This is a genomic window from Mesorhizobium sp. M0601, from assembly GCF_040320845.1.
Classification (GTDB): Bacteria; Pseudomonadota; Alphaproteobacteria; order Rhizobiales; family Rhizobiaceae; genus Mesorhizobium.
This window is the reverse complement of sequence record NZ_JAMYQK010000016.1, coordinates 1-53,891: the sequence shown is the minus strand read 5'-3', so window position 1 is coordinate 53,891 and position 53,891 is coordinate 1. Positions and strand designations below refer to the sequence as shown.

61 protein-coding genes and 1 tRNA gene (1 of these 62 running past the window's edge) are annotated in these 53,891 nt (G+C 62.6%); 31 read left to right on the top strand and 31 right to left on the bottom strand.

The features are described 5' to 3' along the window. A protein-coding gene (locus tag NKI41_RS16660) for a CHAD domain-containing protein (protein WP_352684030.1) crosses the window boundary here: on the bottom strand, nt 1-106 show its 5' portion. 836 nt of this gene lie to the left of the window's left edge; only the first 106 of its 942 coding nucleotides appear in the window; its start codon is at nt 104-106; its stop codon lies beyond the left edge, outside the window. After that, a complete protein-coding gene (locus tag NKI41_RS16655; RefSeq protein WP_352539804.1) occupies nt 103-576 on the bottom strand; it encodes a CYTH domain-containing protein in 474 nt (157 codons plus the stop codon). Before NKI41_RS16655 ends, NKI41_RS16660 begins: the two co-directional genes overlap by 4 nt. Before the next feature lie 88 nt (nt 577-664). On the opposite strand from NKI41_RS16655, the gene NKI41_RS16650 reads away from it, so the two are divergent. Genes NKI41_RS16650 through NKI41_RS16635 form a run of 4 tightly spaced genes read left to right on the top strand, consistent with a single transcriptional unit; the run spans nt 665 to nt 4,393 of the window. After that, a complete protein-coding gene (locus NKI41_RS16650) occupies nt 665-1,381 on the top strand; it encodes a CerR family C-terminal domain-containing protein (RefSeq protein ID WP_352684028.1) in 717 nt (238 codons plus the stop codon). Continuing rightward, complete coding sequence (locus NKI41_RS16645) at nt 1,378-2,331, top strand: HlyD family secretion protein (RefSeq protein ID WP_352684026.1); 954 nt, start codon at nt 1,378-1,380, stop codon at nt 2,329-2,331. The genes NKI41_RS16650 and NKI41_RS16645 overlap by 4 nt, the downstream gene beginning before the upstream one ends. Next, nucleotides 2,328-3,248, top strand: a complete 921-nt coding sequence (locus NKI41_RS16640) for an ABC transporter ATP-binding protein (RefSeq protein ID WP_352684024.1) — start codon at nt 2,328-2,330, stop codon at nt 3,246-3,248. The genes NKI41_RS16645 and NKI41_RS16640 overlap by 4 nt, the downstream gene beginning before the upstream one ends. Before the next feature lie 8 nt (nt 3,249-3,256). Further along, complete coding sequence (locus NKI41_RS16635; protein WP_352473617.1) at nt 3,257-4,393, top strand: ABC transporter permease; 1,137 nt, start codon at nt 3,257-3,259, stop codon at nt 4,391-4,393. Nucleotides 4,394-4,429: 36 nt separating this feature from the next. Here NKI41_RS16635 and NKI41_RS16630 read toward each other — a convergent pair whose 3' ends face one another. The 3 genes from NKI41_RS16630 to NKI41_RS16620 all read right to left on the bottom strand — a co-directional run bounded on the left by NKI41_RS16630 (nt 4,430) and on the right by NKI41_RS16620 (nt 6,667). After that, nucleotides 4,430-5,083 carry a glutathione S-transferase family protein gene (locus tag NKI41_RS16630; protein WP_352684022.1) on the bottom strand — a complete coding sequence of 218 codons (654 nt, stop codon included), beginning with the start codon at nt 5,081-5,083 and terminating at the stop codon, nt 4,430-4,432. Nucleotides 5,084-5,175: 92 nt separating this feature from the next. Next, a complete protein-coding gene (locus NKI41_RS16625) occupies nt 5,176-6,153 on the bottom strand; it encodes a threonine/serine dehydratase family protein (RefSeq protein WP_352684020.1) in 978 nt (325 codons plus the stop codon). Nucleotides 6,154-6,349: 196 nt separating this feature from the next. Then, nucleotides 6,350-6,667: a hypothetical protein gene (locus tag NKI41_RS16620; RefSeq protein ID WP_352451855.1), complete on the bottom strand. Its 318-nt coding sequence runs from the start codon at nt 6,665-6,667 to the stop codon at nt 6,350-6,352. A 178-nt stretch (nt 6,668-6,845) separates the two neighbouring features. Between NKI41_RS16620 and mbfA the strand changes: the two genes are divergently transcribed. Beyond that, a complete protein-coding gene (mbfA, locus tag NKI41_RS16615) occupies nt 6,846-7,829 on the top strand; it encodes an iron exporter MbfA (protein WP_352473594.1) in 984 nt (327 codons plus the stop codon). A 6-nt stretch (nt 7,830-7,835) separates the two neighbouring features. Here mbfA and NKI41_RS16610 read toward each other — a convergent pair whose 3' ends face one another. The 3 genes from NKI41_RS16610 to NKI41_RS16600 form a co-directional block, all read right to left on the bottom strand. Beyond that, nucleotides 7,836-8,180 (bottom strand): antibiotic biosynthesis monooxygenase family protein, encoded by a 345-nt coding sequence (locus NKI41_RS16610; protein ID WP_352684018.1) that lies wholly within the window; start codon nt 8,178-8,180, stop codon nt 7,836-7,838. After that, nucleotides 8,177-8,509 carry an NIPSNAP family protein gene (locus tag NKI41_RS16605; protein WP_352684016.1) on the bottom strand — a complete coding sequence of 111 codons (333 nt, stop codon included), beginning with the start codon at nt 8,507-8,509 and terminating at the stop codon, nt 8,177-8,179. The genes NKI41_RS16610 and NKI41_RS16605 overlap by 4 nt, the downstream gene beginning before the upstream one ends. A gap of 96 nt (nt 8,510-8,605) precedes the next feature. Next, nucleotides 8,606-8,821, bottom strand: coding sequence for a DUF1127 domain-containing protein (locus NKI41_RS16600; RefSeq protein ID WP_352683672.1), 216 nt, complete (start codon nt 8,819-8,821; stop codon nt 8,606-8,608). Nucleotides 8,822-8,889: 68 nt separating this feature from the next. On the opposite strand from NKI41_RS16600, the gene NKI41_RS16595 reads away from it, so the two are divergent. Continuing rightward, on the top strand, nt 8,890-9,564 hold the full coding sequence (locus NKI41_RS16595) for an ArsR/SmtB family transcription factor (protein WP_352539797.1): 675 nt from the start codon (nt 8,890-8,892) through the stop codon (nt 9,562-9,564). 120 nt (nt 9,565-9,684) lie between these two features. On the opposite strand, the gene ligD is transcribed toward NKI41_RS16595, so the two are convergent. The 3 genes from ligD to NKI41_RS16580 form a co-directional block, all read right to left on the bottom strand. After that, entirely contained in the window at nt 9,685-12,186 is a 2,502-nt protein-coding gene (ligD, locus tag NKI41_RS16590; RefSeq protein WP_352684014.1) for a DNA ligase D, read from the bottom strand. A 9-nt stretch (nt 12,187-12,195) separates the two neighbouring features. Further along, nucleotides 12,196-13,047, bottom strand: coding sequence for a non-homologous end joining protein Ku (gene ku / locus NKI41_RS16585; protein WP_352539795.1), 852 nt, complete (start codon nt 13,045-13,047; stop codon nt 12,196-12,198). A 119-nt stretch (nt 13,048-13,166) separates the two neighbouring features. Next, complete coding sequence (locus tag NKI41_RS16580) at nt 13,167-13,673, bottom strand: YciE/YciF ferroxidase family protein (protein ID WP_352540023.1); 507 nt, start codon at nt 13,671-13,673, stop codon at nt 13,167-13,169. Nucleotides 13,674-14,080: 407 nt separating this feature from the next. Between NKI41_RS16580 and NKI41_RS16575 the strand changes: the two genes are divergently transcribed. From NKI41_RS16575 to NKI41_RS16565, 3 genes are all read left to right on the top strand, one after another. Further along, nucleotides 14,081-14,227 (top strand): hypothetical protein, encoded by a 147-nt coding sequence (locus NKI41_RS16575; RefSeq protein ID WP_023718851.1) that lies wholly within the window; start codon nt 14,081-14,083, stop codon nt 14,225-14,227. A 194-nt stretch (nt 14,228-14,421) separates the two neighbouring features. Beyond that, nucleotides 14,422-14,865 carry a thiol-disulfide oxidoreductase DCC family protein gene (locus tag NKI41_RS16570; protein ID WP_352684012.1) on the top strand — a complete coding sequence of 148 codons (444 nt, stop codon included), beginning with the start codon at nt 14,422-14,424 and terminating at the stop codon, nt 14,863-14,865. A 61-nt stretch (nt 14,866-14,926) separates the two neighbouring features. Further along, a complete protein-coding gene (locus tag NKI41_RS16565; RefSeq protein ID WP_352684010.1) occupies nt 14,927-16,678 on the top strand; it encodes a saccharopine dehydrogenase family protein in 1,752 nt (583 codons plus the stop codon). On the opposite strand, the gene NKI41_RS16560 is transcribed toward NKI41_RS16565, so the two are convergent. From NKI41_RS16560 to NKI41_RS16550, 3 genes are all read right to left on the bottom strand, one after another. Further along, on the bottom strand, nt 16,567-16,950 hold the full coding sequence (locus tag NKI41_RS16560; protein ID WP_352451865.1) for a DUF1850 domain-containing protein: 384 nt from the start codon (nt 16,948-16,950) through the stop codon (nt 16,567-16,569). The two genes, NKI41_RS16565 and NKI41_RS16560, sit on opposite strands and share 112 nt — an antisense overlap. Beyond that, nucleotides 16,947-19,043 (bottom strand): TRAP transporter permease, encoded by a 2,097-nt coding sequence (locus NKI41_RS16555; RefSeq protein WP_352684008.1) that lies wholly within the window; start codon nt 19,041-19,043, stop codon nt 16,947-16,949. The genes NKI41_RS16560 and NKI41_RS16555 overlap by 4 nt, the downstream gene beginning before the upstream one ends. A 158-nt stretch (nt 19,044-19,201) precedes the next feature. Further along, nucleotides 19,202-20,161 carry a TAXI family TRAP transporter solute-binding subunit gene (locus tag NKI41_RS16550; protein ID WP_352473580.1) on the bottom strand — a complete coding sequence of 320 codons (960 nt, stop codon included), beginning with the start codon at nt 20,159-20,161 and terminating at the stop codon, nt 19,202-19,204. A gap of 253 nt (nt 20,162-20,414) precedes the next feature. Between NKI41_RS16550 and NKI41_RS16545 the strand changes: the two genes are divergently transcribed. After that, nucleotides 20,415-20,768 carry a YciI family protein gene (locus NKI41_RS16545; protein ID WP_352684006.1) on the top strand — a complete coding sequence of 118 codons (354 nt, stop codon included), beginning with the start codon at nt 20,415-20,417 and terminating at the stop codon, nt 20,766-20,768. Continuing rightward, nucleotides 20,768-22,024 (top strand): RNA polymerase sigma factor, encoded by a 1,257-nt coding sequence (locus tag NKI41_RS16540; RefSeq protein ID WP_352473579.1) that lies wholly within the window; start codon nt 20,768-20,770, stop codon nt 22,022-22,024. The genes NKI41_RS16545 and NKI41_RS16540 overlap by 1 nt, the downstream gene beginning before the upstream one ends. A 15-nt stretch (nt 22,025-22,039) precedes the next feature. Here the strand turns inward: NKI41_RS16540 and NKI41_RS16535 are convergent, their stop codons facing one another. From NKI41_RS16535 to hrcA, 6 genes are all read right to left on the bottom strand, one after another. Beyond that, nucleotides 22,040-22,663: a glutathione S-transferase family protein gene (locus NKI41_RS16535; protein WP_352539792.1), complete on the bottom strand. Its 624-nt coding sequence runs from the start codon at nt 22,661-22,663 to the stop codon at nt 22,040-22,042. A gap of 174 nt (nt 22,664-22,837) precedes the next feature. Then, a complete protein-coding gene (cysK, locus tag NKI41_RS16530; RefSeq protein WP_023718844.1) occupies nt 22,838-23,818 on the bottom strand; it encodes a cysteine synthase A in 981 nt (326 codons plus the stop codon). A gap of 165 nt (nt 23,819-23,983) precedes the next feature. Then, nucleotides 23,984-24,601, bottom strand: a complete 618-nt coding sequence (locus NKI41_RS16525; protein WP_352473576.1) for a LysE family translocator — start codon at nt 24,599-24,601, stop codon at nt 23,984-23,986. Between the two features lie 87 nt (nt 24,602-24,688). Beyond that, nucleotides 24,689-26,044, bottom strand: a complete 1,356-nt coding sequence (locus NKI41_RS16520; RefSeq protein ID WP_352473575.1) for a PQQ-dependent sugar dehydrogenase — start codon at nt 26,042-26,044, stop codon at nt 24,689-24,691. Between the two features lie 100 nt (nt 26,045-26,144). After that, nucleotides 26,145-26,342: a hypothetical protein gene (locus NKI41_RS16515; protein WP_023678983.1), complete on the bottom strand. Its 198-nt coding sequence runs from the start codon at nt 26,340-26,342 to the stop codon at nt 26,145-26,147. 36 nt (nt 26,343-26,378) lie between these two features. Next, the gene (hrcA, locus tag NKI41_RS16510; RefSeq protein ID WP_502893799.1) at nt 26,379-27,491 is read right to left on the bottom strand and encodes a heat-inducible transcriptional repressor HrcA; all 1,113 of its coding nucleotides are present in this window, start codon (nt 27,489-27,491) and stop codon (nt 26,379-26,381) included. A 146-nt stretch (nt 27,492-27,637) separates the two neighbouring features. On the opposite strand from hrcA, the gene rph reads away from it, so the two are divergent. From rph to NKI41_RS16485, 5 genes are read left to right on the top strand one after another with little or no spacing between them, the layout of a single operon-like run. Then, nucleotides 27,638-28,354 carry a ribonuclease PH gene (gene rph / locus NKI41_RS16505; RefSeq protein WP_352684003.1) on the top strand — a complete coding sequence of 239 codons (717 nt, stop codon included), beginning with the start codon at nt 27,638-27,640 and terminating at the stop codon, nt 28,352-28,354. 33 nt (nt 28,355-28,387) lie between these two features. Further along, a complete protein-coding gene (locus NKI41_RS16500; RefSeq protein ID WP_352473571.1) occupies nt 28,388-28,798 on the top strand; it encodes a VOC family protein in 411 nt (136 codons plus the stop codon). A gap of 14 nt (nt 28,799-28,812) precedes the next feature. Next, complete coding sequence (rdgB, locus tag NKI41_RS16495) at nt 28,813-29,460, top strand: RdgB/HAM1 family non-canonical purine NTP pyrophosphatase (RefSeq protein WP_352614790.1); 648 nt, start codon at nt 28,813-28,815, stop codon at nt 29,458-29,460. Continuing rightward, nucleotides 29,457-30,620 carry a radical SAM family heme chaperone HemW gene (gene hemW / locus NKI41_RS16490; RefSeq protein WP_352684001.1) on the top strand — a complete coding sequence of 388 codons (1,164 nt, stop codon included), beginning with the start codon at nt 29,457-29,459 and terminating at the stop codon, nt 30,618-30,620. Before rdgB ends, hemW begins: the two co-directional genes overlap by 4 nt. A gap of 4 nt (nt 30,621-30,624) precedes the next feature. After that, nucleotides 30,625-30,948 (top strand): low molecular weight protein tyrosine phosphatase family protein, encoded by a 324-nt coding sequence (locus tag NKI41_RS16485; protein WP_352684000.1) that lies wholly within the window; start codon nt 30,625-30,627, stop codon nt 30,946-30,948. 72 nt (nt 30,949-31,020) lie between these two features. Here NKI41_RS16485 and NKI41_RS16480 read toward each other — a convergent pair whose 3' ends face one another. Then, on the bottom strand, nt 31,021-31,206 hold the full coding sequence (locus NKI41_RS16480; RefSeq protein ID WP_023678976.1) for a hypothetical protein: 186 nt from the start codon (nt 31,204-31,206) through the stop codon (nt 31,021-31,023). Nucleotides 31,207-31,213: 7 nt separating this feature from the next. Beyond that, the gene (locus tag NKI41_RS16475) at nt 31,214-31,399 is read right to left on the bottom strand and encodes a hypothetical protein (RefSeq protein ID WP_352473567.1); all 186 of its coding nucleotides are present in this window, start codon (nt 31,397-31,399) and stop codon (nt 31,214-31,216) included. Between the two features lie 176 nt (nt 31,400-31,575). Here NKI41_RS16475 and rsmI point away from each other — a divergent pair, with 176 nt between their 5' ends. From rsmI to NKI41_RS16455, 4 genes are all read left to right on the top strand, one after another. Further along, nucleotides 31,576-32,502, top strand: a complete 927-nt coding sequence (gene rsmI, locus NKI41_RS16470) for a 16S rRNA (cytidine(1402)-2'-O)-methyltransferase (RefSeq protein ID WP_352683998.1) — start codon at nt 31,576-31,578, stop codon at nt 32,500-32,502. Next, the gene (locus NKI41_RS16465; RefSeq protein ID WP_352683996.1) at nt 32,495-32,872 is read left to right on the top strand and encodes a YraN family protein; all 378 of its coding nucleotides are present in this window, start codon (nt 32,495-32,497) and stop codon (nt 32,870-32,872) included. Before rsmI ends, NKI41_RS16465 begins: the two co-directional genes overlap by 8 nt. A gap of 192 nt (nt 32,873-33,064) precedes the next feature. Further along, nucleotides 33,065-34,036: a complex I NDUFA9 subunit family protein gene (locus NKI41_RS16460; protein ID WP_352683994.1), complete on the top strand. Its 972-nt coding sequence runs from the start codon at nt 33,065-33,067 to the stop codon at nt 34,034-34,036. Between the two features lie 82 nt (nt 34,037-34,118). After that, nucleotides 34,119-34,355, top strand: a complete 237-nt coding sequence (locus NKI41_RS16455; protein WP_352926009.1) for a metallothionein — start codon at nt 34,119-34,121, stop codon at nt 34,353-34,355. Nucleotides 34,356-34,677: 322 nt separating this feature from the next. Here the strand turns inward: NKI41_RS16455 and NKI41_RS16450 are convergent, their stop codons facing one another. After that, nucleotides 34,678-35,928, bottom strand: coding sequence for a flavin-containing monooxygenase (locus NKI41_RS16450; protein ID WP_352684112.1), 1,251 nt, complete (start codon nt 35,926-35,928; stop codon nt 34,678-34,680). Nucleotides 35,929-36,153: 225 nt separating this feature from the next. Between NKI41_RS16450 and NKI41_RS16445 the strand changes: the two genes are divergently transcribed. Next, a complete protein-coding gene (locus tag NKI41_RS16445; RefSeq protein WP_352683992.1) occupies nt 36,154-36,867 on the top strand; it encodes a DNA helicase in 714 nt (237 codons plus the stop codon). Between the two features lie 96 nt (nt 36,868-36,963). Here the strand turns inward: NKI41_RS16445 and NKI41_RS16440 are convergent, their stop codons facing one another. Beyond that, nucleotides 36,964-37,770 carry an undecaprenyl-diphosphate phosphatase gene (locus tag NKI41_RS16440; RefSeq protein WP_352683990.1) on the bottom strand — a complete coding sequence of 269 codons (807 nt, stop codon included), beginning with the start codon at nt 37,768-37,770 and terminating at the stop codon, nt 36,964-36,966. Between the two features lie 161 nt (nt 37,771-37,931). Here NKI41_RS16440 and NKI41_RS16435 point away from each other — a divergent pair, with 161 nt between their 5' ends. The 9 genes from NKI41_RS16435 to NKI41_RS16395 all read left to right on the top strand — a co-directional run bounded on the left by NKI41_RS16435 (nt 37,932) and on the right by NKI41_RS16395 (nt 46,618). Beyond that, nucleotides 37,932-38,624, top strand: coding sequence for a glutathione S-transferase family protein (locus tag NKI41_RS16435; protein ID WP_352476844.1), 693 nt, complete (start codon nt 37,932-37,934; stop codon nt 38,622-38,624). Next, a complete protein-coding gene (queG, locus tag NKI41_RS16430; RefSeq protein WP_352683989.1) occupies nt 38,605-39,765 on the top strand; it encodes a tRNA epoxyqueuosine(34) reductase QueG in 1,161 nt (386 codons plus the stop codon). Before NKI41_RS16435 ends, queG begins: the two co-directional genes overlap by 20 nt. Further along, complete coding sequence (locus NKI41_RS16425) at nt 39,762-40,670, top strand: SDR family oxidoreductase (RefSeq protein WP_352683987.1); 909 nt, start codon at nt 39,762-39,764, stop codon at nt 40,668-40,670. The genes queG and NKI41_RS16425 overlap by 4 nt, the downstream gene beginning before the upstream one ends. Nucleotides 40,671-40,726: 56 nt before the next feature. Beyond that, nucleotides 40,727-41,824 (top strand): penicillin-insensitive murein endopeptidase, encoded by a 1,098-nt coding sequence (gene mepA, locus NKI41_RS16420; RefSeq protein ID WP_502895015.1) that lies wholly within the window; start codon nt 40,727-40,729, stop codon nt 41,822-41,824. Nucleotides 41,825-41,945: 121 nt separating this feature from the next. Beyond that, complete coding sequence (locus NKI41_RS16415; RefSeq protein WP_352473558.1) at nt 41,946-42,971, top strand: glucokinase; 1,026 nt, start codon at nt 41,946-41,948, stop codon at nt 42,969-42,971. A 119-nt stretch (nt 42,972-43,090) separates the two neighbouring features. Further along, nucleotides 43,091-44,950 carry an ABC transporter ATP-binding protein gene (locus NKI41_RS16410; protein WP_352683983.1) on the top strand — a complete coding sequence of 620 codons (1,860 nt, stop codon included), beginning with the start codon at nt 43,091-43,093 and terminating at the stop codon, nt 44,948-44,950. Further along, the gene (gene dapB, locus NKI41_RS16405; RefSeq protein WP_352683980.1) at nt 44,947-45,780 is read left to right on the top strand and encodes a 4-hydroxy-tetrahydrodipicolinate reductase; all 834 of its coding nucleotides are present in this window, start codon (nt 44,947-44,949) and stop codon (nt 45,778-45,780) included. The genes NKI41_RS16410 and dapB overlap by 4 nt, the downstream gene beginning before the upstream one ends. A 59-nt stretch (nt 45,781-45,839) precedes the next feature. Then, on the top strand, nt 45,840-46,460 hold the full coding sequence (locus tag NKI41_RS16400) for a 2,3-bisphosphoglycerate-dependent phosphoglycerate mutase (RefSeq protein ID WP_352473555.1): 621 nt from the start codon (nt 45,840-45,842) through the stop codon (nt 46,458-46,460). Between the two features lie 73 nt (nt 46,461-46,533). After that, nucleotides 46,534-46,618: transfer RNA gene (locus NKI41_RS16395), tRNA-Leu, on the top strand. A 129-nt stretch (nt 46,619-46,747) separates the two neighbouring features. Here the strand turns inward: NKI41_RS16395 and NKI41_RS16390 are convergent. From NKI41_RS16390 to NKI41_RS16360, 7 genes are all read right to left on the bottom strand, one after another. Next, on the bottom strand, nt 46,748-47,119 hold the full coding sequence (locus tag NKI41_RS16390) for a DUF4087 domain-containing protein (RefSeq protein WP_352473554.1): 372 nt from the start codon (nt 47,117-47,119) through the stop codon (nt 46,748-46,750). A gap of 78 nt (nt 47,120-47,197) precedes the next feature. Next, the gene (locus tag NKI41_RS16385) at nt 47,198-47,698 is read right to left on the bottom strand and encodes a hypothetical protein (RefSeq protein WP_352614725.1); all 501 of its coding nucleotides are present in this window, start codon (nt 47,696-47,698) and stop codon (nt 47,198-47,200) included. 115 nt (nt 47,699-47,813) lie between these two features. Then, nucleotides 47,814-48,221, bottom strand: a complete 408-nt coding sequence (locus NKI41_RS16380) for a lysozyme inhibitor LprI family protein (protein WP_352473552.1) — start codon at nt 48,219-48,221, stop codon at nt 47,814-47,816. Between the two features lie 100 nt (nt 48,222-48,321). Then, entirely contained in the window at nt 48,322-50,616 is a 2,295-nt protein-coding gene (locus tag NKI41_RS16375; RefSeq protein WP_352683978.1) for a lysozyme inhibitor LprI family protein, read from the bottom strand. A gap of 39 nt (nt 50,617-50,655) precedes the next feature. Beyond that, nucleotides 50,656-51,576 carry a Do family serine endopeptidase gene (locus tag NKI41_RS16370; RefSeq protein ID WP_352683976.1) on the bottom strand — a complete coding sequence of 307 codons (921 nt, stop codon included), beginning with the start codon at nt 51,574-51,576 and terminating at the stop codon, nt 50,656-50,658. A gap of 113 nt (nt 51,577-51,689) precedes the next feature. Further along, nucleotides 51,690-52,130 carry a hypothetical protein gene (locus NKI41_RS16365; RefSeq protein ID WP_031212356.1) on the bottom strand — a complete coding sequence of 147 codons (441 nt, stop codon included), beginning with the start codon at nt 52,128-52,130 and terminating at the stop codon, nt 51,690-51,692. Between the two features lie 37 nt (nt 52,131-52,167). Continuing rightward, nucleotides 52,168-52,557, bottom strand: coding sequence for a hypothetical protein (locus NKI41_RS16360; RefSeq protein WP_352683974.1), 390 nt, complete (start codon nt 52,555-52,557; stop codon nt 52,168-52,170). Nucleotides 52,558-53,334: 777 nt separating this feature from the next. Here NKI41_RS16360 and NKI41_RS16355 point away from each other — a divergent pair. Continuing rightward, complete coding sequence (locus tag NKI41_RS16355; protein ID WP_352683973.1) at nt 53,335-53,736, top strand: hypothetical protein; 402 nt, start codon at nt 53,335-53,337, stop codon at nt 53,734-53,736. Nucleotides 53,737-53,891 lie beyond the last annotated feature (155 nt).

Sequence of the window (53,891 nt, the reverse complement as noted above, 5' to 3'; positions counted from 1 at the left end):
TGTCACGCGCCGCGTTCAGATGGTCGATTACCTTGCCGATCTCCTCGGCGAGGATGCGCCTGACCTCTCCGGTCAGCGACATGCGCGGATCGATACGAAAGCTCATGCGACGATCTCCGGAATCCCCCCAAGGGCGAGCGACGCGTTGTAAAATCTCGGCTCGCCGGTGATTTCACGGCCGAGCCAATCTGGCAGCATTTCGTCCTGTATATCATCCGGCGTCTCGAGCTCGGCGATCACCAACCCCGCAAGCGTCCCGCCGAAGACATCGACTTCATAGCGATAGCCGCGATGTTTAACATGGTGGCGTGTCTTCTCGATGACATGTCCGATGGCAAAGGCCTGCATCTCCTGCGCCTCCGCCAAAGGTACCGGATATTCGAATTCATCGCGCTCGCGTGCCTGGCTGCCGAACTTGAGCGTCAGCTTGGCGGCCGCATCGTTGCTGATGCGGACACGAACCGTACGGCTGGGTTCGGCGACAAGATAGAATTGACGGATATGAATGTCCGCCTCGACCATTGCCCGCCATTCCTCACCTGAGACCAGGAATTTACGCTCGATTTCCTTGCCCATGGCCAGGCACTAAAGCGCGCACGGCCAGAGTTGGCAAGCCGCTTGACCGCACTTGACTTTAATCATTCGATTGATTAAATTGTTGGCCATGATCAAATCGCCCAGCGCCAGCGGCCTTCCTCATGAGGCGCCCAAGACCGCCGCCGATATGACGCGGGCGGCACTTGTCCGCGCGGCGTTGAAACTGTTCGGACGGCAAGGTTTCGACGGCACCTCGACGCGCCAGATCGCGGCGGAGGCCAAGGCCAATATCGGCTCGATCGCCTATCATTTCGGCGGCAAGGAAGGGCTCCGCAACGCGGCGGCCGACTACATCGTCGACACCATCCAGACCGTTGCCGGCCAGGCGATCGGCAATCTGCAGGCGCCGGTCGCGGCATTGGCCGACACCGAGGCCGCGCGGGCACATTTAGCCGTCGCACTGGAGCGGATGGTCGCCTTCATCGCGGCAAGGCCGGAAGCCGGCGAGATTGTACAGTTCGTCCTGCGCGAGCTGTCGCATCCTACCGCGGCGCTCGACCGTATCTATGACGGCGTGTTCGAACCGGCGCATAACCGGTTCTGCCTGATCTGGGAACAGGCGACGGGCGAGCCGGCCGAGAGCGAGCGCACAAAACTCACCGTGTTCACGCTGATTGGCCAGGTCGTCTATTTCCGCATCGGCCGCGAGGCGGTTATGCGCCGCATGGGCTGGCGCGAGATCGGCAATGACGAGGCCGGAAAGATCGCGGCGGTGGTGACGGATAATCTCAGCGCGATTTTGGCTCGGCGCGATTTGGCTGTCCGGAAGGATCGTGGATCATGAGCCTGCTCTGTTCTTTGCCGCTTGCCGCCCAGCTTTTCAGCGCCTGCGCGCCGGGAGCACCGCTCGCCGTCGGCTACGTCGAGGGCGACTACGTCCTGCTCGCGCCGATCGAGGTGGCGCAGGTCGAGACGATTGCGGTCAAGCGCGGCGACCGCGTCGCGCCCGGCACGCCGGTGGTGACGCTGGAAAACGCCGACGCCAAGATCGCCATCGCACAAGCCGAGGCGGCCCTTGCGCAGGCCCAGGCGCAACTTGCCGACCTGCAGGTCGGCAAGCGGCCTGAAGAGATTGCGGTGCTCAAGGCGCAGCTCGACATGGCCAAGGCGCAAGCCGCCGACGCCAAACGCCGTTACATCCGCGCCAGCGATCTGTTCAAACGCGGCACCGGCACACAGGCCGACTACGACACGGCTTCCGCGACGCTGGAGACGGCCAACGCGCAGGTCGGCCAGGCGGAGGCCAATCTCGCCGTCGGCGGCCTGCCGGCACGGCCGGAGACGATCAAGGCCGCCGACAATCAGGTCAGGCAGGCGCAGTCGGCGCTGGAGCAAGCGCAATGGCGGCTGTCGAAGCGCGTGCTGACGGCGCCCTCGCCCGGCCGGGTCAACGATGTCATCCGCTATCCTGGCGACACGGCCGGGCCGACCGCGCCGGTCATCTCCATGCTGCCGGATGGCGCGGTGAAGCTCAGCGTCTATGTGCCGGAAAGCGCGTTCTCCTCGGTCGACGTCGGCACGCTGCTCAACGTCCGTTGCGACGGCTGCGGATCGGGCGTGAAGGCTCGCGTCAGCTACGTGTCGCCGGATCCGGAATTCACGCCGCCGGTGATCTACTCGCTCGAGACCCGGCAAAAGCTGGTCTATCTGGTCGAAGCGCGGCCGGAGGGCGACGCCAGCGCATTGCAGCCCGGGCAGATCGTCGACGTCGATCTGGCGGACATCGGAAAATGAACGTCATCGACGTGCACGGCCTGGTCAAACGCTTCGGCGACAAGACCGTCGTCGATCATGTGACTATGGCTGTGGCCGAGGGCGAGATCGTCGGCTTCCTCGGGCCGAACGGCTCGGGCAAGACGACGACCATCCGCATCATGTGCGGCTTGCTGACGCCGGATGAGGGCGAAGGCACCGTTCTGGGCTTCGACATCCGCACCGACAGCCTGCGGATCAAACGCGAAGTCGGCTACATGACGCAGAGATTCTCGTTCTACGAAGATCTCACGATCGGCGAGAATCTCGAATTCGTGGCACGGCTCTACCGGCTGACGCCGCTCGACGAGCACGTTGCTAAGACGCTTGAGGAGCTCGGCCTGACATCGCGCAGGAACCAGTTGGCCGGCACCCTGTCCGGCGGCTGGAAGCAGCGGCTGGCGCTGGCCGCCTGCATCATGCACAAGCCGAAACTGCTGCTGCTCGATGAACCGACGGCGGGCGTCGACCCGAAAGCGCGACGCGAATTCTGGGACGAGATCCACCGGCTGGCGAGCGGCGGCCTGACCGTGCTGGTCTCCACCCACTACATGGACGAAGCCGAGCGCTGCCACCGCATCAGCTACATCTCCTACGGCAAGATGCTGGCCACCGGCACGGTCGAGGACGTGGTGAGGAATGCCGGGCTGACCACCTTCGTCCTGCAAGGGCCACGGCTCGATCAGGTCGCTGCCGCACTTCATGGCCGCCCCGGCGTCGACCAGGTGGCGCCGTTCGGCGCGACGCTGCATGTCGTCGGCTCCGACAGGACGGCACTTCAGGCAGCGCTCGCCGATGTCGAGAAAGAGCACGAGGGCGTTACGGTGACGCCCGGCGAGACCAGCCTGGAAGATGTGTTCATCCAGTTCATGTCCGGTTCGAAGGACAACATGGGATGAAAAATGGGATAGACAGCATCTTTTCGTTCGCCAGGCTAGGCGCGCTGCTGATCAAGGAGTTCATCCAGATGCGGCGCGACCGCATCACCTTCGCCATGATGCTCGGCGTACCGCTGATGCAGCTGGTGCTGTTCGGCTATGCCATCAACAACGATCCGAAGAGCCTGCCGGCAGCGCTGGTGACGATGAGCAGCGATCCTTACACGCGGGCCATGGTTTCGGCGCTGCAGACCACCGGCTATTACCGCTTCGACCATGTTGCGCAAAGTGCCGCCGAAGCCGAATTCCTGATGGCGCGCGGCGACGTCGCCTTCGTCGTCACCATTCCCGCCGATTTTGCCCGACGGGTCGAGCGCGGCGACAGCCCGCAGATCCTGATCGAGGCGGATGCGACCGACCCGGCCGTCGCCAGCGGCGCCATCTCGACGCTCGGCACGGTCGCCAATCAGGCGCTGCTCAGGGCACGCGGTATGCAGGAGACGGCGGCCGAAGCTGCCCGGGGCCAGCTCCAGGTGGTGGTGCACCGGCGCTACAATCCGGAAGCCGTCTCACAATACAACATCGTGCCCGGCCTGCTCGGCGTCATCCTGCAGATGACGATGGTGATGATGACCTCGATCGCGCTGACGCGCGAGACCGAGCGCGGCACGATGGAGAACCTTCTGGCGATGCCGTCCAGCCCGCTCGAGATAATGCTGGGCAAGGTGCTGCCCTATCTGGCGGTCGGCGCCGTGCAGGTGCTGGTGGTGCTGGCAGCCTCGAAGCTTCTGTTTGCCATCCCCTTCACCGGGTCGATGTCGCTGCTGTTGACGGCGGTCCTTATCTTCGTCTTGGCGCTGGTGCTGCTCGGCTACACGATCTCGACGATCGCCCGCACGCAAATGCAGGCCCTGCAGCTCACTTTCTTCTTCTTCTTGCCGTCGATCATGCTGTCCGGCTTCATGTTTCCCTATCGCGGCATGCCGGACTGGGCGCAGATTTTCGGCGAGGTGCTGCCGCTGACGCATTTCCTGCGCATCATCCGCGCGGTGATGCTGAAGGGCGCCGAGCTGCCGGCGGTGGCAACGGAAATCGGCTGGCTGGTGGTGTTCGTGGCGCTGTTCGCCGGTATTGCGCTGGTGCGGTTCCGCCGGACGCTGGATTAGGGTCGAACTCGATCCGCTTGTGCAAATGATCGAGATTTACACGGACTTGGCCTGGCCCGGGACCGGTGTCAATTCAGGCGCATTGAGCCCTTCGAAGGGATCGCGCCAGGCGTCGATTTCTTCGAGTTCAAGATACCAGCGACTGACAGAGGGATAGTCATCGAGCGGCAATCGGGCGACATCGTTGAAGGGCAGAAACGTCGCCATTCGAAAGTCGGCATAGGAAACCGAAGCGCCGACCAGCCATTCTCGCTCAGAAAGCTCGGCATCAAGTATGGCAGCGGCCGTGCGGAAGTCGCTCAGGCCCTCCTCAACCCGCGCCTGATCGATCGGGCCGAGCCCATAGCGCTGTTTGGTCCCGCGTTCGAAATGCACGACATCGCAGGCTCTTGCGAAGTTCTCTTTCCCCCAACTCAGCCATCGGATCATCTCGGGCTCGTCGTCGCCAGCGCGCCAGAAATCCGAATGCATATCGCGCGAAAGCCGACAGGCTATGGCGTCGGCCTCCCATAGGCTTTTTCCCGAACCTATAAGGATGGGCAATGAAAGATTTGGATTGAGCGGCCGAAATCGCTCGGCCTGGCCCGGAGCGAAGGGAGAGGCGAATTCAAACTCGACCTTGACGTTGAGATACCGTGCCACCGCGACCGCGAGGCGAGGATTGGGATTGCGGCTGAAGAACAGTTTCATTGATCTCAGTCTTTGAAGGGTACCGGTTCGGCTGGGCGCAACGGAGGCTCGAGCGCCTCGAACCGGCACATGACCTGGAATTGGTTGCTATCTTAGCTGGCAGCAATGATCTCGGCATAGGTGCTGAGATCGACATTGCCCCCGGAGAGCACCACGGCAATGCATTTCCCGGCAAGGTCGATCTCGCCTGACGACAGCGCGGCCAAGCCGACGCAACCGCCGGGTTCGACCACCAGCTTCAGACAAGCCATCGCATCGCGCATCGCCTGTGCCACCGCCTTGTCGGAAACGGCGATGGCGCCCGCGAGATTCTTGCGGTTAATCTCGAAAGTGATGGCGCCCGGCTCGGCGACGAGAAGGGCATCGCAGATCGAGGTGTGGCCGGGCGTGTTCGACACCCTGGCGCCTTTGATCAGCGAGCGGCGTGTGTCGTCGAAATGCTCGGGTTCCACGGCCCAGACGGCGGTGCCCGGCGAGGCGTCCTTGACCGCGATCGAAATGCCGCTGCTCAACCCGCCGCCGCCGCAGGGAACCACTACCGCATCGAGGCTGACGCCAAGCGCTCTTGCTTGGCGCATCAATTCGAGGCCGATCGTGCCCTGGCCGGCGATTATGGCCGGATCGTCATAGGGCGGCACCAGGACCATGCCCTTTTCCACGTAAGAACGGACGACGGCAGTGCGATCGTCGCGGACCCGGTCGAAGGTGATCACTTCCGCGCCCATCTTCCTGACATTGCCGACTTTCATCGCCGGCGCATCGGCGGGCATGGCGATGACGGCCTTGACGCCGAACATCGCCGCTGCGGCGGCAACGCCTTGCGCGTGATTACCCGACGAGAAGGCGACGACGCCGCGGGCGCGTTCTTCCGCCGAGAGCGAGGAGAGCTTGTTGTATGCACCGCGGAACTTGAACGAGCCGGTGCGCTGCAACGTCTCCGGCTTGAACAGGATCCTGGCGCCGAAGCGATTGTTCAACTCCGGCGATTCGATCAGCGGCGTTTCGACAATCAGTCCGGACAATCGCGCTGCTGCACTGTGAATATCGGCGATGCCGGGAGGGGTGATCATGGCTGGGTCCTGCAAGAGATGAGACTGCCTATGGTGCACGGAAAGGGAAGCCGCGCACCAATGAAAAATGTGACCGTTACAATTCGACTTGGAGGCAGGAGTGGGGCGTGACTGTCACCCACCTCTCCTCCGCCCTCCGCCATGCATTCGTCATTTCGACAAATCGCTGCCGATTTACCGGCATTGCCGGCCGCCCCTACCCCAACAGCGTCTTTTGCCGTTTGGGGCCGCCGATCTTGCGCCAGGTGTTGAAGCGATGGGTGGCAGCGGCGAAGGAGATCTTCATCTGTTGGGCGACCGAATAGCGCGACTTGCCCTCGTCGAACAGGCGATAGCAGCACTCGACGCCCTCCTCGGTCAACTTGCCGTCGGGAGCCTTGTTATGCGGATTGGCGGGATCAAATTTTTCGACCTGCTGCTCGACCAGCCCTTTCAGGCGCTGCAAGTCCGCCTCGATGTTAGCGATCAGGTCGAGAACCGGCTTGGGGTCAAACGGCTGCTGTTTTTCCAGCATCTGCGGGTTCCTTTCTCTTGGTTCAGATTCGATTATATAGGTGAACGTTTGCCGATAGCAACGATGCCTCGTTCGGTTTCGAAGTCGATACTTTTGAGCAGATGAGTGGAGCGCACACGATTGACCGGCGACGCGCGAAGCCATAATTAGAACTATTCTAAACTAGGGTGAATTTCTCATGCTTTCCCGCGTTTTCGGCTTCGGCCGCCGTCCCTTCGAATCGCTCTCGGAACAGGAGATCCTGGCGCTCGCCATCTCCTCCGAGGAGGATGACGGGCGCATCTATCGCGCCTATGCCGACGGGCTGGCGGAGAGCTTTCCGCAATCGGCCAAGGTGTTCGAGGAGATGGCGGAGGAGGAGGACGGCCATCGCGATTCGCTGATCGAGCTTTACCGCAAGCGCTTCGGCGAGCGCATACCGCTGATCCGGCGCGAACATGTGAAGGGCTATTACGAGCGCAAGCCGGACTGGCTGGTGAGGCCGCTCGGCATCGATCATGTGCGCAGCCAGGCCGAGGCCATGGAGCGCCAAGCCTACCTGTTCTATATCGAGGCGGCCAAACGCACAGGCGATGCGTCGACGCGAAAGCTGCTCGACGACCTGGCGATCGCAGAACAGGGCCACGAGACACTGGCGCAGCGGCTGGAGCAAAAGCATGTGCCGGGCGCGGTCAAGGACGAAGAGGCGGCGGCCGAGCAGCGCCAGTTCATCCTGACCTATGTGCAACCGGGGCTGGCCGGGCTGATGGATGGCTCGGTGTCGACGCTGGCGCCGATCTTTGCCGCCGCCTTTGCCACGCATGATACGTTCCAGACCTTTCTGGTCGGGCTTGCCGCCTCGATCGGCGCTGGCATCTCGATGGGTTTCACCGAGGTGGCTTCCGACGACGGCAAATTATCTGGCCGCGGCTCGCCGGCAAAACGCGGGCTGACTGTCGGCGTCATGACGACGCTGGGCGGGCTCGGCCATGCGCTGCCCTATCTCATCCCGCTTTTTTGGACGGCGACCATTGTCGCCGCCGTGGTGGTTTTCTTCGAGCTGTGGGCGATCGCCTTCGTGCAGAACCGCTACATGCAGACACCATTCTGGCGCGCCGCCTTCCAGGTGGTGCTAGGTGGCGCGCTGGTGTTTGCGGCAGGGGTGCTGATCGGGAATGCTTAACAGTCCTTAACCATTCATCGCCTGGCTGTCCTGAGGCGCCTCGGCGCGTTCGGTCAGGCCGTAATCGCGCACGACATGAGCGATGCGCAAACGATAGTCCGCAAAGATACCGCCGCGCCCGGCCTTCTGCGCCTGCCGATGTTCCTGCGTGTTGCGCCAGGCCTTCACCGCATCCTCGTCGCGCCAGAAGGACAGCGACAGGATGCGGTTCGGATCGGCAAGGCTCTGGAAGCGCTCGATCGACAGGAAACCGTCGATGCCGTCGAGCAGTGGGCGCAGATCGGCGGCGATGCCGAGATAGGCATCGCGCATGCCCGCCGCCGGCTCGACCTCGAAGATGACGGCGATCATGGCTTCACCAAAGGAGCATGTGGCCCGGAGGCCAGCTTGAGGAAGGTGCGGTCCTCCTTCAGGATGAATTTTTCCCGCCGGGCGAACTCGTAATTCGCCTTACCGGCGGGATCGGCGGCGAGCCGGGCGCGGTAGGCTTCGTAGGCCGCAAGACTGTCGATGTTGTAGGCGGCATAAGCCGTGGTGGCCGAGCCTTCGTGCGGCGCGAAATAGCCGATCAGATCGGCGCCGCAGCGCGGGATCGCCTGCCCCCAATTGCGTGCATATTCCTCGAACGCCGCCTTGCCGAACGGATCGATCTCGTAGCGGATGAAGCAGGTGATGGTCATTTTCGCCTCCTTGGCGGTGGATGTTTTCTTGCGGTCACAGTTCGAGCCGGATCGAAACGTTCCGAAGATCGATATGCTAGGCAAATCCTTCGCTGATCATGCCTGCCAGAACGATTTCGCGCATTCGCGGCGGACGTCTTCAGGTGTCAGGCCAAGGTCCCGCAGCAGATGATCGTCGATCTCGGCGAGGTCGAGACGCTGCAGATGACGGTCGTACCACCGCTTCAGGAGCCGCAGCCGCAAGCGCCGCAAGACAATGAACGGGAACGGCCGGCGAGCAGGCGCGGCGCCGAGAATGGTCCTTGCAGGCATCGTTGTCTCCTTGATTTGCATCGAGACTAATGCTTTTCTGACGAGGATGCTTCGATGAGGAACGAACCATGCGCGAAGGACCTGACATAGCCCGCATTGCCAGCCTGGTGGGCGATCCAGCGCGGGCAAACATGCTGTCCGCACTGATGGGCGGCACGGCACTGACGGCGAGTGAACTGGCACTCGAGGCCGGGGTGTCGCTTCCGACAGCGAGCTCCCATCTGTCGAAGCTGATGGAAGGCGGGCTGCTGACGCTGGCAAGCCAGGGACGGCATCGCTACTACGGCCTCGCCGGCCCGCAGGTAGCAGGCATGATCGAGGCGATCACAGGTGTTGCCGCTGCGGCCGGGCCGCAACGAGTGCGGCCTGGCCCACGCGACGCGGCCATGCGCGTGGCGCGGGTCTGCTACGACCACCTCGCCGGCGAGCAGGCGGTGGCGATGCTGGACCGTCTCGTCGCTCGACAAGTGCTCCTGCGAGATGATGAGGAGATTCAGCTTGGGCCGTCGGCCGCCTCGCATTTCGCCGCGATCGGCATCGATGTCGAGGGCAAGGCGCGGCGACCGGTGTGCCGGGCCTGCCTCGACTGGAGCGTGCGGCGTTCGCACCTCGCCGGCACGCTGGGCGCCGCCATTCTCGACAAGATCCTCGCCGAGAAATGGGCGCGGCGCGAGAAGGACAGCCGTGCGGTGATCTTCTCGCCGACAGGCAAGCAGGCGTTCGAGAAGACGTTTCTCGCCTGACGGCTCGCTTCGACGCACTAGAACGGCTCGTCGTTTCACGGAAACACCGAACCGCTCTATCTTTTTTGTTTTGACGCAATCCCAGACGGAAAACCGTTCCACACTTTTCCTGGAATTGCTCTAGCCGCGCTTGAGCGGCTTGGCCTGCTTGAAAAAATCCTCCCAGGGATCGGCTTGCCCAAGCCGCTTCAGCGTCGTCTTGTCGCCGATCGGAAAGGCGTTCGGCGGCAATCCGGCCTCGATTTCCGCCCAGGTCACCGGCATTGATACCGTGGCGCCTTTTTTGGCGCGCGACGAATAGGGCGCGACCGTGGTCGCGCCACGGCCATTGCGCAGATAATCGACGAATATCCTGCCGGTGCGCGCCTTCTTAGACAGCGTCGCCGTGTAGCGGTCGGGTGCGGCTTGCTCGAGCGCTCGGGCGAACTCATGGGCGAAGCCTTTGACCTCGTCCCAGTCCGCCGACGGCTTCAGCGGGACGAGGACATGATAGCCCTTGCCGCCCGAGGTCTTGACGAAATTAGGCAGGGACAGTTCGTCGAGCCGGCTGCGGATATCGAGCGCCGCGGCACGAACCGCCTTCACGTCGACACCCTCGTCGGGATCGAGATCGAAGATGATCTGGTCTGGTTTTTCCAGCTCGTCCGTGGTCGAGCCCCAGATGTGGATCTCGACGACGCCGAGTTGAACGAGGGCCACGACACCGTCGAAATCGCGGATGAACAATATCTCCTCGCCGTCGGTGGGGTCCTTCATCACGGCGATCTTGTCGTGCATGCCGGCCGAGGCATGCTTCTGGAAGAACCGTTGGCCGCCAACACCGTCCGGCGCCCGCACGAGGCTGAGCGGCCGGTTGATGACGAATTGCTTCATGCGCGGCCAGACCAGCGCGTAGTGATCGACCAGATCCTGCTTCGATACGTTCTCCTGCGGCCACAGAAGCTTGTCGGGGCGGGACAGCATAACCGAGGTTTTCGCCGCGCCGGCGGGTTTGGCGGGCTTTGGCTTCGACTCTGCCGGAGCTGAGCGTGCTTTCGGTTTCTCCTGCACGACTTCCTCCGCCGGCTTGTCCTCGCGCAATCCCTGGAACGACGCGTGGCGTATTATACGGTCCGACGTCCAACTGCGAAACTCCACTTCGCCGACAAGTTCGGGCTTGACCCAGACCAGCCCCTTGCCCCTTGGCACCGCCCTGTCGAAGGGCGAGGTTGTCGTCTTCAGCGCATCAAGCCTCCTCTTCAGCTCGTTGGTGCTTTTGGCCGTGAAGCCGGTGCCGACGCGGCCGGCATAGCGCAGCTTGCCGCCCTCGTGATAGCCGACCAGCAGCGAGCGCAGGCCCCGCCCGGTCTTGTCCGACGGCATGTAGCCGCCGATGACGAATTCCTGGCGTGCCGTACATTTCGACTTCACCCAGGACGGGACACGGCCGCTGCGGTAGGGCGCATCGGCGCGCTTGGAGACGACGCCTTCGAGCCCCAGCCGGCAAGCATGCTCCAGCATGATCTTGCCGGGCTCGGCAAAGTGGTCGCTGAAGCGCACGGCCTGATCCTCGGCCTGTCCGGCGAGCAAAGTGCGCAGCCTTTCCTTGCGCTCGACCAGCGGCTCTGAACGGATATCCTCACCGTTGAGACGCAACAGGTCGAAGACATAGTAGATGAAACGGTCCGTACGGCCCGCCGACAGATCTTGCTGCAGCAGCGAGAATGACGACACGCCATTATCCGCCAGCACGACGATTTCGCCGTCGATGATAGCATCGGTGCATTTCAGGCCGCCAAGTGCCGCGACAATTGCGCCACCGAATTTGTCGGTCCAGTCGAGGCCGGCGCGTGTCAAAAGCCGCACCTCGGTGCCGGCAAGCTGCGCCTGCATGCGATAGCCGTCGAACTTCACCTCATGCAGCCAGTCCTTGCCGGGCGGGGCGTCCCGCTCCAGCGTTGCGAGCGCCGGTTCGATGAATTCCAGCCGCCTTGCCGCGACGGCCTTCGCTTTGCTGGCGGCCGGCCTGTCGGACTGCCAGACGCTTGGCTTCTTGCCGTCGGCGGTCTTGCCTTCGCCGACCTCCTCGATGGTCAGGCCGGATTTCACCGATTGCGGCGCCTCCTGCAAAATGTCCTCGCCCGGACGCGCGGCGGCATCGTCGGATTTGATCAGCAACCAGTTGTCACGCTTTTCGCCCGGACGCGGCTTCAGCCGCAACAGATGCCAGGCGCCATGCAATTTGTGGCCATGCAGTTCGAAACTGATATGGCCTTTCTTCATCGCCCTTGCCGGGTCGCCATCGGGGGCCCAAGTTCCCTCGTCCCAGACAATGACCGAGCCGCCGCCATATTGGTCCTTCGGGATAGTGCCTTCAAACGGCGCATAGTCGATCGGGTGGTCCTCGACGTGCACGGCGAGCCGCTTTTCGTGCGGGTCGAGGCTCGGGCCTCGCGTCACGGCCCAGCTCCACAGCACGCCACCATGCTCGAGACGAAGGTCGTAGTGAAGCCTGGTGGCGGCATGCTTGTGGATGACGAAGATGCCACCCGCCACGGCTTTCTTGCCGCGCGAAATCTTGCCGGCTGGTTCGGCCGTCTTCTTGAAATTGCGCTTGGCGTGATACTGCTCGAGGCTGGCCATGGGCGGATCCTAAGCAGATTTGCGCCGGGCGGCTTTGGACTTGGCGCCTTTTCCCGGGCGTCCGGTCTTTGCCGGCGCACCGGCTTCCGACGAAAGGCTCTTCTTCAGCGCATCGAAGAGGTTGACGACGTTGGAGGGCCGTGGTTCCGCCTTGGCCTTCGGTGCCTTCTTGCCGGCCTTCTTGGCGCGGACCAGCTCGATCAGGGCATTTTCGTATTTGTCCTCGAATTCGGAAGGATCGAACGCCGCCTGTTTCTCATCGACGATGTGTTCGGCCAGCCTGATCATCTCGGCGTCGGTCTTCACCGTCTTGATGTCGCCGAACACTATCTCGGGCCTGCGAACCGTATCGCCATAGCGCAAGGTCGTCAGCAGCAGACCCTTGCCCAACGGCTCGATGACCACCGGACGTTCGCGGCGATAGAGCACAATGCGGGCTAGCCCCGCCGTCTTCTTGGCGGCCATGGCGTCGCGGATGACGGCGAAGGCCTCTTCCGAGACCTCGTCCGCAGGCGTCACATAATAGGGCGCGTCGAGATAGATCTGCTGGATCGAGGATTTTTCGATGAAACCATCGAGGCTCATCGTGTGCGAGGATTCGATCTGCACGGCTTCGATCTCCTCCTCCTCGATTTGGACGAAGTCGCCGTCGCCGATTTCGTAGCCCTTGATCTCGTCGCCTTCATCGAGCGGCTTGCCGCTTGCCGAATCGACATAGACGCGCTTGACGGTATTGCCGGTCTTGCGGTTGAGCACGCGGAATGAGACTTTCTCCGCCTGAGTGACGACATTGGTCAGTTCGACGGCGCAAGTGACCAGCGAAAGCTTGAGATACCCTCTCCAGGCCGGGCGCGGCGCCATGACAAACTCCCTGCACGACAATGTTGAACCGAGAACGGGCAAAGTCCGTTCCGGTTCCGGCGGCGCAAAAGGCAAGTCCGGGCTTTCAACCCAGCCTTGCCTTGTTCTCGCTCACTGGGCTACTCGGCGGCTTGCAGGTTGACCTTGCTTTCCGCTATCTCGGTAAGCTTGCGGTCGGTTGCCTGCTCCTCCTTGAGGTTGTTGGCCAACACATTGGCGCAGTCGCTGCGGCCCAGTTGCTTGGCCCAGGCAATCAGGGTGCCGTAACGGGTCATCTCATAATGCTCGACCGCCTGGGCGGAGGCGATCAGCGCAGCGTCGAGGACCTCCTTGTCGGCGATGTCGCCGCTGACGTCGTCGGCTTCTTCGAGAATGCCGTCGATGGCTGGGCAGTCGACCTGCTTGGCCTTCACGCCGTGCAGTTCGAACACCTGCTCGACACGCTGGATATGACCCTTGGTCTGAGCGAGATGTTTCTCAAAGCCGGCTTTCAGCTGCGGATCACTCGCCTTGTCGATCATCTTCGGCAGCGATTTCGCGATCTGTTTTTCAGCGTAATAGATGTCGCGCAGCGTGTGCACGAAGAGGTCGTCGAGGGTTTTGATATCCTTCGAAAAGAAACCCATGGCCTTTGCCTTTCCATTGCTCTTGCAGTTTCGGATTTTTTGGCTGCGGCCCACCCGAGCACCACAGCCTGCGGAGCCGGTTCGTCCCGGCACTGGGAAATCAACGTGCGGCTGACGGGCCGGTTCCTGGTTTTCCGGCCGCGTGCACGGAAATTTCGCGGTCCGGCAAAACCTGAAACAAAACCGCGCCTCTGCGACATTCAGGCGAAACATATGTGATGCAAAAGTCACACTGGACGAAATGCCGACGGATTGCATGGAAACACCGCGAATCAGCCGCATTCCAGCCATGAACAAAGGCATTTTCGACCAGAGATTAACATCGCGTTCACCGACTATTCACGCCTGGACGCTATGATCCCCGCAATTCGGAAGGGACATCCGAAGCGGGACAGGGACCGAGTAAAATGAGCTTCTGGAATCAAATCGCCGGCTATGCCGCCGCCATCCGCGAATTCGTCGCTCCGACCTATCGGCCTGAGCGCTATTATATGCGCGGCCCAGGCCCCGCCTGCGCGCGCCGTGGCAACACGCTTGGGATCAGCGTGCACTGATGATGACCACGGAAAGCCGTCACGACAGCCGGATCTGCCGGCCCGACGCCGACAACCGGTCAACGACCTATCGCGCCGAGCGCCCTGCGCTGACCGACAGACGGCGTGCGACAACGCCAAGGCCCTGACATTCCGGGCTTTGATCCAGCCGCCGGCAGGCCTAGTTTCATCTGACACCAGCTGTCAGGCGCCACGTGACCGTCAAGCCGAACCATTCTCCTGAACCGCCGGAATTCGATGCAAGTCGCCCGTTGATCGTGTTCGACGGCGTCTGCGTGTTGTGCTCGGGCTTTGTGCGCATGGTGGTGAAGCTCGACCGCAAGGGCCACTTCCATTTCGTAACGGCGCAGTCACCGTTCGGCGAGGTGCTGTTCAAGAAATACGGGCTGCGGACGGATCGCTACGAGACCAATCTCGTCATCGTCGATGGCGCGGCTGTCACCCGCCTGGACAGTTTCGTTGCCGTCATGGCCGAACTCGGCTGGCCGTGTCGGTCGGCGCGGATCCTGCTGCCGTTGCCGCGCCCGCTTCGCGACTGGCTCTACGGCCGCATCGCAAAGAACCGCTACGCCCTGTTCGGCAAGAAAGACAATTGCGAAATCCCTTCCGCCGAGGTGAGGGCAAGATTGATCGGCTAGATTCGTTGCCGTGGCCGGGAGCGGGCGGGGCATTTTGGGGGAACTGTTGGGGGAACTGCGGATGAAGGTTCTTGTCGTCGGCGGCTATGGCACCTTTGGCGGTCGCACTGTCGAGCTTTTGGAGGGCGAGCCGCATCTGATCCTCTTTGTCGCCGGGCGCTCGCTCGCCAAGGCTGACGCGTATTGCAAGAAGCGCGCCCCGACAGCAGCCCAGCTGGTGCCGGCACTGTTCGACCGTGACGGCGATCTCGCCGCGCAACTCGCTGCATTAGAGCCTGATATTGTAGTCGACGCGAGCGGTCCGTTCCAGGCCTATGGCGAGGGACGCTATCGCCTGATCGAGGGCTGCATCGCCCGGCGCATCAACTATCTCGATCTAGCCGACGGCTCGGATTTCGTCGCCGGTGTCTCTGCGTTCGACGAGGCGGCGCGAAACGCCGGCGTCTTCGTGCTGTCCGGCGTGTCGAGCTTTCCGGTGCTGACGGCGGCAGTGGTGCGTCGCCTGTCTTCGGACCTGACGCGGGTCGACGGCATTCGCGGCGGCATCGCGCCGTCGCCCTTTGCCGGAGTCGGCGAGAACGTCATTCGGGCTATCGCCGGTTACGCCGGTCAGCCGGTGCGGCTTGTTCGTAATGGCCGTCCCGAACAAGGCCATCCGTTCACAGAGCAATTGCGCTACTCCGTCGCGCCGCCGGGCCGGCTGCCGCTTCGAAACACGCTGTTCTCGCTGGTCGACGTTCCGGACCTGCGCGCTCTGGCCAAGCTTTGGCCGGAGGCGAAGACCATCTGGATGGGCGCCGGGCCGGTTCCCGAGACGCTGCACCGCGCCCTGATCGGCCTCGCCTGGCTTGTACGCGCCGGATTGATCGGTTCGCTTTCGCCACTGGCGCCGCTGATGCATCAGGCAACGAACCGGCTGCGCTGGGGCGAGCATCGCGGCGGCATGTTCGTCGAGGTGGAGGGATCGGACCGGGCGGGCGCCATCGTCAAGCGCTCGTGGCATCTCGTGGCCGAGGGCAATGATGGGCCGCTGATCCCGTCGATGGCGGTCGAAGCGCTGGTCCGCAAAGCGCTGGCCGGACATCAGCCCGCGCCGGGCGCACGGGCGGCGATGCGCGATTTGGAGCTCCGGGATTATGAAGCCCTGTTCGCCGGGCGGACAATCTACACCGGCTTCAGGAACGGGGCGGCGGACGAGGACAAGCCGCTTTATGCCGAGCTGCTCGGTGCCGCCTGGCAAGGCCTTCCCGAGGCAATTCGGTCAATGCATGACCGTACGATCACGGCCGCAGGCCGCGCGCGCGTCGAACGCGGGCGCAATGTTCTTGGCCGGCTAATGGCCTGGACGGTCGGCTTCCCCGGGGCAAGCGAGGACATCCCGGTTCATGTCCGCTTCGACACCGACAAGGACGGCGAGACCTGGACCCGGACATTCGGCAAGCACAGTTTTTCGAGCCTACAGTCCGCAGGCCGGGGTCGATCGCAGCGCTTGCTGTGCGAACGCTTCGGCCCGCTGACCTTCGCGATGGCGCTGGTTGCAGCAGACGGCCGGCTGGCGCTGGTCTTGCGCCGCTGGAGTTTTTTTGGCCTGCCGCTTCCGATGTGGCTCGGTCCACGCTCGACTTCCTACGAAACGGTGAAGGATGGCCGCTTCCGCTTCCATGTTGAGATCTCGCATCCGCTTGCCGGCATGATCGTCCGCTACCGCGGCTGGCTGGAGCCCTCCGGCCCGCACGGCTCCAGCGAGATCGTGCCGCCTGCCAGCTTGGCCAATTCGCGACAGTCCTGCGCCGTGCACAGCGTCCAGCCCTGACCCGTTGCGCCCGAGGCGGCGAGCGCGAGGCGCCGCTGTGGCCCGACCTTGGGCGCATAGACCCACCAGCCGTTTCTCAGCACCGAGCCTTGCGGCGGCTCCATCCCGGCGCCCGATCCCTTGATGCGGGCCTCGACCAATTGCAGGCCGGACGGCAGCACCTTCCAGTCTTCCTGCCACTGGGTCTTCTCCACCGAATGCACCCAGGAGAGCGTGAAGGCAGCGACCGCGAGCGTCACCGTCTTGCCGGCCGCGACGATGCAGAGGCTCATGCTGAATTAGCCAGCGAAGCCTGCCGCGCGCGCCAGCAGTGCCAGCCGATCCAGGCAAGGGATAGCGCCCAGCCCGCCTCGTCGGTGAGCGGCAGCGCCGCAACCAGCAGCACGCCGGCGGCGAAGGCGACGAGGCGTTCCCACCAGGCCATGCGCCGGGCGAGAAATCCGACGGCCGCGGCGCCCCACAGGACGATACCCATGCAGGCTTTGATGACGATATAGGCGACCTCGACGGGATAGCCGAACTGGGCGGCGATCGGGCCGGGGTCCTGCAGCATCAGCGCCGGGGTATAGACCGCCATGAACGGCACAACGAAGCCGGCAATGGCAAGCTTGGTGGCCTGGACGCCGATCTTGAGGCCGCTTTCCTTGGCCATGGGTGCGGCGGCGAAGGCGGCCAGCGCCACAGGCGGGGTGAGATCGGCCATGATGCCGAAATAGAAGACGAACATATGGCTGACCACCAACGGCACGCCGAGCGACAGCAGCGCTGGCCCGGCCAGCGACGAAGTGATGATGTAGTTGGGAATGGTCGGTATGCCCATGCCGAGCACCAGGCAGGTGAGCATGGTTAAAAGCAGCGACAGGAACAGATTGTTCTCGCCGATCGAGATGATCCAGCCGATGAAGGTCGAGGCGATGCCGGTAAGCGTCAACGTGCCGATGACGATGCCGACAATGGCGCAGGCAATGCCGACCGGCAGCGCGTTCTTTGCTCCTTCGGCAAGCGAATCCACGCATATGCGCAGCGTCTCGCGCCCGCCCTTGAAGGTGAGGCAGGCGGCGACCAGCACTGCGATGACCAGGCTGAGGATGTTGACGCCGAATTTCATGAAGGAAGCCGCGGCAAGCCCGAGCGCCAGCCAGAAGACGATGCGGAAGGCGAGAGGCCCGATCGATGCTGCCAGCGGCGTGCCGAGGATAAGCACAATAGTCAACGCCAGACCCATGGTGCCGGCGAACACCGGTGTGTAGCCGGCAAACAGCAGGTAGATCAGTGCTGCGAGAGGCAGTACCAGCGGCCAATGTTGTCTCACCGCATCCCACGGGTTGGGCAGGTCGGCCTTAGCCATGCCGTGCAGGCCGGCCTTGCCGGCTTCCAGGTGCACCTGCCAGAAACAGGCGCCGAAATAGAGCAGCGCCGGAATGATCGCCGCCTTGACCACAGCGGCATAGGGGATGTTCAGGGTCTCGGCCATGATAAAGGCAACCGCTCCCATCACCGGCGGCATGATCTGACCGCCCATCGACGAGGTCGCCTCGACGGCGCCGGCGAAAGCCGAGCGGAAACCGAAGCGCTTCATCAGCGGGATGGTGAACTGGCCGCTGGCCACCACATTGGCGACGCCGGAGCCGGAAATGGTGCCCATCAGCGCCGAGGACAGCACGCAGACTTGCGCCGGGCCGCCGCGCCATGAGCCGACCAGGCCAAGCGCAAAATCGTTGAACAGCGCGATCATGCCGGCGCGCTCAAGAAAGGCGGCGAAAACGACGAAGATGAAGATGTAGGCGGCCGAGACATAGATCGGCGTGCCGTAGATGCCTTCGGTACCGTAGGCGAAGGTGTCGACGAGCTGGGCGAAATCATAGCCGCGATGGATGAACGGCGGTGGCAGATGATTGCCGGCGAATGCGTAGGCGAGAAAGATGAAGGCAATGACGGCAAGCGGCAGCCCCATCAACCGCCGCGCCGCCTCGAAGACCAGCACGACCAGCACCGCGCCGACGATCAGGTCAGGCGTGGTGAGAAAGCCGGAGCGGCGGATGAGGTCGGCATAGAACACCCAATTGTACAGACCGGTGGCGAAACCAAGCAGGCCGAGCGTCCAGAACACTGCTTTCGCCGGGACGCTTTTGGCGCGCAGATTGGCGATTAGGGCAAAGCCGAGCAGCAGCAGGAAGCCGACATGCATGGCGCGTATGACCTGGCTCGGTAGGCTGCCGTAGGCGGCGATGTAGATTTGGAAGATGGAGAAGGCGATGGCGATAAAAAAAGCCGCCTTGCCAGCGATGCCTTCGCCGAAGCCAGGCGGCAATCCTTCGACAGGAGCTTCCGCTGTGGGGGAAAGAACGGTCGGGGTTGCGGTCATTAGCGGGGTTCCTGGCGGGGCGCTCCCCTCCCCGAGGGAGGTGCGAGCGAAGCTAGGCGGGTGGGGTCGGTGCGGCAGTGTACGGCCTCAACCGACCCTACCGGTCCATTCGCCTTCGGCAGCTGTTCACCTTTTTCTCAAGGGGGAGGGATGGCTCCTTACTTCACCAATCCCTTTTCCTTGTAGTACCTCTCGGCGCCTGGATGCAGCGGCACTGGCATGCCGTCGAGCGCCTTGGCCGGGTCGATCGCCTTGGCGGCGGCGTGGGCAGCGGTGAGCTGGTCGAGATGCTCGAACAGCAGTTTTGTCATCTGGTAGGCGGTCTCGTCGGAGACATCGGCGCTGGTGATCAGGAAATTGCCGACGGCGGCGGTCGCAACATCCTCGGTCTGGCCCTCGTAGGTGCCCTTGGGGATGACCACGGAAAGATAGGGCAAGCCGATCTTGGCGACGTCCTCCGCCGGCACGGCAACGATGTTTACCGGCAATGAGGTGGCGAGGTCACGGATCGACGCGACCCCAAGGCCAGCCGACTGAAGCGTGGCGTCGAGCTGTCGGTTCTTGATCAGCTCCACCGATTCGGCGAAGGGCAGATATTCGATCCGCCCGAGGTCTTCGTATTTCAGCCCGGCAGCGGCAAATATCGTGCGGGCGTTGAGCTCGGTGCCTGAGGCCGGCGCGCCGACCGAAAGGCTCTTGCCCTTGAGATCGGCGAGCGTCTTGATGCCGGATTCCTTGCTGGCGACGATCTGGATGTAGTTGGGATAGATGGCGGCAATGCCGCGCAGCTTGTCGAGCTTGCCTGGGAAGCCTGCTTCAGTATTGCCTTCGGCGGCCAGCTTGACGGAATCGCCGAGCGCAAAGGCGATCTCGCCCTTGCCCTGCTGAAGCAGGTTGAGGTTTTCGACCGACGCTTTCGTCGCCTGCACCTGAGTACGCGCGCCTTCGATGCCCTTGCCGTAGATTTCCGACAGCGCGACGCCGAGCGGATAGTAGACGCCGGACGTGCCGCCGGTCAGCACGTTGATGAATTCCTGTGCCTTGACCGATACCGCGCCAAGGCCAAGCGACAGCGCCAGCACGCCGGCTGCAACAAATTTCGTTCTGAAATTGAGCATGCGATTTCCTCCCTGAAAATTCGCCGCCGTGCCCTCCTCGGCGGCACGAAGCGAGTTTAGACAGCGGGCGGAAAATGCCAACCCGCAATAGCAGCGATTAGACGAACGGCTAAGCAGTGCCGCAACACGTTGGCGCTTGCGCGAGGTCGCATCGCGGCAGAAAGATTTTTCCAGCGCTTGTCGAAATCCGGCAGGGCCGCGCGACATAAGTCCGGCTCGCAACGATGCGGCCTTCGAGAAACGGGAGAAGACCATGCGATACATGCTTTTGATCTATGGAAACGAAGCGGGGATGGCAGCCGCGCCAGCAGATGCGGTGACACAGATGTCGAGCGCGTACGTCGCCTACACCGAAGCGCTGAAGAAATCCGGCGCCTGGCTCGCCGGCGACCGGCTGAAGCCGACGCAATCCGCTACCTCGGTGCGGATGGCCAATGGCAAGACCAACGTGCTCGACGGCCCCTATGCCGACACCAAGGAGCAGCTTGCCGGCTTCTATATGATCGAAGCGGAGGACGTCGACGCCGCCATCGCCTGGGCGGCGCGCTGCCCGGGCGCCGGCACCGGCACGGTAGAGGTGCGGCCGATCTGGGAACTCACCATGTGATGCCGGAATTGCCCGATACTGCGCGGGCGGCGGCGGAAGCGGCCGCCCGGCAAAGCTACGGCAAGCTGGTCGCTTATCTCGCCGCACGCACGCGCGACGTGGCCGCTGCCGAGGACGCATTGGCCGATGCCTTTGCAGCGGCGCTCGAGCGTTGGCCACAGGCGGGCGTGCCCGACAAGCCGGAAGCCTGGCTGCTGGCGGTGGCACGCAAGCGCCGCGTCGACGCGGTCAGACGGCGGCTGACACGCGAGGCGGGCCGCGACCACCTCAGACTGATCGCCGAGGAGATGGAGGCGCGCATGGCCGAGGAAGACCTGCCGGACGAGCGGCTCAGGCTCATGTTTGCCTGCGCCCATCCCGCGATTGAGGCCGGCGTGCGAGCACCGCTGATCCTGCAGACGGTCCTGGGCTTCGACGCAGCGACCATCGCCTCGGCTTTTCTTGTCTCGCCAGCCACGATGAGCCAGCGCCTGGTGCGCGCCAAGACGCGAATTCGCGAGACAGGCATTCCGTTCCGCGTGCCGGAGCGGGCCGAACTCGGCGAGCGGCTGGGCACCGTTCTGGAAGCGATCTACGCGGCGTTTGCCGAAGGTTGGTCCGACCCGGCCGGCACCGAAACGCGGCGCCGCAATCTCGCGACCGAAGGCATCTGGCTCGGCCGTTTGATCGCCTCGCTGATGCCGGATGAGCCGGAAGCACTCGGCCTGCTGGCGCTGATGCTGTTCGCCGAGGCGCGGCGTGCAGCCCGGCGCAATGCGGCGGGTGACTATGTGCCGCTGGCCGAGCAGGATCTTGCATTGTGGGACGATACCCTGATCGATGAAGCGGAGGCGCTGCTCGGGCGCGCGGCCGCCGAGGGTGTTGTCGGCCGCTACCAGCTCGAGGCCGCCGTGCAATCCGCCCATACGACACGGCGGCTGACCGGTTGTACCGACTGGGTCGCGATCAAGGAGCTCTACGACGCGCTGTCGGTGATTGCCGGCTCGCCGGTGGTGTCGATCAACCGTGCGGTGGCGATTGCCGAGGCCGAAGGTGCTTCAGAAGGATTGGGCGCGCTTGATCAACTCAGCGGCGACAAGCGGCTGTATGACTATCAACCTTACTGGGCCGCCCGCGCGGGCCTGCTGGCCAGACTCGGCAAAGTTCCACAAGCGAGCGAGGCCTATGACCGGGCTATCGGCCTCGAACGAGATCCGGCCGTGCGCCGGTTCCTGCAGGAACGACGGGCAGGGCTCGGCCGCGCGGAAAGACACTGAGACAAGGCGGAGTGCTTAGGCCGGCCACATGTCGTGGGAAGCATTCAGCCTCTTCATCACCCGATGTTCCCGCAAATTGGCCCACAGGCGTTCGATGTTCGGCCAAGCGGTTGGAACCTTCGCGACCTCCGGATGCCAGGCCACCAGCATGACGAGATAGATGTCGGCCAGCGAGAGTTGGTCGCCGGCCAGCCAGTCGCGGCCGTCGAGGGCGGCATCGAGAATGGCGAGGCTGCGATCCATTTCCGAGACCGCCGCCTGTTTGACAGCGTCCACGCCCCGGGGATCGGTCGTGTAGCGATGAGCGTAGAAGAACCGCAGGTCAGCCGAATAGATGACGGAGGACATGAAAAACATCCAGCGCAGGAAGTCGGCGCGGTCAGCCGAACTTGCTGCGGGCGCCAGTCCTGCTTCGGGGTGGCGCTCGGCCAGCAGGATGCAGATCGCCGCCGATTCGGTCATCGAGCGTCCGTCCGGCAAGATCAGGACCGGCACCTGGTTCAAGGGGCTGATATCAAGAAAGGCCTGGTCGGGTCGGCCCTTCGGAACGTCGATCTGGTCGAAAGGCACGCCCGCCAAAGCGAGCGCCGCCTCGACGACAAAGCCGCCGGTATTGGCACGCGTATAGAGCTTGTACATAAAGTCCTCCACCTGCCGGGCAGCGACGATTGATACGGAAGTGACCCGCCGCTCAAGCGAACGACGCCCGCCACAGGTGGTTTTTCAGCGGTCCACGCCGACGCGTGATACTGAGTATTTGATGTCGGAGGGCATCGCGAAGGATCGCTACTGACCGGTCAAAAACGCTCGTGTCTAAGCGCCCAATCCCTCGAACAGGATCGTCGAGAGATAGCGCTCGGCGAAGGAGGGGATGACGACGACGAGGTTCTTGCCCTTGTTCTCGGGCCGCGAGCCGACGACGATCGCCGCTTGCAGGGCGGCCCCCGACGAGATGCCGACCGGCACACCTTCGAGCCGAGCGACGAGCCGTGCATTGGCAACCGAATCCTCGTTCGAGACCTTGACGATCTCGTCATAGATCGTCGTGTCGAGGATTTTTGGCGCGAAGCCGGCGCCAATGCCCTGGATCTTGTGCGGGCCTGGCTGGCCGCCCGACAGCACCGGCGAGGCTTCCGGTTCGACGGCGACGACATGCACCGAGGGCTTGCGCTTCTTCAGCACCTGGCCGACGCCGGTGATGGTGCCGCCGGTCCCGATGCCGGCAACGAAGATATCGACTTCGCCATGGGTGTCGTTCCAGATTTCCTCGGCGGTGGTGCGGCGATGGATTTCCGGATTGGCCGGGTTTTCGAATTGCTGCGGAATGACAGCGTCGGGCAGCGTTGCCGCCAGCTCGTCGGCCTTGGCGATGGCGCCCTTCATGCCTTTCGGCCCTTCGGTCAGCACCAGTTCGGCACCGAGCAGAGCCAGCATCTTGCGGCGTTCGACGGACATGGTTTCCGGCATGGTCAGGATCAGCTTGTAGCCCTTGGCAGCGGCGGCAAAGGCGAGTGCGATGCCGGTATTGCCCGAGGTCGGCTCGATGAGGGTGGTCTTGCCGGGCGTAATCCTGCCCGAAGCCTCCAATGCCTCGATCATCGACACGCCGATGCGGTCCTTGACCGAGGCGATCGGGTTGAAGAATTCGAGCTTGGCCAGCAGATTGGCGACGACACCCTTCTCCCTGGCGAATTTATCAAGCCGCACCAGCGGCGTGTCGCCGATCGTCTCGGTGATCGAATTGTAGATGCGGCCGCGGCCGGGCACGTGTGTGGGGGTGGCGGGCTTGTTCATTGATTTCCTCCCAGAGGTCAAGCGGCAAGAGTCGCGCGGGCATAGGATAGAGCCATCCACCGCGCAAGATAGGCTGTCGATCGAAAAATATCCGAGTGAAGTTCGTGCTGAGTACCCCCGCCCTTGCAAGGCGTGGCAATCCTTGGGCGGATTGGCGAAAGAGATCTATTGGCGGGCGGCAATTGCCGCCGCCGCGCCGACCATGAAGCCGGCGGCGGTGCGGTTGAGTGCCCTCAGCGCCCGCGGCGACTTCAGGAACCAGCGCGCCTTGGCCGCCAGCGCCAGATAGGGCACCAGCACGACGAGCAGGACGACGATGGTGAGCGCGACGAGGATGCCGTAATCGGCCAGCGTGATCGTCTTCAGATCGACGATGGTCGGGGTGATGGCAAGATAGAAGATCATCGTCTTGGGATTGCCGAGCGTGACGGCAAAGCCGGCTACAAAGCTGGATGCCAAGCCGCCCTTGCCTTTCTTCGCCTCCACCGTTTCCGGCGTGATGCCGCTCGTCCAGAAACGCCAGCCAAGAAAGGCGAGGTAGGCGACGCCCAGCCATTTGATGGCCAGGAAGACCATGCCGAAAGTCTGTGCGACGAAAGCCAGGCCGAGCACCACGGCAGTGAGATAGGTCAGGTCGCCGAGCATCAGCCCGAACGACATGGCCAGCGACGAGCGGAAGCCGGAACCCAGCGCACGCGCAACAAGCGCGGTGACGCCTGGGCCCGGGATAGCCGCGGCGATGCCGAGGGCAGCACTATAGGCGAGGAACCCGGTGAGTGTCATGATCGGCGCTTGTCGCACAATGTTGAAGTTGGGTGAATTCCCTCGGGCCGGATTCGATTGCGCCAGCGCAGCAGGCGACACCGCCGTTCAGGAGCGGCCGTCTTCGTAGGTAACGCGCCAGATGGTGCCGTTACCGTCCTCTGTGACGATCAGGGAGCCGTCCTTGGCCATCGCGACACCGACCGGGCGGCCCCAGACGGCGTCGTTCGAGATGACGAAGCCGGTCATGAAGTCCTCATATTCGCCTGTCGGCTTGCCATCCCTGAATTTGAGCCTCACCACCTTGTAGCCGGTCCTGGCGCCACGGTTCCACGAACCATGCATGGCGACGAAGGCGTCACCCTGATAATCCGCCGGGAAGTTCTTGCCGTCGTAGAAGGCTATATTCATCGGCGCCGAATGCGCCTGCATCAATACATCGGGGACAGTGGCCTTGCCGGCGAGGTCTGGCCGCTCGCCCTGATGGCGCGGATCCTCGTTATTGCCGATGTAGTACCAAGGCCAACCATAGAATCCGCCGTCCTTGACCGCCGTTGCAAATTCGAACGGCACATTGTCGCCGAGTTCGTCGCGCTCATTGACGACGCACCACAATGCGCCGGTGGCGGGCTGCACGGTCATGCCCGTACAGTTGCGCAGGCCAGTGGCGACAGTTCGGGGATTTTTCCCATCCGGGTCAAAGGCGAGCACATCGGCACGGCCGTCCTCGGAGCCCCAGGCCGCCCCGAGCGGCTTTGATTTGGCCCAGGCGTCGAGGCCGCTATCCGGCTCCTTGCCTATATCCTCGGCTACGTTCGAGGCGGAGCCAACCGACAAATAAAGCGTTTTGCCGTCCTGCGAGAAGGCGATGTCGCGGGTCGTGTGACCACCCGACGGGATTTGGGCGACAATGGTTTCTGGTTTGCCGGATGTCTTCAGGTCGCCATCGCGATAGGGGAAGCGGACGATGCTGTCGCTGTTCGCGACATAAACCCATTGCGGTTTGTCTCCTGGCGGATAGAAGGCGATGCCGTAGGGATAATTGAGCCCCTTGGCGAAGATCGCTTTCTCGATGGGCCTGGCGCTGCCCTCGGCGAGACGATAGACGCGTATTTGGTCGGCATGGCTGTTGGCAACAAACAGGTCGCCATTCGGAGCGACGCGCACGACACGTGGATTGACGATGCCGGATGCGATCATTTCAGCCGAAAAGCCCGACGGCAATTCTGGCTTGGCGCTTTCGGGCCGTTCCGCCACGCCGGCGCCGTTCGAAGCGGATTGGGCGGGGTCGGCTGCCGGCATGTCTCGCGGCCCAATCAGGCGCCGGACGCCAGGCCTGTCGGCGTGCCAATCGCCAAACGCGGCTTCGCCTTTGAGCACATTCTGGTCCGCCTGCTGGGCGGCTGCCGGTGTCGCAACAAGGAGGGCAGCGGCCAAGGCCGCAAAGCCGCCAGGTCGGATCATCAACGTCCTCCGGGATTCGCCTCGAACAGGGGCAAACGGCATCAGGCATTGATCGTTCCAAGCGGCCGTCCAGCACACGAGGATTTGAAGCCGAACCCGTTCAGTTGCCAGAGGCGTAAAAGTCGTCGTCGAGGCGCTTTTCCAGCGCGACCAGATCGGCCGGCAGCGGTAAACCCATCGCCCGCATCTCTTGCAGCTTCTCGCGCAACTGCTCTTGTACCTCGTGCTGATCCTCTGGCTGGTTGATCATTTCTTCGAGCAGCAGACTGATCTGGGCCTTGAACGATTCCAGCGCCATTCTTTTCTCCTCCTTGCGGCAGGCCCGCGGCGGCTCCTAGCTCAGCATGCGCGAAATCAGCTGCGCCGTATAGTCGACCATCGGTACTATGCGCGCATAATTCAGCCGCGTCGGCCCGATGACGCCGAGCGCACCGACGACACGCGCGTCCTTGTCGCGATAGGGTGCCACCACCAGCGAGGAGCCAGACAGCGAAAACAGCTTGTTTTCCGAACCGATGAATATGCGCACGCCTGGGCCTGCCTCGGCGAGGTCGAGAAGCTGGATCAGCCCATCCTGCGTCTCCAGATCCTCAAACAGATGCCGCAGCAATTCTATGTCGGCCTGGGCAGTGACGTTTTCCAGGAGATTGGCGCGACCGCGCACGATAAGCCGCCCAGGCACGCCGCTTTCAGCGCCTGCCCAGACCGCCAGGCCCTTCTCGACCAGATCCTGCGACAGCGTGTCGAGGGCCGCCCTGGTCTCTTCCTTGATGCGGGCGATCTCGACCCGCGCCTCGGCCAGGGTGCGACCGCGGATATGGGCGTTGAGGAAGTTAGAGGCTTCGTGCAATTGCGAGATGGTGATCCCGGCGGGCAGATCGATGACGCGATTTTCGACGTCGCCGTTCTGCGAGACCAGCACGGCCAGCGCCTTGGTCGGCTCGAGCTGGATGAATTCGATGTGCTTAAGCGCCGCCTCATTCTTGGCGGCGAGCACGAGGCCGGCGCCGCGCGACATCCCGGACAGCATCTGGCTGGCCTCGGTCAGCATATGCTCCAGAGTTGCGCCCGAGCCGGAGGCGCGCACCTGGGCCTCGATGGTGCGGCGCTCCTCGTCGGAGAGGTCACCAAGTTCCATGAAAGCATCGACGAAGAAGCGCAGGCCTGCCTGGGTCGGCAGCCGGCCAGCCGAAATGTGCGGCGCATAGATCAGGCCGAGATGCTCAAGGTCGCTCATCACGTTGCGGATGGTGGCCGGCGACAGCGACGACGGCAGGATGCGCGACAAGCTGCGCGAACCGACCGGCTCGCCATCCCTCAAATAGGAATCGACGATACGCCGGAAGATGTCGCGCGAACGCATGTCGAGCGATTGAAGCGCGGGCGATTGCAGCGCGTGCGACGGGAGCACGTGCGACTGCAAACCGGGATCGACTGCCTTTGTCATTTCGAGCCAAAAACCTCCGCCCCGAAGATATAGACTTCCGCGGTGTCGGCGCAACCGGTCCATTTTCCTTTGCGCCTCACGCCCCGTGCGGCTACAAGCCGGCCAAGATTCCCCGGCCAAGATTCCGAAGAAAGAAAGAAGCCTGAATGCGCCCTTCCAAACGCCAATTCGACGAAATGCGCCCCATCTCCTTCGAGCGCGGCGTCTCCAAGCATGCGGAAGGCTCGTGCCTGGTGAAGTTCGGCGACACGCATGTGCTGTGTACGGCCAGCTTGGAGGAAAAGGTGCCGGGCTGGATGCGCAACTCCGGCAAGGGCTGGGTGACGGCGGAATACGGCATGCTGCCGCGTTCGACCGGCGAGCGCATGCGCCGCGAGGCTTCGTCCGGCAAACAAGGCGGCCGCACGCTGGAAATCCAGCGGCTGATCGGCCGCTCCCTGCGCGCCGTGGTCGATCTGCAGGCGCTCGGCGAGCAGCAGATCACCGTCGACTGCGACGTGATCCAGGCCGACGGCGGCACGCGCACCGCTTCGATCACCGGCGGCTGGGTGGCGCTCTACGACTGCCTGCGCTGGATGGAAGCCCGCCAGATGGCGAGCCTGAGCAAGGTGCTGAAGGATCACGTTGCGGCAATCTCCTGCGGAATCCATGATGGCCAGCCGGTCATCGACCTCGACTACATCGAGGATTCCTCGGCCGGCACCGACGCCAATTTCGTCATGACCGGCAAGGGCGGCATCGTCGAGATCCAAGGCACGGCCGAGGGCGAGCCGTTCTCGGAAGAGCAGTTCGCGGCGCTGATGGGGCTCGCCAAGAAAGGCATTCAGCGCCTGGTCAGCTTGCAGCAAATGGCGGTGGCTTAGCTGCGGTCCAATATTGATGAGATTGGCGATCCTGTGACTCCTTCCGCAATCCTGGAATCAGCACTCTACGTGACCGACCTTGCTGCCGCGGAACGGTTCTATTCGGGCGTGCTCGGGCTCGATCTGCTCGGTAAAGTCGATGGCAGGCATCTCTTCTTCCGCTGCGGCGACGGCGTGCTGCTTATCTTCAATGCCGAGGCCACCAAAGTGCCGCCGCGGGCCGACGCCAAGCTGCCCGTGCCGCCGCATGGCGCGGTCGGCCAGGGCCATCTTTGCTTCGCCGCAAGCGCGGATGAAATCCCACGCTGGAAAGCGCATCTTGAGGCGAAGAAAATCGCCATCGAAAGCGAGTTCGAGTGGCCGCAAGGCGGCCGCTCGATCTATATTCGCGATCCCTCCGGCAATTCGATCGAATTCGCCGAGCCACGAATTTGGGGCATCTGATGCATTCGCCAACTATTCATTCGCTTGATGGGCATAAGATCATCGTCGCAAGCCACAACGCCGGCAAATTGCGAGAATTCGCCGATCTGATGGCGCCATTCGGCATTGAAGCGAAGTCCGCAAAGGAATACGGCCTGCCGGAACCGGACGAGACCGGCACCACTTTCGAGGAGAACGCCCTCATAAAAGCCTTGGCCGCCGCCAAGGCCACTGGATTGCCGGCGCTGTCGGACGATTCCGGCCTGTGTGTCGATGCGCTCGACGGCGCACCGGGCGTCTACACCGCCAACTGGGCTGAGACGCCGGACGGCTCCCGCGACTTCGGCATGGCCATGCAGCGCACGGAAGTGGCCTTGCAAGAAGTTGGCGCGATCACGCCTGCCCAGCGCAAGGGCCGCTTTGTCGCGGTCATCTGCCTGGCCTTCCCCGATGGCCAGGCGGAATATTTTCGCGGTGAGGTCGAGGGCACGCTGGTATGGCCGCCGCGCGGCGAGCTCGGCTTCGGCTACGATCCGGTGTTCTTGCCCGATGGGTTCGAGAAGACCTTCGGCGAGATGAGCGCGAAGGACAAGCATGGCTGGAAGCCCGGCCAGCCAACCGCATTGTCGCACCGTGCCCGCGCCTTCCAGAAATTCGCGCAAGCCCGATTGGCCGCCGTATGACCATGCTGCTCGACCGCAGGCCTGGTTTCGGCGTCTACGTCCACTGGCCGTTCTGCGCGGCCAAATGCCCGTATTGCGACTTCAACAGCCATGTCCGCCACCAGCCGGTCGACCAGGAGCGTTTTGCCCGCGCCTTCGAGACCGAGCTGGCGACGATGCGCGGCCGCACCGGGCCGCGCGAGGTGACCAGTATCTTTCTTGGCGGCGGCACGCCATCGCTGATGAAACCGCAGACCGTGGCGGCGGTGCTGGATGCAGTGGCGAAGAACTGGACGGTGTCTGATGGCATCGAGGTGACACTGGAGGCCAATCCCTCCTCCGTCGAGGCCGAGCGCTTTCGCGGCTATCGCGCGGCCGGCGTCAACCGGGTGTCGCTTGGCGTGCAGGCGCTGCACGACAAGGATCTGCGCTTCCTCGGCCGTTTGCACAATGTCAATGAGGCCCTGCATGCGATCGGCCTGGCGCGCGAGATATTCCCACGGCTGTCGTTCGACCTGATCTACGCGCGGCCCGGTCAGACGCCGGAAGCGTGGCAGGCGGAGCTCGAGCAGGCGATCGGCCACGCCGCAGACCATCTGTCGCTCTATCAGCTGACCATCGAGGAAGGCACGCCGTTCCATGCGCTGCATGCGGCAAGGAAGTTCATCATTCCAGACAATGAGCTTGCCGCCGATCTCTATGCGTTGACACAGGAGATCACCGCCGCGCGCGGACTGCCGGCCTACGAGATTTCCAATCATGCCAGGCCCGGCGCCGAAAGCCGGCACAATCTCACCTACTGGCGTTATGGCGAATATGTCGGCGTCGGCCCCGGCGCGCATGGCCGGTTCGTCGAAAATGGCCGGCGCGTGGTGACGATCGCCGAGAAAATGCCGGAGACCTGGGCCAATCTGGTCGAGGCCAAGGGCCATGGCGTTACCGGCGGCGAGATCCTGACGCGGTCGGAAGAGGCCGACGAGTTCCTGCTGATGGGGCTGAGGCTGGCGGAAGGCATCGACCTTTCCCGCTACGAGGCATTTTCAGGGCGCGGCCTGTCGACGGCACGGCTGTCGGTGCTGCAGGACGAAGGCCTGGTGGCGCCGATCGGCAATGCCCGCCTGCGTGCCACGCCGGCCGGCATGATCGTGCTCGATGCGGTCGTGGCGGATTTGGCCAGATAGCGCGTTGAAGAACGTTCTCTTCATCTGCAGCCAGAATCGCTTGCGCAGCCCGACGGCGGAGCAGGTGTTTTCCAAGCGGCGGGACATCGAGGTCGCTTCGGCCGGCACTAATCACGATGCCGACATTCCGTTGACGCATGAACTCGTCGCCTGGGCCGACATCATCTTCGTGATGGAAAAAATGCACCGCGCCAAACTGCAGCAGAAATTCAAGACAAGCCTGAAAAAGGCTCGAGTAATCTTCCTCGATATTCCCGACGACTATGCATTCATGGACCCGGCTCTGGTGGGCCTGCTGGAGGCGCGTGTCTCGAAGTATCTGGGTTGAATGATACATCGCGGAGCATGCGCAACCGCGCTTTCGAGAGCTGTCTCGACCAATCGCGAAGGTCTGCGGTGGTCAAGCCTCGTGCTTGTGGCGGTGTTTGGCGCGATCTTTTTCGCTGGTCTCTCCGGAACGGGCCGGCTTGATCTCGCTTTTGTCGCGTGAGGCATGGTGCTGGTCGTCTGTGGAATGTGACGCTGCGCCATCGCGGGCGCTTTTTGTTTCGAGGCGGGTGATGAAAATGTCGAAGCGATTGGGCATCGTCCGGTCAGTGCTCCATCGTGCGGGCGGTTTCGTTTGCGGGCTTGCTCTCTGCCGATCGCTGGCGTGCAAGCGGCTTCTTGGCTCTGCCATCTGCGGCTTCGGCAGGCAGGTTCTTGTCGCATGGCGCGGCGAAGCGTTTGCGGCCGGCATAGTAGGGTTCGAAAACGTCCTGTATCGTCAGGCTGTTCATCCTGCTCCTCCCGAGATCAGGTGTAAAATTCGCCGGCAACGGTTTCGTTCCCTACTATGGCGAAGGCATGGCGGCTGGTTCACGTCGGCATCCCTTTTGGAACCAGGGCCTTTGCAACCCAGGCTTTTGCAACCAAGCGTGAGCCGTGCCAAACAGGGTCGAACGGAGTTGTGCAGGTGACCGGCGAATCGGCCAAACGCAGTTACGTGGTCGGGCAGACCGAAATCGCCGCCCGGCCGCTCGAGCCGGCGCTCTACCTGGTGGCGACGCCTATCGGCAATCTCGCCGACATCACGCTGCGCGCGCTGGAAACGCTCGCCGCCGCCGATATCGTCGCTTGCGAGGACACACGTGTCAGCCGCGTGCTGCTCGACCGCTACGGCATCCGCCGCCGCACCACCGCCTACCACGAGCACAATGCCGGCGAGGCCGGACCGAAGCTGATCGCGGCGCTCGAGGCCGGCCAAAGCGTAGCGCGCCGCCCGCCCCCCGGCCCGCCGCGCCTCCCCGACCCCCGCCCCCGGCCGGCCCGCGAGGCGCGGGACCGCGGCACTCGTGCCGTGCCGATCCCCCGCCCACCCCCCGCACTTGCCGCCTTGACGGCATCCGGCCTGCCCTCGGACGCGTTTCTGTTTGCCGGCTTCCTGCCGGTGAAGTCCGGGCAGCGGCTGACGCGGCTGGAAGCGCTGAAGGCGGCGCCAGCAACGTTGATCTTATTCGAATCGCCGCGCCGGCTAGCCGAGACGCTCAGTGCCATGGTCGAGGTGCTGGGCGGTGCCCGCAAGGCGGCGATCGGCCGCGAGCTGACCAAGACTTTCGAGGAGATGCGGACCGGCACCCTGCAATCGCTCGCCAGCCATTATGCGGGAGCCGATACGCCCAAGGGTGAAATCGTCATCTGCGTCGGCCCGGCCGATGCGGTCGCTGATGAGCCAGAAGACATCGACCGGCTGCTGCTTTCGCTCGCCGCCGAGATGCCGGCCTCCAAGGCAGCGGCGGAAGCCGCCAAGATGACGGGTGGCCAGAAGCAGGCGCTCTATCGTCGGCTGCTCGACCTCAAGAATGCCGGAAGAGACGGGACCGGCGGAGGCGGCGATGGCTGAACGGCCGAGCGCCAGCCGGCAAAAGGCCTACCGGCGCGGCCATTACGGCGAATGGCTGGCGGCGGCGGCGCTGATGCTGAAAGGCTACCGAATTCTTGCCCGCCGCCACCGCACCAGGTTCGGCGAGATCGACCTGATCGCACGGCGTGGCGATCTGGTGCTGATTGTCGAGGTCAAGGCGCGCCGCACGCTGATGGAGGCAATGGAAGCCGTCGGTGGCGAATCGGAGCACCGCATCGAAGGCGCCGCCGATTTCTGGCTGTCGCGCCAATCCGACTACGGAAAATTATCGGTGCGCTTCGACATGGTGGCGGTGCTGCCGTGGCGCTGGCCGGTGCATGTCAAGAATGTGTTTTACGGGCGAAACTAGGCCATTCTCGAAGTGGGGCCGTTTTGCTGCGCCTGCGGTTCAGATCATGGTTTGCCGATCTGTCAAGCATCCGCCCAGCGCTGACTGGAACAAAAGCGTTCCTGCGTTGTTCCCCAATCGTCCTGATGTTCGACGGGCTGGTTCAAATGCCGGCCTGGGCAGTCCTCGTGGCAGCTATGCGAGGACAAAGGGATGGCGAGGCAAATGGATCCTGACGATCTCAACCCGGTACGGATCGTCACCGTGTTCGGCGGAACTGGCTTTCTCGGGCGCAGGATCGTGAAGCGGCTCCTGGAAAGAGGTTTCACGGTGCGCGCTGCATCTCGCCATCCGGCTCGCGTGGCCCTGGTCTTTTCCTCGATTACAAGGATGCCCGAGGCAGTCGAGGCGGATATATTGGATGCGTCCTCGATCAGGTCGGCCATTACCGGATCACAGGCGGTCGTGAATGCTGTCAGTCTTTACGTCGAGCACGGCGTCCAGACCTTTGAACGCGTGCATGTGAAAGCCGCGGCCGATCTCGCTGCCGCGTCGCGCGACCGCGCGATCGACCAGTTCGTCCTGATTTCAGGGATCGGCTCCGATCCTCAATCGGATTCGAATTACATAAGGGCGCGTGGGCGCGGAGAGGGTGCCGTGGAAAGCGCATTTCCCGGCGCTTTCATTGTGCGTCCCGCCGTCATGACAGGACCTGACGACGCTTTCCTCACGACCATTGTGAGGATGATACGCCTCCTGCCGGTCTATCCGCTGTTCGGCGATGGTGGCACACGGCTTCAGCCGGTCTATGTGGCGGACGTCGCCGAAGCAGTGAGCCGGCTGATCGACGGGCGAACCCACACGGGTTCATCCATATTCGAATTCGGTGGCCCGCGCATCTATACCTATAAGGAACTGCTTCGGGAGATCGCCCGACAGCTCGATACGCACGTCAAGCTGATGCCGGTGCCGTTTGCGGTATGGAACGCCTTGGCTGGCGTCGCGGAACTCCTCCCGGCTGCCCCCATAACGCGCAACCAGATCGATCTTATGCGTCAGGACAATGTGGCAGCAATCGACACGCCTGGCCTGAAGGAACTCGACATCGAGCCGCGGGATATCGACGAGGTGATCCGTGCGATCGAACAGCGCCGTGGCGTAGGCTCGCGCTCGTCTCCGCCTTAGGACGGCCCCCTGATCCTGGCGGGAACCTATCGCCGCGCGACAGGTTGGTCGAGCTTGAAGCCGTGAAAGAAGGAAACGAACTATGGCCAGATGCGATCAATGCGGGAATGACTACGACAAGGCTTTCAAAGTGACGATGGCCGAGGAGACCTACACGTTCGACAGCTTCGAATGCGCGGTCCAGAAACTTGCTCCGATATGTCCGCATTGCGGATGCCGGATCATCGGACATGGCGTCGAACAGGATGACATCATCTACTGCTGCGCACATTGCGCCGCGGAGGAAGGTGCGAACGCGCTGACCGATCGCGCGCCTTGATGCACCTCCTTTGGCGTCTCCGGGTCGACCATTCCGAACGACTGCGCCGGCTCATCCCATATTGCCAGTGCTGTCAGCACGACGACGACCAGCCGAGGTCAAGACGCCGAGGTCAAGGCCGTCGCACGTTGATGGAGGCAATGGATGCAGTCGGCCACGAATCGGAGCGCCGTATCGAAGGTGCCGGCGATTTCTGGCTGTCGCACCAATCGGACTACGGAAAATTGTCGGTGCGCTTCGACAAAAGGCAGCGTGCGTCGTCTTGATCGGGCCAGAGCTGTCATGTTCTTGCACGTTCAAGAACCCGCGTTCGACGGCTCGTTTAGACGTCGTTCCGTGGCAAGTCGGCTCCCGCTTGGACGAGTCGCTCCACGACGGCGGCCGCCTCCTCTGGAATGGCCGGTATGGTGCCCGACTTCCGCGTCGATCCGAAATCGAGGCCGGCGAAAAAGAGACCTGGAACAACGCCGACGCCATCCTCGTGGACGGGCTGGCCGGCGGCATCGAGCGCGCCGGGAAGCCGAACCCATGAGAAATCGCCAGTGAAGCCCGTGCACCAGATCACTGATCTGATGCCGCTCGCCGTCCAGTCGAGGGAGCGGATCGGAGGATCGGGCAAGCGCGGTTCAATCGTCTCGGCTGGATCATCCTCGGCCAGTGGCGCATCGAGGCCGGCGCGCTCGATGTACTCGTCAACCAGGCGCTTGGCATTCGCGGAGACCTCGTCGGCAAATCGCATATGGTCGTCGAGCTCGTCGCCGAAGACGAGGTTGCCGTTCTCCACACCCCTAAAGCGGCCGAGCAGCACCACGCCCTGTGCACTCAGCGATTGCAGGCTGATCGTATGGGTCGCGCCGACCAGCGCGCGGGCCTGCAGCTTGCCGGAGGGGAGGACGAGTTCCTTGCGCGGAACGTCGAGAAAACCGGACAGCGTCAGCCATTTAAGTATGTTGCCCCCGCGGTAGCGCCGCACCCAACGGCCGTTGCGGCTGGTCGCCAAAAAGACCGCACGTCCGGACAGCGCCAGATCCTCGGCGATCTGGCCGCCCGACTGACCGCTGCCGACCACCAGCACCGCGCCACTCTCGAACTCGGCCGGGTTGCGATAAGCCGAGGAATCGACTTGGCGAATTGCGGTTGGCAAATCCGCCGACCCTGCTGGCCGGACCTGCCGATTCTGGTCGCCGGTGGCGATCACCACATTGCGCGCCAGAAATGCCCCGTCCGTCGTGGTGATGCGAAAGATCCCGTCGTCTCTCGTCAGCTCTTGCGCCGGAGTTTGAGTGCTTACCGGCAGACGGTGCCGCTCGGCATAGCCTTCGAGATACGCGACAAATTCGTGGTGGGTTATCGCGCCCCACGGCTCGGGCCCCTCGTAGGAATCACCGGGTAAGATGGAGCGAATGGTCGGCGAATTCAGTCGAAACGAGTTCCACCGCTGCGTTCGCCACGTTTCGCCAATCCGGCCTCGATCGAGCACACGGTGGTCGCGGCCCCGCCGTTTCAAGAAGTAGCTGACGCCGAGTCCCGCCGGACCGGCGCCAATAACGAGGGCGTCAAGAACTTCGCTCATGCATTCCCCTGCCAACCATACGCCCACAAGATCGTGTGGCTCGGCTTCGGGCAAGAATAGAGTTCCCGCTGAGATTGCGCTATCTTCCGATTCGGGTGCGGCCCACGCCTCCTCCCTCCGCTCGGGAAAGTATAATTCATACGGGGCTACCTAGTCATCAAACCGACTGTTCGAGCACCAAGCATAAGGAGGGATTGCCAAAACTGCTCGCAATAGGAGGTTGGAATGAAGCTGTCGGCGCCAATTTACCATCTGAAGCGCAAGGCCAGGCTCTTATCCCGCGAAGAAAAAATCCCACTTCATGAAGCGCTTAACCGCATAGCCCTTCAGGAAGGCTACAATGATTGGAGCCTCCTTGCCGCGAAACTGTCCGCTGCAAGGCCGGCCGGCAAGCTGATTGCGCGATTGAAGCCCGGTGACCTGGTGCTCCTCGGCGCGCGGCCGGGGCAAGGCAAAACCCTAGTGAGCCTCGAACTCGCCGTGGAGGCCATGAAATCCGGCAATCGAGCCATGTTCTTCACGCTGGAATACACCAAAAAAGACGTTGTTGAGCGCTTCGAAGCAATCGGGGCGGAGTACGCGCAGTTCGATAGGCTGTTCGAATTCGACTGCTCCGACGCCATAAGTGCCGATTACATCGTCAACACGTCCGCGTCAGCGCCTCGCGGCACCCTGATGGTCGTAGACTATCTGCAATTGCTCGACCAGAAGCGCAAAAATCCCGAATTGGCCGTGCAGGTCCGCGCGCTGAGGGTATTTGCGCAGGATCGAGGGCTGATCATCGTCTTTATTTCTCAGATCGATCGATCATATGATCCATTGAAGAAGCCGTGCCCGGATATTCGAGATGTCCGGTTACCGAACCCTCTGGATTTGCAGCTGTTTGACAAGACTTGCTTCTTGAACAAGGGGGAAATCCAGTTCCAGCCAGCGAACTAGGCAGGCCCCAATCCGGGGCTCCTGTCGTGCCGCATCGATTGCGTTCCGACAGGGGCTTAGAATCACCGCCAATCTCAGTCTTATAGCTGCACCGGCTCATCTCCAGATGGCCAGCCCCGCCAGGCCGACGATGCCGACGACCAGCCGCCACCAGCCGAACAGCGCGTAGCCATGGCGCGAGACGTAGTCGAGCAGGAAGCGCACGACGATTAGCGCGGTGACGAAGGCGGCGACGAAACCGACGGCGATGATGGGCAGGTCGGCGCTGCTCAGCACATTGCGGTTCTTGAACAGGTCGAAGGCGAAGGCGCCGACCATCGTCGGGATGGCGAGGAAGAAGGAGAATTCCGCCGCCGCCCGTTTGTCGACCCCGAGCAGCAGCGCGCCGACGATGGTCGAACCCGAGCGCGACGTGCCGGGGATCAGCGACAGGCACTGAAACAGCCCGACCTGCAGATAAAGCCTGGTCGGAAACCGCTCGACATCGTGGTAATAGGGCTTCGGCTTCATGCGATCGACCAGCAGCAGGATGACACCGCCGATGATCAGCATGATGCAGATCAGCCGCGGCGATTCGAACAGCACCGTCTTGATGAAATCGTGCGCCAGCGCGCCGATAATGGCCGCCGGCAGGAATGCGATGAGGATGCCAAGGACGAAATGCCGCGTCAGCCGATCGTAGGGCAGCTCGAGCAGCATCTTCCAGAGACGGCGGAAATAGACGCTGAGAATCGCCAATATGGCGCCGAGCTGGATCAGGATCTCGAAGGCCTTGCCGGTCGAATGAAAGCCGAGGAAATGGCCGGCAAGCAGGATATGACCGGTTGAAGACACCGGAATAAACTCGGTCAGGCCCTCGAGCATGCCGAGCAGCAGCGCTTCGACGACGGTCTGGCTTTCCATGGCAACCTCGGCGTTGGAGTGAGGGCGTGAGAAAAGGGCTTGCTTGTCACGGCGCGGAACTCCCCCTATAGGTCGCAGCACCCTGACAGCCCCTGAATCGGGCGGCCAAGACTTACCGGCGCAGCCGGCGATTTGCCAGTGCGCTCTATTATCGCGGGACCATGCTGACGCTTTTCCACCATCCGATGTTCGCCAGCTGCCGCTTCGTCCGCCTCGCCTTTGGCGAGTATGGCGAGGAACTGGCGCTGATCGAAGAGAAGCCGTGGACGCGGCGCAAGGAGTTCCTGGCGCTGAACCCGGCCGGCACGCTGCCGATCCTGCTCGCCGAAGGCGACGTGCCGATCGTCGGCGCGATGGTCATCGCCGAATATCTCGACGAGACGCGCGGCGTACTCAAGCGCGACAAGCGGCTGTTCGCGGAGGATCCAATGGAGCGCGCCGAAATCCGCCGGCTGACCGACTGGTACCTCAACAAGGCGGAAAGCGAGGTTACCCGGCATCTGGTGCGCGAGCGCGTCCTGAAGCCGGTCATGCCGGAAACGGCAGGCGGCGGCTCGCCCGATTCGGCGGCGATCCGCGCCGCCCGCGCCAATATCCGCCAGCACATGAAATACACCAACTGGCTGGCCGGCACCCGTCATTGGCTGGCCGGCAACAAGGTCACCTATGCCGATCTCGCGGCGGCGGCGGCACTGTCGGTGCTCGACTATCTCGGCGAGATCGACTGGCGCGAACACAGCGCCGCGCGCGAATGGTATACAAGGGTGAAATCACGGCCTTCGTTCCGGCCGCTTCTGTCCGACCGGGTGCGCGGCCTGTCGCCGGTGTCACATTATGCGGACCTCGATTTCTGATACGGCAAAGCTGCGCGCGCTGATCGACCGCGAGGCGCGGAATGCCGGCTTCGACGCCGTTGCCGTCACCACGCCCGATGCGATTCCGCAGGCGCCGGAACGGCTGGCCGAATTCGTTGCCGACGGCTTTCACGGCTCGATGGGCTGGATTGCCGAAACGCTCGAACGGCGAGGCAAACCGACGACGCTTTGGCCAGAGGTCCGCTCGATCATCGTGCTGGCGATGAATTACGGCCCCGACCACGACCCACGCGACATCCTGGCAAAGCGCGACCGCGGCGCGATCTCGGCCTATGCGCAGAACCGCGACTATCATGACGTGATGAAAGGCCGGCTGAAGGAGATCGCCGGCAAGATCGTGGCGCGCGCCGGCGGGGACGTGAAAGTGTTTGTCGACACCGCGCCGGTGATGGAAAAGCCGCTGGCCGAGGCGGCCGGCCTCGGCTGGCAAGGCAAGCACACCAACCTAGTCAGCCGCGCGCATGGCTCCTGGCTGTTCCTCGGCACCATCTTCACGACGGCCGAGCTGGTGCCGGACGCGCCTGAGAACGATCATTGCGGCTCCTGCCGGGCCTGCCTCGACGCCTGCCCGACGGACGCCTTTCCGGCGCCTTACCGGCTCGATGCGCGGCGCTGCATTTCATACCTCACCATCGAGAACAAAGGACCGATCCCGCATGAGTTCCGGGAAAAGATCGGCAATCGCATCTATGGCTGCGACGACTGCCTGGCCGCCTGCCCGTGGAACAAGTTCGCCCAAGCCGCTTCGGAGGCAAAGCTTGCCGCCCGCGCGGACTTGCGCGAACCGCCGCTCGCCGAGCTGCTGCGTCTAGACGACACTGCCTTCCGCACGCTTTTTTCGGGCTCGCCGATCAAGCGCATCGGCCGCGACCGTTTTATCCGAAACGTGCTGATAGCGGCCGGCAATTCCCAGGACTTGTCGCTGGCCGGCGCCGTTCGCGCGCTGCTCGACGACGCCTCGCCCCTGGTTCGCGGAGCTGCGGTATGGGCGCTGTCGCGGCTGGTGCCGGGTCGGGAGTTTGCCGAACGTGCCGCAGCCGCTTTGCAAGCAGAACATGACGAGGCGGTGAGAGGCGAATGGCTTCTGGCCCTGCCAAAGCCGATCGAGGCGCATACATGACAAAAAAGCAGATTTTCATCTTCGGCGCCGGTTATTCGGGCAGGGCCTTCGCCCGCGCCAACAGGGATGCCGACACAACGATCTTCGGTACAACACGGTCGCTGGAAAAATTCGCGGCGCTGCGGCAAGCCGGTATCGTGCCGCTGCGTTTCGATGGCACGCTGACCTCCGAAATCGGCGATGCCCTTGGGAAGACAACCCATCTCGTCGTCTCGGTCGCGCCGGACAAGGCCGGCGACCCGATGCTGGGCGCGGCACGCGAGGAGATCGCGGCCAACATGCCGGAGCTCGAATGGATCGCCTATCTCTCCACCGTCGGCGTCTATGGCGACCGTGGCGGCAATTGGGTGGACGAGGCCGCCGAATGCCGGCCGTTGTCGAAGCGGTCGGTGATGCGTGTTGCAGCCGAGCAGGATTGGCTACAATTGGGCCATGACATCCACCGGCCGGTGGCGATCCTGCGGCTTTCCGGCATTTACGGGCCGGGCCGCAACGCCCTGGTCAACCTGGAAAACGGCACTGCGCGGCGGCTGGTCAAGCCGGGCCAGGTGTTCAACCGTATCCATTGCGACGATATTGCCGGTGCGCTCTGGCATCTCGCCGAGGGCAATCGCGGCGGCATCTTCAACGTCACCGACGACCTGCCGGCGCCGCCGCAGGACGTCGTCGCCTATGCCGCCCAATTGATGGGCATCGAGCCGCCGCCCGAAATTCCGTTCGAGACCGCCCAACTTTCGCCCATGGCGCGGTCTTTCTACGGCGAGAACAAGCGTGTCGCCAACGCGGCAATCAAGGCGGCCGGTTATGGCTTTCGCTTTCCCGACTATCGCTCGGCGCTCGATGCCATGTGGGCGAGCGGCGACTGGCGCGACGGCGAGGCGCGCAGCCCGATGAAACGGTCATGATCGATACGTTGCGCGGGCTATGGTATGATGCGGTTCAAATCGCGGAGGGGTCCAGCTTGGGGAAGACGTTAGCGCGAGCCTTGCCGGGCAAAACGCTGCTGCTGACGGCAGTACTGGCCATCGCCGGCTTGGCGGCGCTTGCAACGCAGCCAGGGAGCGCCGAGCAACGGGCAAAGGACCTGTTCGGCGCCAAAAAGCTGCCGGCACTCGCAGCAGCGCAATCGATCGGCTTTTATTCCAAAGGCTGTTTTTCCGGCGGCGTCGCCCTACCCATGGACGGCCGGCACTGGGAGGTGATGCGACCGTCGCGCAACCGCCGCTGGGGTCATCCCGCAATGATCGCGCTGATCGAGAAACTGTCGCGCGATGCCGCTGCCGACGGCTGGCCGGGCTTGCTGATCGGCGACATCTCGCAACCGCGCGGCGGTCCGATGCTGACCGGCCATGCCTCGCACCAGATCGGCCTCGACGCCGACATCTGGCTGACGCCGATGCCCGACCGTAAGCTCTCGGCCGAAGAGCGCGAAAACATCAGCGCTACCTTGATGGTCGATGAAAAGACCCATTTGGTGAAGGACGGGCTGTGGACGCCGATGCACACGCGGTTGTTGAAGCGCGCCGCGAGCTATCCCGAAGTCGAGCGCATCCTGGTCAATCCCGGGATCAAGAAGAAGCTCTGCGACACGGTCAAAGGCGACCGTAGCTGGTTGCGCAAGGTCAGGCCGTTCTGGGGCCACGACTACCACTTCCACATTCGCATCGGCTGCCAGGCTGGATCACCCGACTGCAAGGCACAGGAAGCGACGGCGCCAGGCGATGGCTGCGACCAGGCGCTGGCCTGGTGGTTCACCGAGGAGCCGTGGCGCCCCAACAAGAACCCGGACAAGCCGAAGGCACGCGACCTGATGACGATGGCGAACCTGCCCAGGCAATGCCAATTCGTGCTCGACGCGCCAGCTCCGCCGTCGGCGGAAGCAGTCACCTACTATGGCGACGGCGTGCCGATCGCGGCCACCGCACCCGCTCTCGCAGCCGAGCCTGCGCCGCAGCCAACGGTCGCAGCCGGCGCGGCAGCGCTTCCGGCCTCGGCGAACGCCTTTGTGGCGACGCCCGAGATCGGCATTCCGCTGCCGCGGCCACGACCGGGGCACTGATGCGGGCAGCGTGTTCGCTGTCTGCATCCGTGCATCTCCACTTCGAAAACCGATTTCCCTTTTTGCGGTCATGCGCTAGTCAACGAGAGAACGGCGATACGCGTCGGGAACGGACGAGAGCATGCCAGGCGTAAGCGACGACGACACTCTGTTGCGATTTCCGATCCTGATCGGCGATATAGGCGGCACCAATGCGCGCTTCTCGATCGTACTAGACGCGAATTCCGAGGCCGGCGAGCCGACCATCGTCCAGACCGCCAACTTCAATACGATTGACGAGGCGATCCAGTCGGCCGTGCTCGACCGCTCGTCGGTCCGGCCGAATTCAGCTGTGCTGGCGGTAGCCGGTCCTGTCGAAAGCGACGAGATCCCGCTTACAAATTGCCCATGGATCGTCAAGCCGAGACAGATGTTCGCCAGTCTCGGTCTCAGCGACGTCGTGGTGCTCAACGACTTCGAGGCACAGGCGCTGGCTGTCGTCGCGCTCGGCGAAGAGCATATGGAGAAGATCGGCGGCGACGAGCCGGAACCGAATTCCGGGCGGGTGGTGCTCGGCCCGGGAACCGGCCTCGGTGTCGCCGGGCTGGTTTATGCGCTGCATCACTGGATACCGGTACCCGGCGAGGGCGGCCATATGGATATCGGCCCGCGCTCGCCGCGCGATTTCCAGGTGTTTCCGCATATCGAGAAGCTCGAGGGCCGCATCTCCGGCGAACAGATCCTGTCCGGCCGCGGCCTGGTCAATGCCTACCGGGCGGTGGCCAAGGCGGACGGCAAGCCGTCGCCCTTTACAACGCCTGCCGAGGTCACCGCCGCGGCGCTGGCAAAGAACGATCCGGTGGCCGAAGAGGCGCTGTCGATCTTCGTCACTTGCCTAGGGCGCACCGCCGGCGATCTCGCTCTGGTGTTCATGAGCCGCGGCGGCGTGTTTCTCACCGGCGGCATCGCGCAAAAAATCCTGCCGGCGCTGCGCACCGGCAATTTCCGCGCCGCCTTCGAGGACAAGGCGCCGCACAGCGCCCTGATGCGCGGCATGCCGGTCTACGTCATCACCCATCCGCTTGCGGCGCTTTTAGGGCTGGCCGCCTATGCCAGAAATCCGTCGCTGTTCGGCGTGCAGACGGCGGGGCGGCGCTGGCGGGTTTAGGACACAAGCTGCGCCGCGATGAAGTTTCGCCGTCCCCGGCCATAGGCAAGCCGCCATCGGGGCGTTAAGAGGTTGCCGAATTGCAGTCCGGCCGAACCGAAACCACAAAGCGCTCCAACGTGACAATTCCAGCACCAACCAAACGGAAAGTCCGTCCCAGCGAGATCGTGGCGGTGATCCGCCGCATCATCGCCGAGAACAGCCGCGATTATCGCTGGTACTATGCTCTTGCCGTGCTGTGCCTGGTGACGATCGCGGCGACGACCGCCTTCACCGCCTGGATCATGAAGGACGTCGTCGATCAGATTTTCTACAAGCAGCGCGGCGATCTTATCGCGCTGATCAGCGTATCCATCCTGGCCGCCTTCATGCTGCGCGGCCTGGCCAGCTACGGCCAGGCAGTGACGCTGGCCAAGATCGGCAACAATCTGGTGGCGCGCTATCAGCGCCGCATCTTCAACCATCTGATGAAGCTCGGCGTCGGCTTCTTCAACGACACCCGCTCGGGCCGGCTCGCCGCGCAGATCAACGAGAACGTCAACGGCATCCGCGATCTCCTGTCGATGACGCTGACATCGCTGGCGCGCGATGCGGTATCGCTTGTCGCGCTAGTCGGCGTCATGATCTGGCAGGACCCGGTGCTCTCGGCGATGTCGCTGCTGATCGGGCCGCCGTTGATCTACAGTGTCACCTATCTGATGCGCCGGGTGCGTCGCATCACCCGCGAATCGGTACAGATCAACTCGCGGCTGATCGGTGCCATGCAGGAAGCGACGCAAGGCATCGCCATCGTCAAGGCCTTCACCCTGGAAGACGAGCTGTCGCGCCGCATCGGCGGCCTCGTCGCCGGCGCCGAGCAGCGGGCAAACAAGATCGCCCGCGTCTCGGAACGGCTGACGCCGATCTCCGACATGCTTGCCGGCTTCGCCGTCGCCGGCGTCATCGCCTATTCCGGCTACCGGGCGACCGTCGGCGGCCAGCCGCCGGGCGCCATCGTTGCCTTCCTCACCGCCCTGCTGCTTGCCTATGATCCGGCCAGGCGGCTGGCGCGTATGCAGGTCGGCATGGAAAAGTCGCTGGTCAATGCGCGCATGATCTACGAGCTTCTCGACCTCGAGCCGCAGCAAGGTGACGTGCCGGGAGCCGCCGAGGCGAAATTCACCTCTGGCGAAGTGCGCTTCAACAACGTGTCCTTCCGCTATGTCGAAGAGGCGCCGGTCCTGCACGATCTGACCTTTGTCGCCGCCGCCGGCAAGGTGACCGCCATCGTCGGCGCCTCGGGCGCCGGCAAGACGACGCTGGTTGCGCTGCTGCAGCGCTTCCATGACGTCGAGTCGGGCAGCATCGAAATCGACGGCCAGGACATTTCAAAGGTCACCAAGCATTCGCTGCGCGGCTCGATCGCCTATGTATCGCAGCAGCCCTATCTGTTCGAAGGCACCATCCGTGACAACATCCGCTACGGCAGGCTGAGCGCCACCGACGCAGAGATTGAACGCGCCGCCCAACAGGCCGCGGCACACGATTTCATCCGCCAGCAGCCGCAAGGCTACGACACGCCGGTCGGCGAGAACGGCGTGACGCTGTCGGGCGGCCAGCGCCAGCGCGTATCGATTGCACGCGCCATCGTTCGGCAGGCGCCGATCCTGCTGCTCGACGAAGCCACCTCGGCGCTCGACAACGAGGCCGAGGCCCGCGTCCAGGAAGCGCTGACCCATGTCATGGAAGGGCGCACCACCATTGTCATCGCGCACCGGCTGTCGACGGTGGTCAATGCCGATCATATCATCGTGTTGGAGCAGGGCCGGCTGGTCGAACAGGGCACGCATGCCTCGCTGATGGCCGACCCGCACAGCGTCTATGCGCGGTTCCATCGGGTGCAAGGCAGGAAAGGGCTGGGGCTTGTCGATGACGCCAAGCCAATCCAGACTGCGGCGCAAAATGATCACGCGAAAAAGGCGGTCGGGAGACATTCATGAGCGACACGCCGACCGTGAGTGAAATGGGCCTGGTGGTGGTGGGCGCGGCTGGCCGCATGGGCCAGGCGCTGATCCGCGCCATCCACACGATACCGGGCGCGCGTGTCGCCGGCGCCATCGCGCCGGCCGGTTCGCCACATCTCGGCAAGGATGCCGGCGAGCTGGCCGGCGTCGGCAGGCTCGGCGTGGCGATCGGCGACGATCCGCTGCCGGCCTTCGCCAAGGCCGACGGCGTGCTCGATTTCACCACGCCGGCAGCGACCGTCGAATTCGCCGGCTATGCGGCGCAGGCGCGCATCGTCCATATCATCGGCACCACCGGCTGCTCGGCTGAAGACAATGCCAGGATCGCGGCGGCGGCGCGGCACGCGACGGTGGTCAAGTCAGGCAATATGAGCCTCGGCGTCAATCTGCTGGCGGTGCTGGTTGAGCAGGCGGCGCGCGCGCTCGATGCCGACGATTTCGACATCGAGATCCTGGAAATGCACCACCGGCACAAGGTCGATGCTCCGTCGGGCACGGCGCTGCTGCTCGGCGAGGCCGCCGCTGCCGGGCGCGGCGTAGCACTTGCCGGCAACGATGTTCGCGTGCGCGACGGCCATACCGGCGTGCGCAAGGCAGGCTCGATCGGTTTCGCCAGCTTGCGCGGCGGCTCGGTGGTCGGCGACCACAGTGTGGTGCTGGCCGGTACCGGCGAGCGCATCACGCTTGCCCATCATGCCGAGGACCGGGCGATCTTTGCCCGCGGCGCGGTCAAGGCAGCCCTGTGGGCGCGCGGCCGCAAGCCGGGCCTCTATTCGATGCGGGACGTGCTCGGCCTGACAAGCTGATCCACAGATTTGGCTGATCCACAAGATTTGGCTGATCCACAAGATTTGAAGGAGCAAATATGTCGAGAACTCTCGTGCTCGTGCGCCACGGCCAGAGCGAATGGAACCTGAAGAACCTATTTACCGGCTGGCGCGACGTCGACCTGACCGAACTGGGCCATGCCGAGGCCAAGTCGGCCGGCGCCAAGCTCAGGGCGCGCGGCATGAAGTTCGACATCGCCTTCACGTCGTCGCTGATCCGGGCGCAGAAGACCTGCCAGCATATTCTCGACGCCGTTGGCCAGAGCGACCTCGAGACCATTCGCGACCAGGCGCTGAACGAGCGCGACTATGGCGATCTCTCCGGCCTCAACAAGGATGATGCGCGCAAGAAATGGGGCGAGGAGCAGGTGCATGTCTGGCGCCGCTCCTATGACGTGCCGCCGCCCGGCGGTGAAAGCCTGAAGGACACCGGCGCGCGCGTCTGGCCCTATTACCTGCACGATCTGCAACCGCATGTGCTGCGCGGCGGCACCGTGCTGGTGGCGGCGCACGGCAATTCGCTGCGCGCGCTGATCATGGCGCTGGACGGCAAATCGGGCGAGGAGATCGTCAAGCTCGAGCTCGGCACCGGTGTGCCGATCATCTACACGCTCAACGCCGATTCCACGGTGGCGTCGAAGGAAGTGCTGGAGCATTGAGCCGGAGAAGGAACGCGGCTTTCAAAAAAGCGCGTTGACACTCATCCCTCGCCCGCTTAATGAGCGCGCACCAGCCCAGATGGCGGAATTGGTAGACGCGCACGGTTCAGGTCCGTGTTCCGCAAGGAGTGGAGGTTCGAGTCCTCTTCTGGGCACCAAATTCCCGTTTCGAACCGATTGATGCGGTTTCAGAGACCCAAGAAAAAGCCCGGTTTGCCGGGCTTTTTCTTGATCCAATGCTCTAAGCTGCCTACCGTCAGCCATGGTATCCACAAGATATCCAACAATTATCCGTCCGGGTTAGGCAGCGATCTGTCGTTGCGACAGCGCAGCAGCGGAAGGATTTGGCCCGAGATCACTCTGGTGATCTTCTGTTGCTTGGCGTTGGTTACGACGTTCATGCACGCACATCCGTAGCCGTGACCCGAACCAGGCACATTGGTCTCGACGAATTGCCGCTCGTCAAAGGCCGGCACATTGTCGATGCCCTTGGGATCCGGGCGTCCCTGCATCTGGATCCACCAATCCCCGTCACTGTCGGTCAGGACGAGGTTGCCGGGGGTCGGGCTGGAGTACCAGCCACAACGGCGCTCGGCATGGGCGGCTGCAGACAAGGACATGATAGCCAGGCAGACACAGATAGCGAACAGTGGGCGCATGAATATCTCCTCCCTGAAGTAGGTCAGGTCGTGCCGCCGATCCGTTGGCGCCGGGGACGCGCATGACTTTTGCGAGCCTTATGGCTTCAACTTCGTGTCCACATGTTCTTCGATCAATCCGCAATGAAGCGTCACGGGCGCCCTTTGGACGTTGCTGAGTGGACCGTCGATGAAATCGCAGCCGAGCAGATTGACCGAGCTGCTCTTGCGCGCCGACGCAACGTTGACGTTGACATCGGGAGGGCCGGCAAGCCAGTCGAGACGCTTTGCGTCGACCTTGGCGCCGCTGATGCGGGCGTGGCCGCCTGTGCCCGGTATCTCCACCTCTTCGTCGTGCGGTGTGAGATCGATCAGGCCGACTTCGTTGGCGTGCTTCGCGGCGCTCGGCTTGGGGTCGCCGTAATAGGAGGCGAAGACGACGATTCCCTCCTTTTCAGCCGCGAGCTTGGCGGCTGCTTTCTTGGACAGCGTGACGTTGACGTCGAAGCCCATGTCATCCTGGGCTGTTGCCGGCACGGCAGATGCCAGCAGCACAGATGCCGCAATCGCCATTGCGAGCGATGATCCGCAGCGTTTCACAATCCACCTCCTTCAAGTCCCCACGCAGTGATGATGCCCCTCGCATTGTTCATATCTGGCAGCGACGTCATGCTCGCCGCCGGCTTCATCATGATCAAATAAGTTGCAGCACGTGTCAGTTCGCGGCCGGAACGGGGCAACTCAGATCGCCTTCCTTGCAATTCAGGTAACCCTCGAAGGCTTTGACACGGGATTGCGTCAGGCCGTCCATGCATTGCGCGATGAGCATCGGTATTACGCTTCCTCCGGCCGATCCAGCAGTCTGAAAACTGCACTCCGCGTCGCGAAACTTGCCCCAATCCCGCTGTGCCTGAACAAGAAGCTTCTTGGTATCCGCATCGTCCTTCAGGCGGGCTTCGATCTGCTTGTAAAGCTCATTGAGCTTCTTGTCGGATTTCTGGAACTCGGCACCGAAGCACTGATTCATGGTGGCCTGATCCTTGGCATCAGCGCACTTGTCCTTGGCAAGGGCGAATGTCGGCGCAGCCAGAACCACGGCAGCAGTCAATATCGCTATTTTCATCGATTTCCCTTTCCGATTGCAGTCAAGCTCTTAAGTTGCTCAGCCCCGCCCTATGTTCTCGTCAGCTGTCCGTTATTGCCACGATCGGCCCATGGCCCGATTATCTGGTTTTCATTGGATCAGCTTTGCCACCTTCGGCGACCGTGACGTTGCCGACCTTTCCTGAGCCGGTCAGCGTGCCGCCCTCCTTGACCATGACTTCGCCGGAGACCTCTCCGTCAACGACAAGCAGTCCCGAGACGGAAACGTCACCGGTCAAAGAGCCGGTCACGTGCAACTCCGCTCCCGCCACCACTTCCGTCATGCCCGAATATTTGTTCTTGCCGCTCAGCGTCAGCTTGCCACCGGCAACAACGAGGCCGCCGCTGTCGCCGGCGTCATCAAAGTCCGCGATGGTTCCATCAAATTGCCCGTCGGCTGCTGTCAGGATCAGTCTGCCCGCGCCCAGATAGACCTCGCCTTTACCGCCAAGGTTGCGAATGGCCGTATCGTTCAGGGAGTGCGCCACTCCCCAGGGCTTCAGGTGGTTTCCTTTCTGATCGATGTTGAGCACACCGTCGACTATGACGCGCGAGGAATGCTCGATGCTGCCCGGCCCGGCCAGAGTAAGATAGCCATCGGCCGCGATGTGGGTTGTGCCCGTGTAGGTATTGGCCCCGGTCATGCGCACGTCCGCGTCCTTCTCGATCGTGAAGTCGCCGGCGCCGAAGATGTTCCCGGCCAATCCGAGCCATCCGTCGCTGCCCATTTCGCCGTTCACTCGGTTGAGCTGCACTTGATCCTTGACAGCCGCGTCTGTCGTAAAGTCGGCAGCGCTGACAAAATAGGGTGAATAGGCGGTTGTTTTGTTCTCCAGATCATACATCACGGAATTGGACTGAAAGAAGGGTAGGCCGACCCAAATTCCATGGCCTCTCTCCTCATCGCTTTGGCGATCGATAACGACATCGCTGTATTCCCTGTTGTTGACACTATCGTCGAATCCAAAAAACTTGAAGTTTATTATGCCAGAACTGTATTTATCAATTTTAAAACCTTTCGACTTTAGCTTATTTAAAGTATCTTCATTCGTAATATGAACAAATGTCGCTGTTCCTGTATCCAATAAGACGGGTCCGCTGAAATCAACCGATTGCTTCTTTCCCTTATGGTCAAAAGAAATCGTATAACGGTAAGACCCTTCGTACTCATTGGATGCATTCGCGCCTGATCGCGGGAATCGTCTCTGGTAAGCCTGAAAATCCCCTTCGCCCCACGGCGTCAGGGCCGTAAACTGGGATCTCAGACTGGGGGACAAATTCAGCATCAGGCACGGACCGCAGCCCGGTGTCGTCTTCCTTTTTCCAAGATTTGCATTGGCAGAGACCACATAGCCGCTTCGGGTTTGACCGCCGGGGGCACTGGTCTGGTCTCCTGGAAAGATAAAATCGGCGGCTCCAAAGATGCCGTAAAACGTCGTCGAACCACCGGGTTCGCCTTTCTGCATTCTCTCGCGCGCATTAAGATCCGCATAGACTGGCGTATCGCCGTATTGACCAACGGGCTTCTGCATCAATTTCACATCCTCGAGGTCGCCGAAACCCTTGGTGTAGACGTAATCCACCACCCGAGCAGCGCTAAAGCCGCCGTCGAAGGTTACGACAGGCTCCCACGCATCATCCGGATCGTAAAAAGACAGGCTGTCGAACCGTACCTGTTGTACCCAATCGCCATAGGTGCCGTCACCATAGGCGTACATTGCGGGCTTGCTGCCGGGCACCGGCTTTACGCCAGGGACGCTCGAATCGATCTCCGCGTTGAACTCATCCGACCCGGTGTCGAATTCGAACAGACGAGGCTTGGCACTATTGATGCCCACCATGATCCCGAGTTTGTGATAACCACCGTCGGTTCCGTATTCCCTGACGTGTTGCAATGGAATAAGTATCGGGCCGGCAGCCTGGACAGGGACGGTCTCTTCGGCCACCGCAGGTGCGGCATGTGATGTGTTCGCTGCCGGAACGGGGCAGCTCGGATCGCCTTCCTGGCATTTCAGGTAATCCTCGAAGTCTTTGACACGGGATTGCGTCAGGCTGTCCATGCACTGCGCGACGAGCATTGGCATTACACTTCCTCCGGCCGCTCCCACGGTCTGGAAACTGCACTCCGCGTCGCGAAATTTGACCCAATCGCGCTGTGCTTGAACAAAAAGCGTCTTGGTATCCACATCATCCTTCACGCGGGTTTCAATCTGCTTGTAAAGCTCGTTGAGCTTGTTGTCGGATTTCTTGGACGCGGCATCGGCGCACTCGTTCGCGGCGGCCTGATCCTTGGCGGCGTCGTAGCACTTGTCCTGGGCAAAAACGAAAGCCGGCATGGCCAGGACCATGGCAATGGTCAGCGTCGCGGTTTTCATCGGTTGACCTCTGTTTAGAACTGCCGGCCCGGTCGGCTGCTAGTTGGCATCGTCGTCGTTCGATCCGGCAGCGTCGTCGGTACTGTCATCCGTCGCATCGTCATCCGAGCTGATGTCGTCAGTGTCGGTGTTGTTGTCGCCATCACCACCGTCCGTTGGGTCTGCATCGTCATTCTGATCGCTCGAATCGTCCTGATCGTCGGAACTATTGTTGTCAGTGCTGTCATCCGACGCATCGTTATCCGTACTATCGTCGTCAGTGTCGTCGTTCTGATCGCTCGGATCGTCCTGATCATCGGAACTTTTGTCATCGGCATCGGGAGGAGACGTTTCTGCGTCCTGACTGGCGTCCCCAGGCTGCGAGTCGTCCCCGCGATAGCTTGTGTCATTGAGGCCCGTCTCCATCTCCTCGTCATACTCATCGACGATCTGCGTCCATTCCTCTCGATTGTCGACGCTCGTCCATTGGGAGATATTGTTGACCGAGATGTTGGTGTTGAAGTTGTTGACGGTGATGTTGGTGTTGACCTCGACGACGTCTGTGACTTCTGTCCCGCGGTTCACGCCAAACAGGAAACTGGTGGCACTCGCGGCAAGGGCGGCCCAAACGAACCTATCGACATCGCGCGGCGTCGAAATCGGCTGATGCCGCACTGTGGCAAGCACGTCACCCGGTCGGATGCCTTGCCGCGCGGCAACACCGTGGGGTGCAACGGCCAGGACATACACGCCGCGAAGCTTGGGCGGGATCTGGTAGCGGTGCCGAGAGGCGTGATTGATCGGTATCAGAACCGCGTTAAGAGCCCGGGAAACATAGGGTTTCGGCAGATCATATTTGCTGGCATACGCAACATTGATCGTGTGCGGGACAGCTACACTCACAACAGCCGTCATTTTCACTGAAGTTGCCAATGCACGGGCGAGCTGCATTATCAGTCTGGATTTTCGAACGGTTTGCATTTTGCACATCCTGCAGCTGATGATTGGAGTCGATCTCAGAGCCCCGGCGCCCCGGAGCGCTCACCAATCATTCTCCCCCTGCACCAACGGTCAGCGGCAATTTCCAGCGATCATCACCGTCGTTCCGTAACTTCCTCGGCAAAACACTTTGCCAGGTCTTGCGGCGCTCCGAGCTTCTTCGCCCAGGATACCAGTTCAGGTTTTTCCGACGGCTCGGCATAGCCGCCCCACACGTCGCGAAACTGCTTCTTTCCGTCGACTGTCTGGAAGAACATCACGCCGTCGTCGCTCACCGGCGTGGAGACGTAGGCGGCGCTCCAGCTGCCGCTCTCCATGATCGAGAAGAACTTTGCCTGAGCGGGCTTGAACTTATTGGTCATCGCCGAGACGACGAGAGGGGCATATTCCTGCTTGCGCGCCTTCGTCACTTCGACCTTTATACCGTCACAGGCGTTATTCGCAGCGAAAGCGGACGTCAGCGCCATTCCCAACCCCGCAAGGCCGACCATGACGATTTTGACACGTCGACGGATGAGACCGTTCAATTCAGACATGAGTGGCTATCCTCTTCGTTGTTCGCTGCAGGGGCCATTAATCGGAATCGTCGTCGTCTGATGAACTGTCATCGTCCGGTGTATCGACCTCGCAGCCGATGCCGCGGCAGCCTTGGTAGTCGCCTTGCGTGTCGAAGTTCGGATTGCCTTCTCTGTCGTACTGCGGCCTGTCGTCGATGCTTTGATCCCTGTCATCAGGATCGTCGACTTTACATCCGAGCCCATGGCAGCCGATGTAACGGCCCCTGGTATCGAAATTGGGATTGCCGTTCCTGTCGAACTGCGGCCGGTCGTCTATCTTCCGGCTCCCGTTATAGGACCGATCAACCAGGCAGCCCTTTCCGCGACAACCATCGTAGTCGTCGGTGGTACAACCGACGATCGCCATCAAAGCAGTGGCCAACGCCGCACAGATTACGAGTTTCATGATTCATTCCTCCGACTGGCTGGCGGCGGACATCGTCCATATCGGAAGGCCATTGCAGGCGGCGATCCCCGCTTTTGCCGCGAAGGCTGGCGCCAATCGGAGGAGGGCAAAGCTTCGCCGGCCATCAAACGAGAGCCAGGCTGTGGGCGATGCATTCGACGACTTAGCCGACGGTTGCCGCAATCTCTTACGTGGGAGGGAACGCTCCCAGCGGGGGCCGCCGCATTAGCGAGTGTCAATATTCCTCTCCATGCTTAGTGCCCCGTCCGCCCAAGCATGTTTCAACGATCCGCTGACGCGGCTGTGCTTCCAAGAAATGCATCCGAGTCAGCCTATGACAAGGACAAATCCCAATATCGCAGGATTGAATTTTGCAAATGCTTAATAATTCGGAATCAGCACGGGCTATCTTAGCAGATACTGAAATGTGATCAGCAGCAATATTCTGGAGTGCTTCCTTAGTTTTGGTCTCATTAAGCCGAGTTAGTACAAGTAATATTCTATGTTGTTGTGAATTTTGCGCCAGCTCTACAAAAAAGGCGCGACGATACCACATCTTATACGATCGCCCTAATTGCGATCTATTGTGGTATTTTTTCGACCCCAGCCAACCGTCGCGAGGGCCGAAAGAAACGCGCCCCTTTGCCCGACTTTTCAACGCTGCGGCGTGCCAAATAGGGGCACAGTGGGGGCGGCACATCCCACAAAAGCTCGCAGAGGCGGCTGCGGCCGACCGGATGCGGCGCCAGCGCCAGATAGGCGAGCAGCGCACACAGCTTGCGCGATTTTGGGAGCCGGCTGATCGACCAGAACATCGCGCAAGGGCATTATCTCGGCGCGCTGATCGCGGCCGAACCGGCACTCGAACTGGTAGCGCCGGTGAGCATCAACATCGTGTGCTTTCGCTACCGCGCGGACGGACTGGGCGGGGAGCGCCTGAAAGCGCTCAATACCGAGATCATGCTGAGGCTGCAGGAAGAAGGCATCGCCGCCATTTCCGACACGACGGTGCATGGCCAGCATAGCCTCAGGGTGGCGATCAACAACCACCGCACCCGGCGCGACGATCTGGACCTGCTGGTGCGGGAGACCGTGCGGCTTGGACTGGAGATTTCAAGGCCTGGCGTGGCTCTTCCTTCTCCCCTTGTGGGAGAAGGTGGACGCGAAGCGGCCGGATGAGGGGTGTTCCAGCTTGATACTGACGGCACTCCGTCCGCACCCCTCAACCGTCTTGGCGCTGCGCGCCAATCCACCTTCTCCCACAAGGAGGGCTTTGCATGAAGGGTGTGCTTAACCTGATTGGCCTACTGGGCGTCTTTTGAAGGCGTCTAAGG

What these genes read in the sequence shown, in the direction of transcription:
- NKI41_RS16360 (WP_352683974.1), bottom strand. Translation starts at nt 52,557, where the DNA reads ATGAAACTCGTAATCTGTGCGGCGTTGGCCACTGCTTTGATGGCGATC.
- NKI41_RS16640 (WP_352684024.1), top strand. Translation starts at nt 2,328, where the DNA reads ATGAACGTCATCGACGTGCACGGCCTGGTCAAACGCTTCGGCGACAAG.
- NKI41_RS16520 (WP_352473575.1), bottom strand. Translation starts at nt 26,044, where the DNA reads ATGATCCGACCTGGCGGCTTTGCGGCCTTGGCCGCTGCCCTCCTTGTT.
- rph (WP_352684003.1), top strand. Translation starts at nt 27,638, where the DNA reads ATGCGCCCTTCCAAACGCCAATTCGACGAAATGCGCCCCATCTCCTTC.
- dapB (WP_352683980.1), top strand. Translation starts at nt 44,947, where the DNA reads ATGAGCGACACGCCGACCGTGAGTGAAATGGGCCTGGTGGTGGTGGGC.
- NKI41_RS16525 (WP_352473576.1), bottom strand. Translation starts at nt 24,601, where the DNA reads ATGACACTCACCGGGTTCCTCGCCTATAGTGCTGCCCTCGGCATCGCC.
- NKI41_RS16515 (WP_023678983.1), bottom strand. Translation starts at nt 26,342, where the DNA reads ATGGCGCTGGAATCGTTCAAGGCCCAGATCAGTCTGCTGCTCGAAGAA.
- NKI41_RS16595 (WP_352539797.1), top strand. Translation starts at nt 8,890, where the DNA reads ATGCGCGAAGGACCTGACATAGCCCGCATTGCCAGCCTGGTGGGCGAT.
- hrcA (WP_502893799.1), bottom strand. Translation starts at nt 27,491, where the DNA reads ATGACAAAGGCAGTCGATCCCGGTTTGCAGTCGCACGTGCTCCCGTCG.
- NKI41_RS16620 (WP_352451855.1), bottom strand. Translation starts at nt 6,667, where the DNA reads ATGCTGGAAAAACAGCAGCCGTTTGACCCCAAGCCGGTTCTCGACCTG.
- mbfA (WP_352473594.1), top strand. Translation starts at nt 6,846, where the DNA reads ATGCTTTCCCGCGTTTTCGGCTTCGGCCGCCGTCCCTTCGAATCGCTC.
- NKI41_RS16365 (WP_031212356.1), bottom strand. Translation starts at nt 52,130, where the DNA reads ATGTCTGAATTGAACGGTCTCATCCGTCGACGTGTCAAAATCGTCATG.
- NKI41_RS16400 (WP_352473555.1), top strand. Translation starts at nt 45,840, where the DNA reads ATGTCGAGAACTCTCGTGCTCGTGCGCCACGGCCAGAGCGAATGGAAC.
- ku (WP_352539795.1), bottom strand. Translation starts at nt 13,047, where the DNA reads ATGGCGCCGCGCCCGGCCTGGAGAGGGTATCTCAAGCTTTCGCTGGTC.
- NKI41_RS16450 (WP_352684112.1), bottom strand. Translation starts at nt 35,928, where the DNA reads ATGAGCGAAGTTCTTGACGCCCTCGTTATTGGCGCCGGTCCGGCGGGA.
- NKI41_RS16560 (WP_352451865.1), bottom strand. Translation starts at nt 16,950, where the DNA reads ATGAGCCTCTGCATCGTCGCGGCCGGCAAGACGGTGACGCTCGCGGTC.
- NKI41_RS16610 (WP_352684018.1), bottom strand. Translation starts at nt 8,180, where the DNA reads ATGATCGCCGTCATCTTCGAGGTCGAGCCGGCGGCGGGCATGCGCGAT.
- NKI41_RS16455 (WP_352926009.1), top strand. Translation starts at nt 34,119, where the DNA reads ATGGCCAGATGCGATCAATGCGGGAATGACTACGACAAGGCTTTCAAA.
- NKI41_RS16605 (WP_352684016.1), bottom strand. Translation starts at nt 8,509, where the DNA reads ATGACCATCACCTGCTTCATCCGCTACGAGATCGATCCGTTCGGCAAG.
- NKI41_RS16575 (WP_023718851.1), top strand. Translation starts at nt 14,081, where the DNA reads ATGAGCTTCTGGAATCAAATCGCCGGCTATGCCGCCGCCATCCGCGAA.
- NKI41_RS16415 (WP_352473558.1), top strand. Translation starts at nt 41,946, where the DNA reads ATGCCAGGCGTAAGCGACGACGACACTCTGTTGCGATTTCCGATCCTG.
- NKI41_RS16545 (WP_352684006.1), top strand. Translation starts at nt 20,415, where the DNA reads ATGCGATACATGCTTTTGATCTATGGAAACGAAGCGGGGATGGCAGCC.
- NKI41_RS16380 (WP_352473552.1), bottom strand. Translation starts at nt 48,221, where the DNA reads ATGAAAATAGCGATATTGACTGCTGCCGTGGTTCTGGCTGCGCCGACA.
- hemW (WP_352684001.1), top strand. Translation starts at nt 29,457, where the DNA reads ATGACCATGCTGCTCGACCGCAGGCCTGGTTTCGGCGTCTACGTCCAC.
- NKI41_RS16535 (WP_352539792.1), bottom strand. Translation starts at nt 22,663, where the DNA reads ATGTACAAGCTCTATACGCGTGCCAATACCGGCGGCTTTGTCGTCGAG.
- NKI41_RS16375 (WP_352683978.1), bottom strand. Translation starts at nt 50,616, where the DNA reads ATGAAAACCGCGACGCTGACCATTGCCATGGTCCTGGCCATGCCGGCT.
- NKI41_RS16625 (WP_352684020.1), bottom strand. Translation starts at nt 6,153, where the DNA reads ATGATCACCCCTCCCGGCATCGCCGATATTCACAGTGCAGCAGCGCGA.
- NKI41_RS16390 (WP_352473554.1), bottom strand. Translation starts at nt 47,119, where the DNA reads ATGCGCCCACTGTTCGCTATCTGTGTCTGCCTGGCTATCATGTCCTTG.
- NKI41_RS16465 (WP_352683996.1), top strand. Translation starts at nt 32,495, where the DNA reads ATGGCTGAACGGCCGAGCGCCAGCCGGCAAAAGGCCTACCGGCGCGGC.
- NKI41_RS16440 (WP_352683990.1), bottom strand. Translation starts at nt 37,770, where the DNA reads ATGGAAAGCCAGACCGTCGTCGAAGCGCTGCTGCTCGGCATGCTCGAG.
- NKI41_RS16630 (WP_352684022.1), bottom strand. Translation starts at nt 5,083, where the DNA reads ATGAAACTGTTCTTCAGCCGCAATCCCAATCCTCGCCTCGCGGTCGCG.
- NKI41_RS16645 (WP_352684026.1), top strand. Translation starts at nt 1,378, where the DNA reads ATGAGCCTGCTCTGTTCTTTGCCGCTTGCCGCCCAGCTTTTCAGCGCC.
- NKI41_RS16480 (WP_023678976.1), bottom strand. Translation starts at nt 31,206, where the DNA reads ATGCCCAATCGCTTCGACATTTTCATCACCCGCCTCGAAACAAAAAGC.
- queG (WP_352683989.1), top strand. Translation starts at nt 38,605, where the DNA reads ATGCGGACCTCGATTTCTGATACGGCAAAGCTGCGCGCGCTGATCGAC.
- NKI41_RS16475 (WP_352473567.1), bottom strand. Translation starts at nt 31,399, where the DNA reads ATGAACAGCCTGACGATACAGGACGTTTTCGAACCCTACTATGCCGGC.
- NKI41_RS16655 (WP_352539804.1), bottom strand. Translation starts at nt 576, where the DNA reads ATGGGCAAGGAAATCGAGCGTAAATTCCTGGTCTCAGGTGAGGAATGG.
- NKI41_RS16540 (WP_352473579.1), top strand. Translation starts at nt 20,768, where the DNA reads ATGCCGGAATTGCCCGATACTGCGCGGGCGGCGGCGGAAGCGGCCGCC.
- NKI41_RS16550 (WP_352473580.1), bottom strand. Translation starts at nt 20,161, where the DNA reads ATGCTCAATTTCAGAACGAAATTTGTTGCAGCCGGCGTGCTGGCGCTG.
- NKI41_RS16445 (WP_352683992.1), top strand. Translation starts at nt 36,154, where the DNA reads ATGAAGCTGTCGGCGCCAATTTACCATCTGAAGCGCAAGGCCAGGCTC.
- NKI41_RS16565 (WP_352684010.1), top strand. Translation starts at nt 14,927, where the DNA reads ATGAAGGTTCTTGTCGTCGGCGGCTATGGCACCTTTGGCGGTCGCACT.
- NKI41_RS16435 (WP_352476844.1), top strand. Translation starts at nt 37,932, where the DNA reads ATGCTGACGCTTTTCCACCATCCGATGTTCGCCAGCTGCCGCTTCGTC.
- NKI41_RS16600 (WP_352683672.1), bottom strand. Translation starts at nt 8,821, where the DNA reads ATGCCTGCAAGGACCATTCTCGGCGCCGCGCCTGCTCGCCGGCCGTTC.
- NKI41_RS16460 (WP_352683994.1), top strand. Translation starts at nt 33,065, where the DNA reads ATGGCGAGGCAAATGGATCCTGACGATCTCAACCCGGTACGGATCGTC.
- cysK (WP_023718844.1), bottom strand. Translation starts at nt 23,818, where the DNA reads ATGAACAAGCCCGCCACCCCCACACACGTGCCCGGCCGCGGCCGCATC.
- NKI41_RS16580 (WP_352540023.1), bottom strand. Translation starts at nt 13,673, where the DNA reads ATGGGTTTCTTTTCGAAGGATATCAAAACCCTCGACGACCTCTTCGTG.
- ligD (WP_352684014.1), bottom strand. Translation starts at nt 12,186, where the DNA reads ATGGCCAGCCTCGAGCAGTATCACGCCAAGCGCAATTTCAAGAAGACG.
- NKI41_RS16650 (WP_352684028.1), top strand. Translation starts at nt 665, where the DNA reads ATGATCAAATCGCCCAGCGCCAGCGGCCTTCCTCATGAGGCGCCCAAG.
- NKI41_RS16425 (WP_352683987.1), top strand. Translation starts at nt 39,762, where the DNA reads ATGACAAAAAAGCAGATTTTCATCTTCGGCGCCGGTTATTCGGGCAGG.
- NKI41_RS16370 (WP_352683976.1), bottom strand. Translation starts at nt 51,576, where the DNA reads ATGCAAACCGTTCGAAAATCCAGACTGATAATGCAGCTCGCCCGTGCA.
- NKI41_RS16555 (WP_352684008.1), bottom strand. Translation starts at nt 19,043, where the DNA reads ATGACCGCAACCCCGACCGTTCTTTCCCCCACAGCGGAAGCTCCTGTC.